The following is a 55,786-nucleotide window of genomic DNA, read 5'->3' as shown; positions in this document are numbered from 1 at the left end:
GCAGCACCCGCCCATGGTTCCCTACCGCGAGACCTTCACGAAGGGCGCCAAGGTGCATGGTCGCCACAAGCACCAGACCGGCGGCCACGGCCAATTCGGCGATGTGTGGTTCGAGGTGAAGCCCCTGCCGCGCGGCACGGGTTTCGAGTTCGAGGAGCGCATCGTTGGTGGCGTGGTGCCCAAGAACTTCTTCGGCGCCATCGAACACGGCGTGGTGGAGTGGATGAAGCGCGGCCCCCTGGGCTTCCCCGTGGTGGACATCCACGTGGCCCTGGTGGACGGCAGCTACCACACCGTGGACAGCTCCGACATGGCCTTCAAGACGGCCGCCCGCATCGGCATGACCGAGGCTGCGCCCCTCTGTCATCCCGTGCTGCTGGAGCCGATCTCTGAAGTCCACATCAGCGTTCCCAGCGAGTACACGCCGAAGGCCCAGCGCCTCGTGACGGGCCGCCGCGGCGGCCAGGTGCTCGGCTTCGACGCCAAGCCCGGCTGGAAGGGCTGGGACGTGGTCTCCGCCTACATCCCACAGGCCGAGATGAGCGATGTCATCGTCGAGCTCCGCAGCCTCACCATGGGCGTTGGCTCCTTCACCTGGTCCTTCCACCACCTTCAGGAACTGGTGGGACGGGATGCGGACAAGGTGGTGGAGGCGAGGAAGGCGGCGAAGACCACGGCCTGAGGTCGAATGCGGCTCCAGCCTTGCCCGGCTGGAGATAGGAAAAGCCATTCTTCCTTCAAAATGAGACAATCTATCTCCGGATTCCCGCAGGTAATCCGGAGCATGGAGTGTTCCTTGGCCCAAAAAGGCGTCCAGATCATCGCGGTGGAACCCGGCAGTCTGGCCGAGGAGGCGGGCCTGCGCCCCGGCGACACTCTGCTTGAGATCCACGGCGAGGCGGTGCTGGATCAGCTGAACTACCAGTTCCTCATCACTCGCGAGGACGAGGCGGAGCTGCTCGTGCAGCGGCCGGATGGCAGCACCTTCATGGCCTCGGTGGAGAACGGCGGCGAGGGCATCGGGGTCGATCTGGCCCAGGACGAGGTGAAGGTCTGCAAGCAGAACTGCGTGTTCTGCTTCGTCCACCAGATGCCCAAGGGCTTCCGGAAGTCCCTCTACCTGAAGGATGAGGATGTGCGCCTCTCCTTCCTCTACGGCCACTTCACCACGCTCTCGAGCAGTGATGATGCTGAGCTGGATCGCATCATCCGCGAGCGGTTGAGCCCCATCCACGTCTCGGTCCATGCCACAGATCCGGAAGCCCGGGTGAAAGTGGTAGGCAACCCCCGCGAAGGCCACATTCTCCGCAAGATCGACCGCCTGCTGGCGGGAGGTATCGATGTCCACACCCAGGCGGTGGTGGCGCCGGGGCTCAACGACGGGGCCATCTGGCAGCAGACTGTGGACGACCTCTGGGCCCGGTACCAGGAAGGGCGCGGTAGCGTCCTCAGCCTGTCCTGCGTGCCCGTGGGGCTCACGGCCCATCGGGAGAACCTGCCTTCGGTCCAGGATGTGGACGCAGTCTTTGCCCGGGAGTGGGTGGCCCGCTGGGCGCCCGAGGTGCGGAAATACGCCAAAGCCAACGACGGCGAGCCCTGGCTGCTGCTGGCGGACGAGTGGTTCACCCGGGCGGGCATCGAGGTGCCAGGGCGGGTCTTCTATTCGCGGTCCTGGGCCCAGCTGGAGAACGGTGTGGGCCTGGTGCGGCGCTTCCTGGAACACAGCCGTCGTTTCATCAAGAGCCCGCGAGCCAAGGGTTTTGCGGGCCGGCGGGTGCTGTTGCTGACGGGATCGAGCTTCGCCCCCACACTCTCGCGGGTAGCCGCCGAATTGAACCGCGCCGTGGGCAGCCAGCTACGCGTAGTGCCCGCCCGGAACTTCAGCTTCGGCGACAGTGTCACCGTGGCGGGCCTGCTTTGCGGCGAGGATCTGAAGTACGCGGCTCACGCCGATCGTGATGCCCACGCCAGGCAACAGGAGCGCGGCGGCCGGAAGGATTGGGTGGATGCGGTGGTGGTGCCCTCGTCCAGCCTGCGCACCCACACGGGCCCCACGGACCAGTACACCCTGCGCGGCGTGGTGGTGCGGGAGGAGGGTACGTTCCTGGACGACCTCACGCTGCCCCAGATGGCGGCGGAGCTCGGGGTTCCCACGGTGCCCAGCGGGGCGAACCTCTCCCATCTCCTCGACCACCTGGAGGCCGCAGACCGCGGCGCCTTCCGGGGTGGGGCCTTGACCTCCGCCTTCCACACGGCCGGTCTGAATCTGCCGCAGGGTGCCTACAACCCCTGATTGGCTTCTTCTCTTCAACGAATAGGAATGAATGAAAGCGGAGGGCAGCAGAGGAGCGGAGGATAGCTGAGAAAGAAAAAGGCTGTTCTCCGCTTTCCTTGGCGACTCCGCTTCCTCTGCTTATCAGATTCTTTATTGTCCAACCTTGGATGACTCGAGGATGACTGCTTCCATTCCCGCCCTGTCCCGCCGCCGCATGGTGGCCCGTGCGGAGCTTGCCGGTTCTGCGCTCTGCTTTGGCCTGATGGCCATCCTGGCGCGGAAGCTCACGCTACCGGGCATGGGGTTCTCGGCGGGCCATCTGGCGGTGCTGCGGTTCGTGGTGGGGGCCCTGGTGAGCCTCCTGGCTTTCGGCCTGATCCCCGGGCTCTACCGCCCCAACAACTATCGGCTGCTGGTGGCGCGTGGGCTTTCCGGCGGCGCGGTGGTGGTGCTCTATTTCTACGCCCTGGCCCACATCCCGGCGGGGGAGGCGGGCATCCTCTACAACGTGTTCCCAGTGATCGCCGTGGTGATGTCCCTGGTGCTCTTCAAGGAGCGGCCCACGATCCACCTCTGGTTGGCGATCCTGGCGGCCTCCCTGGGCGTGGTGCTTGTGCTCAGCCAGGGCCACCTGGGCCTAGGTCTCGGTCGGGGAGCGTTGGCGGCCTTGGCGGCGGCCATCTTCGCGGCCACCAGCGCCAACGCCATCCGCGCGGCCCGCCACACCGAGAATGCCGCCACCATCTTCTTCTTCTTCTGCGTGGCGGGTCTTCCCGTGGTGGTGCCCTTCGCCCTTTCGCCTTGGCCCGGCGGCTTCGAGGCCTGGGGTCTGGCCATCCTCATGAGTCTGCTGGCCTTCGGAGGGCAGATGCTGATGTCCGAGGCCTACGGGACCCTGGCGGTCTCCGAGGCGGCGGTCTGGCTTCAGCTCCTGCCCATCGTCCAGTACCTCCTGGCGGTACCCATGCTGGGGGAGCGCGCCACCGGGGCCGGATTGGCCGGCGTCCTGATCACCGTGGCTGGAGTGGCCTACGGCACGGTGCTGGGGCACCGCAGGCGGGCATGAAAAAAGGGCCCCGGATGGGGGCCCTTTTCGTGGTTCGGGGCAAGCCTAGCTGACCGGCGCAGCCACGATCCGCTTCTTGAGAGAGACCGCAACCTTCACGTCGCCCCCATCCTGGCCCTGGAACTTGTCCAGGTTCTCGAGGGACTTCTTCTTCGCCAGATCCGAGGCAACACGGATGGCATCGAGTACATCCACCATGGCCTGGAACTTCACGTCCTCATCCACCTTCAGGAAGACCTTCCGGTAGTTGAGGGGCTGCAACATCACGGCCTCGGGCAGCTTGTCCTTGATGCCCTGGGCGTCGATCTTGTCCTGCTGGAGGGTCAGGGTGCCGTCCTGATCCACCTGGATTAGGATGTTGTTCGGATCGGCCTTGGGGGGAGTGGCGGTCTGGACGACCTGGGGCACTACCACCTTCATGGCCTTGCTGAGGCCAGGGACCATCACGATGAACACGATCAGGAGCACCAGCACGATGTCGATCAGCGGGGTGACGTTGATATCGGTTTTTGCCTTGCCTTTGGCGCCGCCGGCATCCATCAGTTACCCCCTTCCTTCTTGTCCTTGTCCTCGCTCGTCACGATGGAGGCCTCGTCGGCACCACCCTTCCGGCAGGACTGGAACAGCTCGTTGATGTATTTGAAGGGCAGATCCGCATCGGCCTTGATGAACACGCGCTTGTCGTTAAGCATCGAGACGTTCCTGTTGATGTAATCCTCGAGCTTCTGGCGCTGGCCTTCGTCATTGATGAAGAACCGTTCGTCCTTGGCGTCCTTGTCGTCGATGAGCACGGGACCAGGGCCGGTCACTTCGTACTTGTCGTTGCGCTTGGAGGTCAACATGAGGGTCAGGTACTTCTGGCCCGCGTCCACCTGCTGGTCCACCTTCGGGGCGTGCTTGGACAACGGCAACTTCACAGCATTGTTCACGGCGGGTGTGATCACGATGAAGATGATCAACAGCACCAGCACGATGTCCACAAGTGGCGTGACGTTGATGTCGGACTTCATCCCACCCTTGGAACCACCTGTATCCATGGTGTGTTCTCCTCAGAAATCGCCCGGGAGCTCGCGCCCCCGGGCTGGGTGGCGGATCTTTAGTTCTGGCTCTCGCGGCGGATGAACTCGTCGATCATCTGGGAGGCCGCGTTGTTGATGTTGGTGACGACGACATCCTGCTTGGTGGTCAGCAGGTTGTAGATCCACACGGCCGGGATGGCGACGAACAGGCCGAGCGCGGTGGTGGCCAGGGCCTCACCGATGGAGCCGGCCAGGGCGTTGATGTCGCCAGCGCCCTTAGTCTTCAGGTCGGAGAACACCTTGATGATGCCGATCACGGTGCCGAGCAGGCCGATGAAGGGAGCCAGAGCACCGATGGTGCCCAGGCCGCTCATGCCCTTCTTGAGGAGCTCGACCACTTCGGCGGTGCCGCGCTGGATGGCGCGCTCCACGGGCTGGATGGCGTCGTGGTTGGGGTTCATGGTCTTGAGCTGCTTCTCGTACTGGAAGATGTCCAGGCCGTGCTTCAGCACCAGGGCGATGTGGCTCTTGTTGTGGGTGGTGGCGGCGCGCTTGGCGGCTTCGAAGTCGCCACGACGGAGGGTATCCATGAAGAGCTTCAGGAACTTGTCAGAGGCCTGCTTGCTCTGCGCGTAGGTCACGAAGCGCTCGATGGCCACGTAGATCTGGTAGGCCATCAGGATGAACAGGACGGAGATGATGAACTTGTTGGCGATGGAGGCCGAGCGCCAGATCTCAGCCGCGGAGAAGCTGTCGTGGCCACCTTCGGCGAGACCGAGCATCAGGGGGGAGTAAAGCAGGTTCATGAGATTTCCTTATGGAATGAGGAGAGTTATGAACGTGGGAAAGGGGGCTGTTACCTCAGCCGGAACGGCATCGTCAGCTTGAAGCGCGCGTATTGCGGGGCGCCATTCAGAAGGGCAGGCTCGAACTTCCACTGCATGGCGTAGGCTTCGGCCGTGGGCCGCAGCTGGGGGGGGCCTTCTTTCGCGACGGCCGAGGTGGGCACGCCATCGGGGCCAACCACGATCTCCACGACCACCGTGCCCTGGATCTTGGCGATCTTGGCGAGGGGTGGGTAGGGCGGGGCGGGGGGCTGGTACTTCACCTTGATCTGGCTGAAGTCGAAGTCCACCACCTTGCCAGTGCCACCGACCACACCGCCGACGACGCCGCCAACCACGCCGCCGATGACGCCACCGGGGACGCCGCCAGGCACGCCGCCCGGAACACCGCCGAGGGAATGATCCTGCTTCGGAAGCTCTTTCGGCGCCTGCTCAGGCACCACTTCCTGGCGCGGGTCGATGGGGGTCGTATCCACCTTGCCGGCCGACACGGCCATCGGCGGCGGCGGCGGCGGCGGGGGAGGCGGGGGAGGCGGCGGCGGCGGCGGTGCGGCCTCAGCCTGTTCGGCGAGGTCGATCGACATCGTCTTCAGCACTTTCTGGCCAGTCTCCGTGTGCTTCGCCAGCTGGAAGGCCACGAGCGCGAAGAGCGCATACATGGCAATCGTCGTGGGGATGGTGACCTTGGGGTTGCCCCGCCTGATGGCGTCGTTCCCCGCTGCGAGGGAGGACTTGTAGACGGCGTCCTCCAGCGTCTCCATCGGAGGGGCCGGCTTTGCGGGGGTTGATTTCTTGGGATCTTTGCTCATGCGACTCCCGTGAAAGATCCAGGGGAAAAAACAGCGAGCCGAATCGACGGGAACATCGATCCGGCTACGGAGATTGAGATAAAGAACTGGGGCAAGCCCAACGGCTAAGATGGCAAAGGGCGGGCGGATGGTCAAGCTGGAATAACGTGCGTAAGCCCCATGAACAGGGCATTCGGCGTTTTTTGGGCGGGTTTCGTAACACCCATCTGCGTTTCAAAAGGGTGACATTGTTAATTTTTGTTAAGAAAGCTGGAACTCCCCATGCCGAAGATCACAAGTCCCGATTTCTCATTCACCCACAGCGCCTGGGGCTTGCCCGGGGCGGCCCGAGCTGGCCAGTTTCATACCTCACATGGCGAGGTCAAAACGCCAGCCTTCATGCCCGTGGGCACTCAGGGCACGGTGAAGGGCGTCAGCCCGGCGCAGCTCCGAGACATCGGCCCTCAAGTGATTCTGGGAAACACATACCACTTGGGCCTCCGCCCAGGGGACGCTCTGGTGGCTCAGCATGGTGGCCTGCACCGCTTCATGGGCTGGGATGGACCCATCCTCACGGATTCCGGCGGCTTCCAGGTCTTTTCCCTGGCCTCTCTAAGAAAGATGACTGAGGAAGGGGTCACCTTCCAAAGTCACCTGGACGGCAGTGCCCAGTTCCTTTCGCCAGAGCGCAGCCTGGAAATCCAGCGAAACCTGGGCTCCGACATCTGCATGGCCCTCGACGAGTGCCCACCGGGGCGCATGGAGCGGTCCAAGCTGGAAATCAGCATGGCGCGCACCACCCGCTGGCTGGCCCGGAGCCGGGCCGTGCCGCTGCAGGCCCACCAGGGGCTCTTTGCCATCAATCAGGGGGGCACGCACTTGGATCTCCGCCGCCGCCATCTGGCCGAGGCGATGGAGCTCGATGCGAAGACCCCCTTCCAGGGCTTCGCGGTGGGTGGCCTCAGCGTGGGTGAGCCCAAGGACGATATGAACGCCGTTCTCGCGGAATTCGTGAAGGAGCTGCCGGAGGACCGGCCCCGGTACCTCATGGGGGTAGGCACCCCGGAGGACCTGCTCTTCGGCATCGAACAGGGGGTGGACCTCTTCGACTGCGTGCTGCCCAGCCGCGAGGCCCGGCACGGCCGGATCCTCACCAGCCGGGGCAAACTCAACCTCAAGAACGCCCGGCACCGGGAAACCGACCTGCCTCTCGATCCGGACTGCGCCTGCTACACCTGCCGGACCTTCAGCCGGGCCTACCTCCATCATCTCTTCCGCTGCGGCGAGTTGCTGGGCTTCACGCTGAACACGATCCACAACCTGAGCTACACTGTTGGGCTCACCCGCGCCGCGCGGCAGGCCCTGCTGGAAAACCGCTTTCCAGCGTTCGCCCAGTCCGTGCGGGCTCGTTGGCAGACCGAGGAGCCTTAGATGATGTACGCCCTTCTTCAGCAGCCCACGGCCGGTGGTGGCCCGGCCTGGATCCAGTTCGTGTTCATCGGCGGCATGGCCCTGATGTTCTACTTCCTCCTCATCCGGCCCCAGAGCAAGGCCCGCAAGGAGATGGAGGCCCGCCTGTCGAAGCTGAAGGCTGGCGACGAAGTCGTCCTGACCTCCGGCCTCTACGCCACCATCGACCGCGTTGAGGACAAGCACATCTGGCTCAAGCTCGGTGGTTCCGTGGTGAAGGCCCGGCGTGCCGCTGTGGCGTCCCTGGCCAACGAATCAGAACCTCAGAACTGATCTTCCCGACCTGCCGGGCCGGGACCAATGCACCACTGTTGGGCCGTCCCGCCTTCTGTTAGGAGCGCCCCGTGACCAAGCGGAGCCTCTGGCGCCTCGCCATCGTCCTCGCCGTACTGTTCGGCTGCGGATACTTCTTCACGCCTCTGTCCAAGGTGAAACTGGGGCTCGACCTCCGGGGCGGCGTCCACTTCGAGCTTGAGGTCCAGGGCCAGGAAGCCCTCGCGGCCGACCTGCGTGACAGCAAGGACCGCCTTGCGTCCCGGCTCAAGGAAAAGGGCCTTCCGGGCGCCACGGTGCGCGTGGATGTCGACGTCCTCAGGGTGGACGGCGCGGGTGCCGACCAGAAGGCCACGGTGGAGAAGGTCGCCAAGGACTTCTTCCCCGGCTACGCCTTTGCCGCCGAGGGGGACGTCTTCAAGCTCACGCAGAAGGACTCCTACCAGAAGCAGCTCAAGGACGACGCCAACAAGCGGGCCCTGGAGGTCATCGAGAAGCGCATCCGCGACATCGATCCCGCCAACGTGCTGGAGCCTGAGATCACCGCCAGCGGCGCCAAAGGCAACCGCATCGTGGTGGAGATTCCTGGCATTGAGGAAGGCGACCGGGAGCGTATCAAGACCCTTCTGGCCACCCCTGGTCATCTGGAACAGCGCCTGGTGGCCAAGGCCCCCCAGGTGTACTTCCCGTCCAAGGAAGCGGCCCTGGAGTTCTTCAAGGGCCAGATCCCCCAGGAATTCGAACTGTTCCCTGAGATCGAGAGCGAGCGCCAGGCCCGCCGCGCCGGCCAGCCGGCGGTGAAGGCCAAACCCGGCGAAGAGAAGATCAGCCGCTGGGTGTTGCTGGAGAGCCGCGTGGCCGTGGATGGCGCCGACATTATCGACTCGCATCGGGCCTCCAACTCCCAGACCGAGGCCAACGAGGTCAACTTCACCCTCAACAAGAAGGGGGATGATGACTTCGCCCGCCTGACTGGCATCGCCTCCGAGGAGAACCGCCTCATTGCCATCGTGCTTGATCGCAAGATTGTCACGGAGCTGAGCGCCAAGGAGAAGATCATCGGCGGCGCCGTCCGCATCAGCGGCAGCTTCAGCGCCCAGGAGGCCGACGACCTCGCCAGCCAGCTCCGCAGCGGCGCCCTTCGCGCACCTATGAAGTTCCTGGAAGAGCGCGTCGTGGGCCCCGGCCTGGGCCGCGACTCCATTCACGCCGGTGTGCGGGCCGCCGTCATCGGCTTCGCCGCCATCATCGGCTTCATGGTCATCTTCTACCACTGGTCCGGCGTCAATGCGATCGTGGCCCTCACCGTGAACGTCATCGTGATGATGGGTCTGCTGGGCTCCTTCCGGGCCACGTTGACGCTCCCCGGCATCGCGGGTTTCGTGCTCACCTTGGGCATGGCGGTGGACGCCAACATCCTCATCTTCGAGCGCATCAAAGAAGAACTCGGCCTCGGCAAGAGCGTGCCAGGCGCCATCGACGCCGGGTTCGACCGGGTGTTCTGGACCATCGTGGACAGCCACGTGACCCAGCTCTTCGCGGCCCTGCTGCTCTTCATCTTCGGCACGGGCCCCGTGAAGGGCTTCGCCGTGACCCTCACCGTGGGCGTCGTAGCCTCGCTGTTCACCAGCATCTACATCAGCCGCTTCATCTACGACTGGGTGCTCGAGCACCACCCAGGCGCCAAGACCCTGTCCGTGGGCACTCACACCTTCTTCAAGGGCTCGTCCTACGACTTCATGAAGTACAAGGGCACCGCCATCGCCATCAGCTGGAGCATCATCCTGATCTCGCTCCTCTATGTGCGGCCCTGGAATCTCACCCACAGCAACCGCATCCACCTGGGCATGCAGTTCGTAGGCGGCAATGACATGACGGTGCGGTTCCGCGGTGTCATGGAGCCCGAAATCATCCGGGCGGCCCTGGCTAAAAACGGCTACACGGATGCCTCCGTTGTGGCCTATGAGAATGCCGACAAGACGATTCGCGATTTCTCCGTGAAGGTGAAAGCCAGGAAGGATGCGGACCAGAAGGACAGCACCATCCAGGCCAACGCCCTCCGTGCCATCTTCAAGCAGATGGATCCCGAAGGATCGAGCAGCACGCTCCCGGCCCTTAACCTGGAAGGTTCCAAGACGCTTGCCGACACCCTGGTAAGGCTTAACCCTGCCGGGCTCGGGGGTGATGAGACCGTCCTCGGAGCCGCCTATGCTCCTTTCGCGGATAAGATCATCACTGCCCGGGACCGGCTGCCCTCGGGCCTCTACCAGAATTTTGGGGAGCTTCCGCAAGACCTGCCGCAGGCGGTGAGGGACACGGTCCAGAAGAACTATCGACTGGGTTCCGTGGGCATCCTCAAGGACGAGAGCTTCTCCCCCAGCATCTCCGGCGAGTGGACGCGCAAGACCCTCACCGCCGTGGCGTGGGCCCTGGGCGCCATCCTGGTCTACGTGATGTTCCGGTTCACGGCCAGCTTCGCGGTGGGCGGCATCGTGGCGTTGATCCACGACATGCTCATGGCCCTGGCGCTCTTCGCGGCCTTTGGTTACGAGTTCAACGTACCCGTGGTAGCCAGCTTCCTCACCCTCATGGGCTACTCCATGGCCGATACCATCGTGGTGTTCGACCGGATCCGTGAGAACAGCCACAGGCCGGAGTACCGCCGCGCCACGGTGACCAAGCTGGTGAACGACTCCATCAACCAGACCCTGGGCCGGACGATCCTCACGTCCCTGTCCGTGCTGTTCGTCTCGGTCTGCCTCTGGCTCTTCGGCGGCCCAGCCCTCCACGACCTGGCCTTCCCGCTGGTCATCGGCGTCATCACCGGCACCTACTCGTCCATCTACATCGCCAGCCCCGTGGTGGTCTACTGGGATCAGTGGTTCGGCGGCAAGGACAAGTTGAAGCAGCACGCGTAATGTTCTCCGGGGGTTTCCCCGCCACGCTTGCGTGGCGGGGATCTATGGTCCGCGCTGCGCGCCTCCGTCTAACGCCACGCCGTGCGCGGCTCCCACTCGCCTGATGGCTCGTGGAGATGGAGCCTCCCCCCGGACCCCCGCGAAGAAGCCCGGCAAAGCCGGGCTTCTTCTATTTCGCTGATGATCGTTGTGCCCTACTTCAGGTGCTTCTCCAGGAACGCGTAGATGTCCTTGCGGGACTCTTGTGCCAGCGTGGTGTCGATGCGGTTGAAGCTGTGGCCGCCGGGGGCGTCCTGGTAGATCTTGCTCTCGAAGGGCTTGCCGGCGGCCTTGAGGGCGTTGATGAGGGTCTCGACCTCCACCACGTTCACGTCCCGGTCATTGGTGTTGGTGTGGATGAGCAGGGGGGTGCGCAGCTTCTGGACGTTCCAGACGGGGCTGCGATGCCGCACCGCCTCCACATCCTCGCTGGGGGTCTTGCCGGCGAACATGGTCCGGACCACGGCGTCGTCCCGGTATTCCTCGCCAGCATAGCCCACGCGCGCGAGCAGGTCGGAGACGGGCACGCCCGCATAGCAGGCGGCGAACTTATCGGGGTGGTCGAAGACGGCCATGAGGGCGATGAGGCCACCGTGGCTCCAGCCCACCATGGCGCAGCGCTTCGGGTCCACGGGTAGGTGCTCCACGGCCCAGTCACGGCCGGCTACAACGTCCTCGATCTCCAGGCCGCCATAGTCGATGGCATCGTACAGACCCTTGCCGTAGCCCGTGGAACCCCGGTAGTCCGGCGCGATCACGATGTAGCCGCGCTCGATCATCTCCCGCACGATGTGGACGTGGTAGGTGCCGAAGTCGCCGTGGACACCGCCATGAGGCAGCACGATGAGCGGCAGCTTGCGGCCCTTCTCGGCCTTGCGGGGCACGAAGACGTACTGCTGGATCTTCAGGGGGTGGCGCTGGTTCTTGATGCCGTAAGTCTCCTCGCCCCGGGGGTTCGGCGGCCCGGTGTAGGTCACCTTGTCCACCACGGCCACGTCGGACAGACGCTGGAACCAGAGCTGGTCGTCCGCGGCTTTCCGTACGGAATCCAGCTCCCAGTCCAGGCTATTGACGCGGGACTCCACTCGCTTGAGCCGAGCCGCCTCGGCGCCTTCCTGGGCTGAGAGTGGGCCGAGGGCCAAGGTGAGGATGAGACAAGAGAGCGGGAGATGCATGACGACCTCAGGAGGAGACTGCCACCGAGGGTACTGCAACGGCCATCGTCATGCGATGGTCATCCTCCCCAGCTCACCCAGCCCGCCCGTCCTGGGATCTCCCGGCGGGAGACGGCCTTGGCCGGCGGGTGGGCGGCCTCCAGCTCTGGTAGCCAGTCAGCGTGGGTGCGGGCGTGGACGCCGCGCTCGCGCAGACCCCCCAGGAAGGCGTCGAAGGTTTCGAACAGCGCGCCGCCTTCGACCTCGGTGTGTAGGGCGTAGACGTTCAGGGCGTCCTCCCGCACTAGGTCCCAGACTTCGCGGTTCACCTGCTCTGGCGTGCGGCCGTCCAGGCCCAGCAACTCGTCCAGGGTGGGCAGGGTGGTGGGGATCTGGAGGGTGCTGAGTGTGCGTCCCTTCACGATGGGGTAGAAGGGCGCGAAGCCGCGGCAGTCGCCGGCGTAGGCCAGACCATAGGCCTCCTGCAATTCCAGCGTGGTGTCGTTGCAGCGCCAGGCGGGGCTCACGGCGCCCAGGGGCTTCTCGCCGAACACGGTGCCGAAGGCCTCGTGGGCGTTTGAGTACCAGTCGGCCAGCCACTTTCGCGACTTCCGGTCCAGGAGGTCGTGGTACTGCACGTGGTCCCAGGCGTGGATGCCCACCTCGTGGCCAGCCGCCTTCGCGGCCTGCATTTCGGCGGCGGCCCGCTTCCAGATGATAGGCGCGGGGATGAGCACGCCGTACATCATGGTCTTGAAGCCATAGAGCTTGGTGGCGTTGGTGCGCCGCATCTTGGCCAGGAAGCCCTTGCGGAAGATGCGCCGGATGGCCTTGCCGCTGTTGTCGGGGCCGAAGCTGAAGTAGAAGCTAGCCCGCATCTGGTGCTTGTCCAGCAGGCGCAGCAGGGTGGGGATGCCCGTGACCGAGCCTTCCAGGGTGTCGACGTCCACGCGGAGGGAAATGGCTTTCATGCTGAATCCTCGAAGCTTCCATTCCACCCGCGAACGGGGCGCACCACAAGGCGCGGGCTCCTCGGGACCCGGGAAAGTGCCAAACGTGTCCGGCTGGCTGACGCGCTCAGGGTCGGTCCGCGGTTCGCGTGATTTGGTGAAATAACGAGACCGAGTCTCTAGATCCATGATTCGTCGAATGCGCCTGAAAGCCTTTCCCTTCCTGCATCTGCGTGGTCCTCATCGAAGGCTGTGAAAAAGGGATTCGGCCCAGCGTTATCCGATCTATGATCATCGCGATCCATTCGCGACAGTCCCATCACATAGGAGGTTTCGCCATGCAGAAGTCCCTCCACCTCGATCCCAACAAGTGCACGGGTTGCCTTCAGTGCGAGATGGCCTGCGCCTGGGAGAACCACCGGAGCTTCACCATCGCCAAGTCGCGCATCAAGGTGTTCACGTTCCACAAGGAAGGTCGCTTTGTGCCCTATACCTGCACGCAGTGCGACGAGGCCTGGTGCATGACGGCCTGTCCCGTGGATGCCATCCGGCTGGATCCCGTCACCGGCGCGAAGATCGTGCTTGAGCCCACCTGCGTGGGCTGCAAGGTCTGCACGATCGCCTGCCCCTTCGGCACCATCAACTACGTGGCCTCCTCGGGGAAGGTGCAGAAATGCGATCTTTGCGGCGGCGAGCCGGCCTGCGCCAAGGCCTGCCCGACCGGCGCCATCACCTACGTGGACGCCGACTGGACGGGACTCGGGAAGATGCGCCAGTGGGCCGGCAAGACCGACACCAACCCCGCGACGGTGTGAGGAGCGACTGCCATGGCATGGACCAAGAATGTTCTCCGCGTGAACCTCGAGGCCGGCACCTGCACCACGGAACTGCTGAACATGCAGTGGGCCCAGGATTACCTGGGCCAGCGGGGCCTCGCCACCAAATACCTCGTGTCCGAGATTGACCCGAAAGTTGATCCCTTCTCGCCCATGAACAAGCTGATCTTCGTGACGGGCCCGCTCACGGGGACCATGGCCGCCACGGGCGGGCGCTATTCCGTGGTCACCAAGGGCCCGCTCACGGGCGCCATCGCCTGCTCGAACTCCGGTGGCTACTTCGGCGCCGAGCTGAAGTTCGCGGGCTGGGACATGGTGATCTTCGAAGGGGCCTCGCCCAAGCCGGTTTACCTCCTCATCAACGATGGCAAGGCCGAACTGGTGGACGCCTCCCACCTCTGGGGCAAGACCGTCTGGGAGACCGAGGAGACCATCAAAGCCCAGCACCAGGATCCCCAGATCCGCGTGGCCGCCATCGGCCGGGCGGGCGAAAACCGCGTGCTCTACGCGGCCATCGTGAACGACTTGCACCGCGCCGCCGGGCGGTCCGGCGTGGGGGCGGTCATGGGCTCCAAGAACCTGAAGGCTGTGGCTGTGCGGGGAACCCGCACGGACGCGTACCAGATGGCGAACCCCCAGGCCTTCCTGGCCGCCACCGAGGCGGGCAAGAAGGTGCTGGCCGCCAACGGGGTGACGGGGCAGGGACTCCCCACCTACGGCACCCAGGTGCTCATGAACGTCATCAACGAGCTGGGGGCGCTGCCCACGCGGAACCACCGCGAGGTTCAGTTCGAAGGCGCCCATGACATCTCCGGCGAGGCCATGCACGAGAAGCGGCCCACGGACGGCAAGGCCAACCTCGTCACCAACGGCGCCTGCTTCGGGTGCACCATCGCCTGCGGACGTATCTCCCGCATGGATCCCAGCCACTTCAGCGTCAAGGACAAGCCCCAGTACCACGGCGCCTCCGGTGGCGTGGAATACGAGGCCGCTTGGGCCCTGGGCGCCGCCAACGGCGTGAATGATTTGGAGGCCCTCACCTACGCCAACTTCCTCTGCAACGAGGACGGCTTCGACCCCATCTCCTTCGGCGCGACCGTCGGCGCGGCCATGGAGCTCTTCGACCTGGGCATCCTCACGGAGAAGGAGACCGGCTTGAAGATGCCCTTCGGCTCCACCGAGGCTCTGGTCAAGCTCGCCGAATGGACCGCCCAGGGGATCGGGTTCGGCAAGATCATCGGCCTTGGCTCCCGGCGCCTGTGCGAGAAATACGGCCGGCCCGACCTGTCCATGACGGTGAAGAGCCAGGAATTCCCGGCCTACGATGGCCGCGGCCTGCAAGGCATGGGCCTGGCCTACGCCACCAACAACCGGGGCGCCTGCCACCTGCGCGGCTACATGGTGTCCCCCGAGGTGCTGGGCATTCCCGTAAAGATGGAGCCCCAGGCCACCGAAGGGAAGCCCGCCATGCTGAAGGCCTTCCAGGATCTCACCGCCGTGGTGGACTCCGCCGGCATCTGCCTCTTCACCACCTTCGCCTGGGGCCTGTCGGACATCCAGCCGCAGATCCAGGCCGCTTGCGAGGGCGACTGGTCGGAAGAGCGCCTGCTCCTGGTGGGTGAGCGCATCTGGAACTTGGAGCGCGAGTTCAACCTCGCCGCTGGCTTCACGGCCAAGGACGACAACCTGCCGCCGCGGCTGATGAAGGAACCCGCCAAGACCGGCCCCCAGAAAGGCGCCGTATCCAAGCTCGACATCATGCTGCCCGAGTACTACCAACTCCGCGGCTGGACCAAGGAAGGCGTTCCCACCGCCGAGACGCGTTCGCGCCTCGGCGTATGAGCGGCAGGTCGTCCCATGCGACACCTGATCATCGGTAGCGGTCCCGCCGGCGTGGTTGCCGCTGAGACCTTGCGCAAGGCGGACCCTGCCGCAGAGATCACCCTGCTCTGCGGCGAGGGCGAGCCGCCCTATGCCCGCATGGCCATCCCCTACCTGCTGAAGGGGGAGATCGCGGAGGGGGGCACCCACATCCGGAAGGATGCCGACCACTACGACCGCCTGCGCATCCAGCTGGTGCAGGCCCGCGCGAGAGGCGTCGATGTCGCCCGCCGCACCGTGGACCTGGGTGATGGCCGGGACCTGCCGTTCGATCGCCTGCTCATCGCCACGGGATCGCGGCCCAGCCTGGAGAAGATCCCGGGCATGGATCTGCCGGGGGTGCACAGCTGCTGGACTCTTGAAGACGCCCGGACCATCCTCGCCAAGGCCCGGCCTGGCACCCGCATCGTCCAGATGGGCGCTGGCTTTGTGGGCTGCATCATCATGGAGGGCCTGCTGTCGCGGGGCGTGGACCTCACCATCCTCGTCCGCAGCGGCTACATGGTGCGCCGCATGATGAACCCCACCGCCAGCGGCATGATCCGCACCTGGTGCGAGGCCAAGGGCGTCAAGATCCTCACGCACACCCAGCCTCAGGGCATCACCCTCAAGGAGGGCGTCCTGCAGGTGGCCCTGGGCGAGGGGCGCGTCCTGCCCGCGGATATCTACCTCAGTGTGGTGGGTGTGGATCCCAACCTGGGCTTCCTGGAGGGCAGCGGCATCGAGGTGGACCGCGGGATCCTGGTGGATCCCACCATGCAGACCAACGTTGCCGGCATCTATGCCGCCGGGGACGTCGCCGAGGCCACCGATTGCCTCACAGGCCGGCGGCAGCTCAACGCCATTCAGCCCAACGCCGTGGAGCAGGGCCGCATCGCGGCGCTGAACATGGCCGGAAAGACCGCCGAGTTCCGAGGCAGCTTTGTCTTCAATGTGCTGACCACTCTCGGCCTCGTCTCCTCCTCTTTCGGTGAGTGGCAGGGTGTCCCCGACGGGGAATCCACCGAGGTGCTCGACGAGGCCCACTACCGCTACCTGAACCTGCAGTTCGACGGGGACCGGCTCGTGGGCGCGAACTGCGTGGGCTTCGCCGACCATGTGGGCGCCTTCCGGGGCCTCATCGAGGGCCGGGTTCGCCTGGGCAAGTGGAAACAGCGGCTCCTGCAGGATCCGACCCAGATCATGCAGGCCTACCTGGCCGCAGCGCACAGCGTGGCATGAAGGTCACCCTCAAGCTGTTCGCCTCGCTCGCGGCCCACCTCCCGGCGGAGGCCAGATCCCGCCATCGCATCGAGTTGGACGTCGAACCAGGCGTGACTGTGGCCGACCTGATCCAACGCCAGGGCATTCCGCCGAGCCAGTGCGCCATCGTGCTGGTGGACGGCGTCTGGGTGGCCGGCCCGGAATGGGGTACGCGAACCCTTGCTGAAGGCCAAGCCCTGGCCATCTGGCCTCCAGTGGCCGGCGGCTGATGCGTGATTCGGTGAGCCTGGAGATGACCCTCAGTCGCGAGGAATTTTTGCGCCTGCTGCCTGGGGCGGTCGGCTTGGCCGAGGCAACGGGGGATGGCGGGGGTTTCCGGGGTCGGGACGGCTCAGGGCGCTGGACGATCCGGCTCAGCCCGCTCGCGGATCTCCGTCTGGGCAGCGTGGTCCTGCCCCGGCACCGGATCGACATCCAGCTCGAGGGGTACTCGAAGGGCGAGGTCGAAGCCTTCATGGCCCGGTTCCACCGTGGCTTCCAGCGCGGCGGGGGCTAGGCCCGCACGCATCTGTGCCCAAGAATGACCTGCCGGTCCCGTATAATCCCCGGATGCCCAACCAGCGTCCCACCGGAATCCTGCGCTCCTTCCCGCCCGTCTTCTGGCTGGCGAACGTCATGGAGCTCTTCGAGCGGGCCGCCTACTACGGCCTCAACTCCGTGCTCGCGGTCTACCTCACGAACGAGGTCGTGAAGGGCGGCCTGGGCTTCACGGAACAATCCGTCGGCTTCCTCCAAAGCCTGATCTACGCCTTCACCTACGTCATCCCCATCGCGGGCGGGGCTTTGGCGGACCGGTATGGGTATCGGCGCATGCTGCTCTTCGCGTTCTCGATCCTGGCGACGGGTTACTTCATCGCCGGGAATGTCACGTCCTACGGGGCCGTGTTCGCGGGGCTCCTCGTGATGGCCACCGGCGCCGGCCTGTTCAAGCCCATCATCTCGGGGACCCTGGCGCGCACCACCACAGAGGAGAACTCCGGGTTCGGGTTCGGCATCTATTACTGGATGATCAACATCGGGGCCTTCCTGGCGCCCCTCGTCGTGAGCGTGCTGAAGGGCTTCTCCTGGCGCTACGTGTTCATCGCCTCGGCCCTCTACTGCGCCGCCATGCTGGTGCCCACGGTATTTCTCTTCAAGGACCCACCGAAGCCCGCCAACACCAAGAGCCTGCGCGAGGTGGCCCATGGCGCGGCCCTGGTGCTGGGGGACGCCCGGTTCATGCTGATGATCGTGGTCTATTCAGGCTTCTGGATCCTGTACTTCCAGAGTTTCGGATCGGTGCTCTGGTACCTACGCGATTTCGTGGACGCCACACCGGTGAACCGGTTCTTCGCCTCCTTCGGCGTGCCGCTGAAGTTCGACGCCGAGCACGTCACGGTGGTCAACGGCGGCACCATCATCCTGCTGCAGGTCCTCGTCAGCCGGCTCGTGAAGAACATCCGGCCGCTCCCCACCATGGTGTCGGGCATCGTCATCGGTACCCTCGGGTTCCTCTGCCTGGCGGCCTCCACCAACGTATGGGTGTTCATCCTGGGCATCTCGGTCTTCTCCATCGGCGAAATGACGGCCCACCCGAAGTACTACAGCTATGTGGGCCTGGTGGCGCCAGCGGACAAGAAGGCCGTCTACATGGGCTATGCCTTCCTGTACGGAGTGATCGGCAGCCTCATCGGCTCCAGCCTCGGTGGCGCCCTCTACGGCTCCATGCTGAAGCCTCTGGTGGGCCAGCCTGGGGGGCCCGCGGCGGCCAGGCTCTTCTGGCTGCTCTTCGTGGCTTTGAATGTCCTCGCCGCGATCGGCCTCATCTTCTACGACCGGATCTTCTCCGAGGACACGCCAGAAACGAACGAGAAGGCCCGGAAGATCATGCTGGGGATCTACGTCCTGCTGCTCGTCGCGGGCGTGCTTTTCGTCTGGTCGGCCGTCTCCGGGGACTCGGTCTCCTACAAGACCCTGGTCCAGGCGGTGATCATGCTGGCTCTGGGTGCCGGCGGAACCCTCGTCAGCCTCCGCAAGGCCTGATTCCAGGCCCGGTCAGTCCTGCTTGAACCGATGGGACCGGTCGGTGCGCCGGGCCTGGATGAAGCGGTGGATGGGTTCGAGATCCGTGTCGGGGCCGGGCAGCAGGACCACGCCGAGCCGGGTGGGGAAATCCTGGCCTTCGAGGTACGCCAGGTGTCGCACTTCACCGGGACAGTGGAGGACTGAACCATCCGGCAGCTCGGCGTCGATGTCCACGGGAGCGTGGAGGTCCACGACGAGGGATTCCTCCAGGGCGAGGCCGACGCCGGTTTCCGTGAGGTTCACCAGCAGGGCGTCGTGGATCTGTCCACCGAGGCCCACGCGGACTTTTAGGGGGGACTGCTCCGGGGCGGCCACGCGCATGTCTCGGCGGCGGTGCAACTGCGCCGATTCATGCGGCCAATCGAGACACAGGAGCGTGTCCCCGTCCTCGCCCGGAAGGGGAGGGAGCAGGATGGATTCCAGGGTGAGCACCTCCTCTCCCAGCAGCAGGGTGAGCGTGACGGGTGTGCCTTCGGCGGGCACTGCGTCCCGGGCATGGATGCCGGACAGTTCCAGGGTCGAACCGGGACGGAAGCTGTGGAGGCGAAGATCGCCCAGCAACCTGGAGTTGACGCCCTGAAGCCGGAGGCTCGCCACGGCCTTCGTGAGGCGTGCCTGGATGAGGAACTGTTCCAGAACGGGGGCCGACAGGGCGGAAATGGGAGTTCCCATGGGGTAGTGCCTTTCAGATGCCTTGGCTCAGCCGGTCTGCCAGGTTGACATGCAGCCCTGCGGCCAGGATGGCCTTGGCGGCGCCATGCACATCGTAGTCCAGCCGGTGGAGGCGTACCCGCCGGCGTTTGGGATCGTAGGTCATGAACGAGAGCCTCGGATCACGGTCCCTGGGCTGACCTACCGACCCGGGGTTTACCAGGTAGCGAGAGTGGGGCTGCATCTCGAACCACTCGCCGGGCTGGAGGCAGATCCAGTTCAACCGGCCCTGGGCCTCGTCCAGCTCGAAGCAACCCGGCAGGTGGGTATGGCCAAAGAAGCAAAGGGGGCCTTCGAAGGCGTCGAAGGCCTGGCCGATTTCGCGCATGTGGAGCAGGTAGGCGTCCTCATCCACCGGCGAGCCGTGGGCGATCTGGTAGTCCTCACCCACCCATTGGGGCCCGACCGGGAGGTCTGCCAGGAAGCGCCAGTTGTCCTGGCGCAGCTTCTCCCGGGTCCAATCCGCCGCCTGGCGGGCCGGCAGACTGAAGGAGTCGTACGGCTCCAGGCCCGCGCAGACCTTGTCGTGGTTGCCCCGGACCATGAACCGGGGCCGGAGTTCACGCACCTTGTCCAGCAGCTGATTGGGATGGGCGCCGTAACCCACCAGATCCCCCAGGAGCACGAAACGATGGATGGCCCGCCGCCGCGCGAACCGCAGCACGGCCCGGAGGGCATGCAGGTTCGAATGCAGATCGGAAAGGATCAGGTCCACTGGGATATTCCTGGGGAGGACGTCTAGTCTACCAAGCCATCATCATGGCGGAGGCAAGATCCTCCGGACCCCGGCCGAAAGGAAGCAGGACGGGCGCCAGGGACCAGGCGGTGGCCCGGGTTGCGCATCGGGCCATGAAAGCGCTCCGGTCCTGGGCGAGGGGGCGCTGGGGATCCCGGCCCACCCGTTCCCAGGCCCGGACCGGGGGCTCGGCGAGCCAGAGAGGGACGAAACCGGCGGCGGCGACCCGATCCCGGTTGACCGGGGCTTCCCAGGCACCCCCACCCAAGGCCACCACGCCCGGTTCGGCCAGCAGGCCAGGCAGCAGAGTGGATTCCAGAGCCCGGAAGGCACTTTCGCCCAGCTCGGCGAAGATGGCCCTCACGGGGACGCCCTGGTTGGCTTCGATCACGTCGTCCAGGTCATGGAAGGCCAGCCCCAGCCGCCGGGCCAGGAGCCGGCCGAGGGTGCTCTTCCCGGCGCCGCTGCCGCCCAGGAGCACGATGCCCTGGTCTCGACGAAAGGGTGGGCGGACCTGCCATCGCGCCTGTTGGATCTCCCAGCCCAGGGTGGCGGGATCGGTGGAGCGCTGCAACTCACCCACCATGGCCAGGGCTTCGGCTCCCGCTTCGAAGCAGGCCTTGGCATCCGCAGGGCCCAGGCCCCCAATGGCAATGGGTGCGAGGCCTCGGGCCCGAAGCGCGGTGCAGCCAACCCGCAGGCCATCCAACCCGATGGGTTCGGCATGATCGGACTTGGTGGCCGTCCCCCGGAAGGGACCGACGCCGGCATGATCGCAAGCAGCATCCACAGCGTCCCACTCGGCGGGACTGTGGGTCGAGGCGCCGATATGGCAACCACCCAGCCCAGGCAGGCGGGTTGCTTCGGCGGCCGGGAGGTCGCCCTGGCCCAGGTGCAGGCCCCAGGGGGCGAGTCCTTCACGCGCTGCGAGCATGGCCAGGTCCGTCCGGTCGTTCACGCAGATGAAGGGCCAGCCACCATTCGCCGCCGCCTCCGCCAGGGCCACGTGCAGCTCCAGCCACTGGGCCTTCGCATCCAGGAGCTTGCCGCGAAACTGCACCAGCGGAAAGCCCGCCTCACCCAGTCGGCGGATCTGGGCCGACAGCGGCTCGGGACTCGCGGCATCAGTGATGGGGTAGAGGGGGGGCAGGTGGAGCATGGTGGCAGTGTACCTGGGCCAGAAAAGGGAGGCCCAGCTCCCCAGTCTGGAATTCACCACATCAAACAGCCGCCTCTCGCTCGAAAAATCAATTCGATTCAGGGAGTTCGATTCGGACTGGTCCCTCGTTTCGCAGGATGGACAGTGAATGGGTCTTTCCGCTGACCACGGCCGCCCGAAGCGTGGCGAGGTTGAGGGAAGGCCCCTGCAGATCCCCAAAAGCCAGCAGGCGGTCTCCCGCCCGGAGTCCTGCACGCTCATAGACGCTACCCGGTTTGACGCCAAGGATGACCAGCCTAGGGGTTACCCCTGACCGGTCCCAGACGGCATGAAGAGGTTGCCGGACCACAGGCTTCGCCTCCAAGCATCCGCGGGGCCCGACCTTGAACCCCACTTGGGCTCGTTTGAAATCGAGCCAGATCGCGGGCCACATGGCCGATAACCCCAGGAGATTCTCATCCTCGACTTCCACCTCAGAGTCGCACCACTGTTTTGCGCCGATGCCGACAGTCGTTGAAGCTGATCGGACCTGCTGGGGTGCTTCCGTGCCGGCCACTGTCAACGAGATGGAAGTCGAACCCGGAATCGTTTGCTTTGGGATGCCCTTAACTACCCGGTCTGAAACGGAAAGGAATCCCGTCAGGCCCGTGTCGCAGACGGCCTCGAGCAGAAGTCCTGCGATGTCCAACTGGACGAGAGGCACCCCCTTCGAATGTTTGAAAGCCAAGTCCCGCAAGTAAGCCCCTTCAGGGCCGCCACTCCAGCGGATCACCTGGTTGCGGAAGTCCATCAGGAAGGCCTGCTCCTGAAGCAAGTTCATGCCGATCAGGCCTGCGACGGGAACATCCATGGTCTGGTTCAGGGCGCTAGGTCGAGCAGAATCGCCTGGGAAGCGCGGGCCTGCAAGGGACCGCATTGGAGTTGATGGACCCGGACGGGTTCTGCAGATACGGCCGATCCTCCGGCTGTGATGGCTTGGACCTTTTTCCCTCCAGCTCCACGTCCCGGGTCCAGAAGTCAGGACCAATCGATCGGTCGAGCGTGGTTATCTCGGATCCTGTGTCTACCACCATGCGCACTTCTTTCGAGGTGCCGTCATCACGTAGGAGGTGGACTTTGATTACCGGGATCCCAAACAGATTCGGTTCCATGGGGATCGACTGGGCCGAGCCCTGCACCTGAGGGAACAGCACTGCCAGCCCAAGTCCCATCGCTGCCAGGCGCATCCTGCCTCCGAGGTTCCAGCCTACTCCCTCAGGCCGCCTCACCATCTGCGAACTGCAGCCGCACTAGCTTGGCGTAGACGCCATCCTGGGCGATGAGGCCGTCGTGGGTGCCGCGCTCGACGAGGACGCCCTGGTCCATGACCCAGATCTCGTCGGCGTCGCGGATCGTGGAGAGCCGGTGGGCGATGGTGAAGGTGGTCAGGCGGTGGCTCACTCGCTCGATGACGGTCTGGATCTTGGCTTCGGTCTCGGAATCGATGTTGGCGGTGGCTTCGTCCAGCAGCAGCACGGCGGGTTCCAGATAGAGCATGCGGGCAAAGGCGAGGAGCTGCCGCTCACCGGCGCTGAGTTTCTGGCCGCGCTCACCCACCTGCGTATCCAAACCCAGGGGGAGCCGGCCCACCAGGTCCTTCAGCTGGCTCTGCTCCAGCACCGAGGCCAGGCGGGCCTCGTCCATGGGCCGGTCCAGCACGATGTTGTCGCGCAGGGTGCCGGAAAAGACGAAGACGTCCTGGAGCACCAGGCCGAAGAGGTCCCGCAGGCCGCGGAGCTTCAGGTCCCGCACGTCCACGCCATCCACGGTGATGCGGCCCTCATGCACGTCGTAGAAACGCATGAGCAGGTTGATGAGGGTGCTTTTGCCGGCCCCGGTGTGGCCCACCACGGCCACGCGCCGGCCCTTGGGGATGACGCCGCTCAGGCCACGCACCACCTTCCGGCCGCCCTCTTCGTAGGCGAAGCTGACGTTCTCCAGTCGGACCTCGCCGGCAAAGGCGGCGGGCCTGGCGTCCGGTGCCTCGGGGATCTCTTCCTGGTTGTCCAGCAGGCGGAAGATACGTTCGCTGGAGGCCAGTGCCGTCTGCATCACGTTGTAGCGCTCGGCCAGTTCCCGGATGGGCCGGAAGAACCGCCCCGACTGCTGGATGAAGGCGAGCAGCAGGCCCCAGGTGATGGCCCCGGCCTGGAGCTTGAAGCCCGCGTAGAAGATGAGCGCCGCCAGGGTGCCGGACGTGATGAACTCCACCACGGGGAAGAACACCGCGTAAGCAAAGATGGTGCGCAGGAAGGCCTGGAAGTAATCCTCGTTCAGCTCCTTGAACTGCAGGTCGCTGCGGTATTCCTGGGCGTTAACCTGCACGAGGCCCATGCCCGAGATCTGCTCCTGGAGGAAGGCGTTGATGGCGGCATAGCGCCGCTGGGTCTCCCGGAAGGCCTCGCCAGCCCGGCGGCGGAAGATCTCCGTGGCCACAAGCAGAAAGGGCAGAATCCCCAGCGCCACCAGGGCCATGCCCGGGTGGGTCCAGAACATCCAGATGACGATGGCCAGCAGAGACAGTGCGTCCCCCACGATGGCCACGAAGCCCGAGGCGAACATCTCGTTCAGGTTCTGGACGTCGCTGGTGACGCGGGTCATGAGACGGCCGACGGGATTGCGGTGGAAGAAGTCCGTGCTGCGGCCCATGAGGTGCGCGAAGAGCTGCACCCGCAGTTCTAGCATGGCCTTCTGCCCCACTCGGGCCAGCAGGAAGTAGCGGGCAAAGCTGACGAAGAAGCCGGCGAAGAGCACACCCAGGAAGCCCGCGATCATGGGGGCCGCCCCCTTCAGGCTGCCCTGGGCCATGAACCGGTTGATGAGCCGGAGGGTCAGCTCCGAGGGCATCACCTCCAGGAAGGCGCCGAGGGCCATGAGGCCGAACAGGGCCAGAAGCGCCGCCCACTGGGGACGCAGATAGCCGGCCAGGCGCCAGAGCAGCGTATGGCGCATGGGCCGCTGGTCCATCCGGTCGGATTGAAAGAAGGCTCCCTGTTCGGACATGGGCTCATTCTCCCACAGCCGCCCCGATTCCGGCTCCAATCAGGACGGATCCCCCGCTCGCCGGTAAAGTAGTAGATCTCCGGAGACGACATGGGCCCCTGGATTTCCGCCTTCCTCGCCGTCGCCCTCGTGGCGCAGACGCCGCCCGAGGCGCGGGTCGCGGCCAGGCTGCAGCGGGAGGTGGAGTTCCTCGCGTCGCCCTCGCTCAAAGGCCGAGGCAACGGGTATCCAGAACTGAATCAGGCCGCCGCTCACATTGTCCGGGAATGGCGGGCCCTCGGCCTGAAGGCGCAGGTCCAACACTTCCCCTTCGTCGCGAAGGTGATCCGGGATGAGCAGGGTGCCCTTTTGACGCACGGCGAGGAGGCTCGGCCGCTCGTGTGGGGCCGGGACATCGAGGCCCTGGGCTATAGCGGCGATGCGGACTTCCGCCTGAAGCCCCTCGCCTTCCTTGGTTATGGCGTGCAGATCCCCGGGACCTATGACGATCTCGCCGGGGTGGAAGTGAAGGACCGGGTGGTGATCATCGTCCGCACCCTGCCAGACATCGACGCCTTCGCCCACCTGCCCCGGGGCGAGCGGAGCCTGCTGGCCCGCGTCAAGCGCCTGGAATTGGCCAAGGCTGCCGCGGTGCTCGTACTGGAGAATGGCTCCACACGCCCCCTGCAACGAGAGGAGGGGCCGGTGAAGATGGACATCCCCGTGCTCAGCCTGGCCGCGGATGCCCTGGGAACCGCCTGCGGCGACCTCCAGGCCCGGCTCAAGACCATCCGGGAGACGGGCAAACCCGCCAGCCAGGACTTCATCTACGCTCCCTGGACCACGCTCACCTTGAAGCTGAAGCTCCGCCGCGAGGAGGCCCAGGTGCCCAACGTGGTGGCAGTGATTCCCGGCCGCGATCCGAAGCTGCGGAAGGAATACATCGTCCTGGGGGCGCACCTGGATCACCTGGGTCTGGGCGAACGCCACAGCCTGGGCGGCGCGGAGACCCGGGGGCAGGTTCATCCGGGCGCCGACGACAACGCCTCGGGCGCGGCTATGGTGGTGGAGCTGGCGCGGGAGTTGAAGCAGGCACGGCCCCGGCGGTCCATCCTGCTGCTGCATTTCGGAGGAGAGGAGGAAGGCCTGCTGGGCTCCAGCTACTGGATCCAGCACCCCACCCACCCCCTGGAATCCGTGAAGTTCATGCTCAATTTCGACATGGTGGGCCGCCTGGATCCCACCGCGCCCAAGCTGTTGATGGGTGGCCTGGGGGCACCGAAAGCCGCGCTGGAAGCCGCGAAGAAACTCGCGCCGGAAGGGTTCTCCATCAGCATCGATGTGGGCGCGGCCGTGGGCGGTTCGGACCACATGAGCTTCTCCCAGGCGAAGATCCCCACGTTCTTCTTCTTCACGGGGATCCATGGCGAGTACCACCGTCCCACGGACACCGCGGCCCGCATCAACTTCGCCGGGATGGCGAAGCTGGCCACCTTCGGCCGAACTGTGGCGCTGGACTTGGCCAATGCTGACACACTGCCGGCCTACGATCCGGAGACCGCCAAGGTGGTCATGCGGGGTGACGGCAACCCCCTGCGTGTGGCCTTTGGCACCCTGCCGGACTACGCAGATAACCCGAAGGGGTTCCGCATCAACGGGGCGACCCGGGGGTCTACGGCCGAGGCCATCGGCCTCCAGGCGGGCGACATCATCATCAAATTCGGTGATCGGCCCGTGAAGAACATCTACGATTTCATGGATGCCCTTGCCGCCCACAAGCCCGGTGACAAAGCCGTGGTCCAATGGCTTCGGGGGGATCAGACCATGCAGGCCGAGGCCACGCTGAAAGGCCGCTCATGAGGCTCGCCACGCCCACCGGATTCGCCACGGAAGTCTTCCTCCAGGAAGCTCCGGAACCGGACCTGCTGCCGGAGGGTTCCTGGACCCTGGTAGGGGATCTGCACCTTCGGGAAGCCTGGACCGGTGCGGGCCTGCCCGAGCCCAGCCATGCCCTCTGGGTGGCGGTGTCCGAGGAGGAGAAGAAGCTCCGGACCATCCTCCCCTGGCTGGAGCACTGGGCCCGGGTTCCCCTGCACCGGGACGCGACCGTCGTAGCTCTGGGCGGCGGCGTCCTGTCCGATATGACGGGCCTGGCCTCGGCCCTCTACTTGCGGGGCGTCGCCTGGCAGGTCTGGCCGACCACCCTGCTGGCCATGGCGGACGCGGCCCTGGGTGGCAAGACCGGTGTGGACCTCGCCGCCGGAAAGAACCTGGTGGGAGCCTTCCATCCCCCCCGTCGCCTGGTGGCCTGCACGTCGTTCCTGGAGAGCCTGCCGATCCGGCACCTGGAGAACGGGCGCTGGGAATTGATCAAGACGGCGCTCATCCAGGGCGAGATGGCTTGGGCCACCGAGATGTTGCAGGACACGCCGGTAAAGGTCCCCTGGGTGGAACGGGCCCTGGCCTACAAGGCTGGCGTGGTGCACCGCGATCCCCGCGAGGCGGGCGAGCGGCGTCTGCTGAACCTCGGCCATACCCTGGGCCATGCCCTGGAGGCGGCCTCTGGCTATGACTTGCTCCACGGCGAGGCGGTGGGGTTGGGGCTGCTGGGCTCCTGCCTGCTGACCGAGGAACTCGGCCTGAAGGCCTTCCCCTCCGCGTTCCTCGAAGCGTTGGCCCAGCGCCTCGCGCCTCTGGCGCCCAAGATCGCCCCCTGGTCCGCCTGCCTGCCCCTGCTGCTCCGCGACAAGAAGGCCAAGCATGTTCCAGGGACCGCCGGGGCCGAGCCGACCACGGAGATCCACTGCATTCTGCCGCGTTCCGGGGAGCCGGCGATCCAACGGACGCTGACCCCCGAGGCCTGGGAATCCCCCCATGCCCGACTCATCGACCTGCTCGACCGGGAGGCTACCCGTGCCTGATCTCCGGCTTTCCTTCTTGGCCGTGCTACTGACGGCGGGGCTCGCCTCCGCGCCGCCGACGGAAGATGTGCGGGCGCTGATGCTTCAGGCACGCGCCTTACAACTGCGTGGCGGTGGCACGGATCCCGTCGCGGCCGTGGCCATCTACCGACGGGTGGCTGCCCTGGTGCCGCAGAGCGCCGAGGTCCACCTGCGGTTGTCCGAAGCCCTCCAGGAATCCCAGGATGTCCAGGGTGCCCTGGCGCCCGCCCGGCGGGCCGTCGCGCTGGCGCCGCGGAATGCCGAAGTCAGGGCCCACCTTGGTCTGCTCCTGTATCAGCTCTTTCAAAAGGATCCCGCCCTGGCGCCGGAAGCGGCCCGGGAATTGAGGGTGGCGACGACCTTGCTGCCCCAGGATCCCGAGCTGTGGGCGCGGCTGGGCGAAGTCTCAGAACAGATGAAGGATGGCGAAGGCGCCCTCCAGGCCTGGCTGCACCTGGGACGGCTGCGCCCCAGCTTCCAGTCGGCCTGGGAACGGGCTGCCATCCATGCCCGGGCCCTCCAGAACTACGAGGCCAGGCGGGAGGCGGTGCTGGCCCTCAATGCCAGGACTCCCGACGAACGCCACCTCCGGCTCCTGGAAGACCTGGCCCGGGATCAGATCCAGGCCGGCTACCTGGCGCACGCCGAGGAGAGCTTCCTGCTGCTCGCCCAGCACCTCCCGCAGGAGCCGGGCCTGTGGGAGAACGTGGCTCTGGTGCGGCTCCAGACCTCGCGGTTCGAGGAGGCCCTGGACAGCCTGAAGAAGGCCGAAGCCATCAAGATCACCCCCCGGACCACCTTCAACACGGCCCGTGCCCTCATGAACCTGGGCCGGTTCAAGGAGGCCGAGGCCAGGTTGGCGACCCTCCTCGCAGGGAAGATTGATGAAGACATCATCGCCGACGGCTCCCAGGCCCTGTACGCGGAGACGCTGTTGCTGGAAGGCAAAGGCGGTGCCCTGCTGGCCTACCTGAAGGAACATCCGGGCCGGCCCCAGGTCGCGGGTGAACTGCAGGTGTTCACCTGCCAGGCCCTCATCAGCCGCAACGACTGGAAGAGCGCCCTGGTGGCGCTGAAAGATGGCATCGCACACTTCCCGAAGGTCCCCTTTTTCCAACAGGCGGCAGCGCTTCCACCCGAGTACCTGGAATACCGATTCTTCTCGCGGAAGGAGAGTCGCGCGGCCCTGGAACAACTTCATCTGGAGGGCATGGCGGCCATCTGGTCCGAGTTCCGACGCTGGGACAAGTGCCTGGAGGCGCTGGAGCGGGCCCGCGCGTTGGGCCCCGTCCGGAACGTGGACATCCTGCTCATGCAGAGCAGCGCCTACGATCAGTTGGGGCGCACCGAGGATTCCCTGCGGGTCCTCCGCGAGGCCCAGAAGGCCAATCCGAACAACCCCATGGTGCAGAACAACCTGGGCTACCAGCTGCTGGAGCAGGGGCGGAACCTGGAGGAGGCGGCTGCTCTCATCGAGGCCAGCGCCAAGGCCACGCCGGATAATGGCAATGTGGTCGATAGCCTGGGCTGGGCCCAGTTCAAGCTGGGGAAGATCGTCGAGGCGGAAGCCACCCTTCGCCGCGCTGCGGAGTTAAGTCCCTTCAGCCCGGAAGTCCGCAAGCACCTGGGCGAGGTGCTGGTGAAGCAGGGCAAGCTGGCCGAGGCGGCCGAGCAGTGGGAACGGGCCCTGGCGTTCGTCTTCCCGGACCGAGCGGCCCTGGAGAAGCGGCTAGGGGAACTCCGCATCCGTATCGCCAGGGAGCAGGCCCAGAAGGTCGAAGGCGCCCAGGTAGCCGCGCCGGATGCCCCACCGGATGACGACGACGAGGAGCAGCCATGATGCCCATCCAGACCCCACCGGCCGTCGTGGCGCCCGCCGCGGCGACGCCCGTGCGCGCCCAGTACGGCTGGGGCTATTCCGGCTCTGGCGGGGAGGGCACAGGCACCCTGAACCTGCTGATGGAGCCTGGTTCTGGCCGGCTGGTGGCGGAGCTGCATGGGCTCGGGGAGCGCCTGTTGCTCCTGGAGGGCGACCGGGCCACGGGCTATCACCTGCAGGTACCCCGGCAGAAGCTCGACCAGCGGGCCGCCACCCTGGCGGAGTTGCCGCTGCCCTTCCTGCCCCAGGTCGCCAGTGTCGAGGCCCTGCTGCGCATGCTCCGGGGCGGCGAGGGGCCGGGCGTTTCCGTGTTGAAGAAGGACGCCACCGGCCCCCTGAAGCTGCACTGGCAGGGCAGGGATCCTCGCGGCAAGGACGAGCAGGTCTGGCTGGACCGCCGGCGCTGGGAGGAGGCTCCCTAGGTCCGGTCCCTGTTGAAACCGCCGCGGCCGCGGCGAGCTCAGTGGGCCGGCTTCGCCGGACCGGCTGGTTTGCCTGCCGCTATCCAGGCGGTGAGGATGGCATCTCCGAGGTGCTTCCCAGCCAGCTGGAGCTGGCCCTTCACCACAGGCCCCTGCTTGGCCCAGAAGATCATCCAATAGGCCTGGGTGCGCTGTTTGCGTTGGCCGTCCGTGGGTGTGGTGCGATCGGCGCTCAGGTCATCCTCCAGCAGCTGCGGCACCAGGGCGTGGGAGTCGCGGAGCCAGTCCCAGGGGCGCTCCAAAATGTGCGGGTCGGCCTCCGCCGGGAGGGCCTTGATCGCCTCGACCTGGAGATACCGCTCCACCAGACCGGATTCCCAGCGGCTGTGGACGCCTCGCTGGTTCGTGGCCTGGCCGTCGTGGTTCTCCGTGGTGTGGAGGGGCACGTGGGCGTCCGCGACATAGTGGCTTAGGATCGACGTGGCCATGGTCACGCGCGAGGCATCACCGGACTTGAAGGCATCCACCAGATCCCGCCACCGGTCCTGGATGATCCAGGGCACCACACCCCGGCGGTAATAGTCCCCCCCGATCTTGGCCTGGGCTGCCTCCAGCGTGCGGGGAAGCTGGTCCGGGCCGCCGTAGGGCTCCATGTCGAGAAAGTGGCGCGGGCCCTCCTTGCGATCGCTGCGCCAGTGGTCGGGATCGGAGGCGTGGTCTTCCACCTCCGTTTCACGCCCCGCGTACCAGGCATGGAGACTGGGCGGCAGGCCTTCCAGGGCCAGGGTACAGGTGACGCGATGGCCCTTGTCACCCCAGGCAGAAAGCGGTAAGGCCACCAGGAGCAGCAGGAGGAGAGGGGTCTTCACGTCCGGCTACTCGGGGATGGTGCCGGTCCGCTCCCAGCGGGTGCGGGTGAAGAAATGCCGGGCGGCGTCGATGAAGTCGGCGGCCACATCCGTGGGTCCCTCGGGAACACGGCCGTTGTCGTTGTCCGTATCGCCCTCGCGGAAGCTCCACCACACGATGAAGGGCCGGCCCCGGAGGTGATCCATGGGCAGGAAGCCCCAGTAGCGGCTGTCCATGCTGTTGTCGCGATTGTCACCCATGGCGAAGATGTGGCCAGGCGGCACCCGGACCGGCCCCAGGTAGTCCTTGAATCCCTCCTGGATGAGGCTGTTCATGGACTGCATCTGGTTGTGGTCATGGAGGGCCAGCACTTCCGGATCCGCGTGGCGCCAGAGGCCCACGGGGCGCTCGGCTTCTCCGGCATACCGCTGGGGGGGCCACGGCCCGGGTGTGGGACCTTCCGGGTCGCGACCGAACTGGAACTCGAACGCGCCAGTGATCTGTTTCCCGTTCACGTAGAGGCGCTTGTTGCGCATTTCCACCAGGTCACCCGGCAGGGCCACGCAGCGCTTCACGTAGTCCTGGTCCCGGTCGATGGGGTAGCGGAACACGATGATGTCGCCTCGTTTCACGCTCCGCATGGGGAAGAGCTTCTCCTCCCAGGCCCACTGGGGCTGGGCGAAGATGAACTTGTTGGCCAGCAGATGGTCCCCGATCATCAAGGTGTTGCGCATGGAGGCAGAGGGGATCTTGAACTGCTGGCCCACGAAGGTCTTGAAGAACAGGATCAGGATCATCGCGAAGCAGATCACTTCCAGATTGTCCCGCACGGCCCCCTTGGCGGCGCCAGGAGGCAGCTCGATCTCAGTTTCGGGAGTCTTGTCGGAAGCGGTGTCAGCGGCCATGTCGGCTCCGGGAATGGTCGATCAGGGACGTGGCTTGGCGAGGGTGCTGGCGAGGGGACCAGCCAGGGGTGCCGGGGGCAGGTCCACGAAGCCGCGAGCCACCAACCGGTTCACGGTGACCCAGCCGTTGCCGCGCTCCTCCTGGGATTCCACCTCGCCCAGGTTGGGCAGGTAGAGGGTCCGGCGGCGGGGACCTTGAGGCGGCTGAGCCTCCACCCACACGCCCACGGGATCGGAAGTGCCTGGCAGGAGGGCGGCGCCCTCCCAGGTCGCGCGCCCCAGCACACGAAACTGGACGCCCCGGTCCACCCAGGCGGTGGTGGCGGGGAACCCCGGTGGCAGCGTCTGGGCGACCACCTGGCCGCTATCACTCAGGAGGGCAGTACCGCCGTTCTCGTACCGGACCACCAGGCTCAGCTGACCCCGGAGGTTGGTCAGATCCAGTTGCACGAGTCGTGGCGGGCCTGGCGCCATGGATGATCGGGCCACCCGCACCTGCAGCCGATCTGCCGAGCGCTGGGGCTGCGGTTGGGACGGGTCCTCGAAGGCCAGGGTGAGGCCCTCTTCCCAGGGGCCGTACACCGGCGAGGCCGGGCGCGGCTGGCAGGCCAGTGAGAGCAGCAGGAGCGCAGGCGCCACCAGCGGCAGAGCTTTACGCATCAGCGGGGCCCCTTGTTGAACTTGGCCATGAGCTCGGACAGCGAGGTTCCCGTGGCCGGAACGTCTGGTTCGCGTTTCGGCTGGGGCGGACGGTTCTCACGCTCGGGCCGGGGTGGGCGGGCTTCCTGAGGGCGAGGGGGACGGGCGCCTTCGGGCCTGGGCGGCCGGGGGCCTTCAGGGCGTGGGGCCCGCGGACCTTCAGGCCGGGGCGGGCGCGGGCCCTGAGGTCGGCCACCGTTTTGTGGGCCCGCCTGAGGCCCGGCTTGCGGCCGAGGTGGGCGCGGGCCCTGCGGCCGCGACCGGTTCCCCTCTGGCCGTCCCTGGGGGCGCTGGTGATGGGGTTGGGGCCGATCGGCACCCTCCGGGGCGGCGAGCAAGGCCTTGATGGAAAGGGCGATGCGCTTGGCCTCCAAATCCACGGCCAGCACCTTCACCTTCACCGCCTGGCCCACGCTGAGGGCCTCGGCGGGGTTCTTCACATAGCGGTGGGCGATCTCGGAGAGGTGCACCAGGCCATCCTGGTGGACGCCCACATCCACGAACGCGCCGAAGTCGGTGACGTTCGTGACGATGCCCTGGAGCTCCATGCCCACTTCCAGGTCGCTGGGCTTGTTGACACCCTCGCGGAACTGCACGGCCTCGAACTGGTGGCGGGGATCACGGCCGGGCTTCCTCAGCTCGGCCAGGATGTCCTTCACAGTCTCCACGCCGGCCTTATCGTCCACGAAGAGCTTGGGATCCAGACCATCCAGCACGGCGTCATTGCCGATGAGCTCGGACACGGTCTTGCCCGTGAGCTGACAGATGCGCTGCACCACCGGGTAGCTTTCGGGATGCACCGCGGAGGCATCCAGGGGATCCTCCCCGTCACGGATGCGGAGGAAGCCCGCGGCCTGCTGGAAGGCCTTGGCACCGAAGCGGCCGACCTCCAGGAGCTGCTCGCGGCGCTTGAAGGCGCCATGCTCGAAGCGGTGGGCCACGATGTTCTTCGCCAACCCCTCGCCGATGCCGGCCACGTAGGCCAGCAGCTTGTACGAGGCGCTGTTCAGGTCCACGCCCACGCGGTTCACGCAGCTCTCCACGACGTCATCCAGTCCCTTCTTGAGGGAGGTCTGGTTCACGTCGTGCTGGTACTGGCCCACGCCGATGCTCTTGGGATCCACCTTCACCAGCTCGGCCAAGGGGTCCTGGAAGCGCCGGGCGATGCTCACAGCGCCGCGCACGGTGACGTCGTGTTCGGGGAATTCCTCCCGGGCGATGTCGCTGGCGGAATAGACCGAGGCACCGGCCTCGCTCACGCTGACGCAGATGAGTCCCGTGCGGCCGGTCTCCTTGAGCCATTCACGGATGAACGCCTCCACCTCGCGGCCGCCAGTGCCGTTGCCGATGGCGATGGCCTCGATGGGATTCCCGGCGCAGAGCTTCTCGAGGATGGCGCGGCTGCCGTCCAGGTCGCGCTTGGGTTCCAGGGGATAGATCACCTCGTTCTGCACGAGCTGGCCCAGGCGGTTGATGACCACGAGCTTGCAGCCCGTGCGGATGCCGGGGTCCACGCCCAGGGTGCAGCGCTGGCCTGCGGGAGGCGCCAGGAGCAGGTGGTCCAGGTTGGTCTGGAACACCTTGATGGCCTCGCCATCGGCCTTCTTCTTGGCTTCGTACCGCACCTCGGATTCGATGGTGGGCGCCAGCAGCCGGTCGAAGGCATCGCCGGCCACCTCGTTGAGGAACCTGCGGTACCCACTGGCGGGGTTCACCTGCACCTTGGAGACGAGCTGGCTCACCAGGTTCTCGCGCTCCACCAGGAGCTTCACGGTCAGGATCTCCTCCTTCTCGCCCCGGCGCAGGGCCAGCAGGCGGTGGCTGGGAATCTTGCGGATGGGCTCGGAGAAATCGAAATAGGGCCTGAACCGCAGGGCGGCCTGGTCGGCCTTGCGCTCTTCGCGGATTTCGGATTTCAGCACCCCGTGCTCGTGGAATTCCAGGCGCAGCCAGGCTCGGATGGCCGCATCCTCCGTCAGGCGCTCGGCCAGGATGTGGCCCGCGCCTTCCATGCACTCGGAGGGCGAGCGCAGGCCGTCCTCATCCTTGATGAAGGGTTCGGCGATAAGGAAGGGATCCGCACCGCTGTCGTCCGCCAGCAGGGAATCCAGCAAGGGCTCCAGGCCGCGCTCCCTGGCCACTGTGGCCTTGGTGCGCTTCTTGGGCTTGTAGGGCAGGTAGAGGTCTTCCAGCTCCGCCTTCACCCAGGTGCCCTCGATCTTGGCCTTCAACTCGGGTGTGAGCTTGCCCTGCTCGTCGATGGACTTCAGCACGGTCTTCCGGCGATCCAGCAGATCCTTGTAATAGGCGTGGCGGTCTTCGACGGCGCGGATGGCCACCTCGTCGAGCGAGCCGGTCGCCTCCTTGCGGTACCGGGCAATGAAGGGCACGGTGTTGCCCTCCTCCAACAGCGCCACGATGGCGGCAACGCCGGCACGGGGGAGCTTGAGCTCCTTGGCCATGAGGTCGAGCACTTGATCCACACCTGCTCCTTGCGATCCCGAAATCGGGGGAAAGGCGATGATACCAAGGGGGCGCGGATCTGGCCCCCTATGGGTGACAGATCGGCGTCAGAGCGAGAATTTCCGCCGCTGGCCCATGGGGGGGCGTTCCAGGTCCCGCAAGGCCTTCTTCCAATGGGGGGCATTGAGACCCGTGCCGATGACGACCGCGGCGCAGGCCTGCGCGACACCATCGGCGGGCAGGGGGAGGGGCGATATTTCCAGGCGGCCATCCGCCAGCTGGAAGGCCCAGCGGTCGCTGCCGTCGTTGCGCACGGCCCAGCCCGCGAAGGCGCAGACGCCCTTGGCCCGCAGCAGCTCGCCCTCGGCTGGGGGGGCGAGAAGCAGGCCCTCCAGGGCGGCCGGATCAACCGGATGGTCCCAATGCAGGGTGAGGGAGCGGGCTTCCGCGAAGCTGGCCCCGCTTGCCGGTGCCCAGCCTTCGGGAAGGTCGCGCACATCCCCCTGCCAGGGGTCGGGGCTGCCTTCGGGCGTGGCGCCTTGTCGTGAAAGCACCAGCGGAATCTGCCGGAAGGCCGCGCGCAGCTCGCTTTCCCAGGCGATGGCGGCGGAAGGATCGAGATCGGCCTTGGTCACGTGGATGAGGCTGGCCAAGGCCGTCTGACGATGGAGCAGGGGCTTGGTTTTCAGGTGGTCCACCGGGGCCAGGCTGGAAACCACCGTGAGCAGGCCCGCCAGCCGCAGCCGCCCGGCCAGCGCCGGCTCCTGCTCCAGATCGAGGAGGTCGGTTGGGTCCGCGAGGCCGGTGGTCTCAAGCACCACGCGCTCGGGCCGCTGGCCATCCGGCTGGTCACACCAGGCCTGGAGGGTGGTGATCACATCATTGCGGAGGCTGCAGCAGACACAACCGTTCACCAGATTCTCCACACCTGCCAACTCGGGCCGCTCCGCGTCCACCAGGGTGCCATCCACGCTGACGGCCCCGAATTCGTTGATGAGTACCGCCACCCGTCGGCCTGCGGCCACCTCGACCTTGAGCAGGCGGTTCACCGCCGTGGTCTTCCCGGCGCCCAGGGGGCCGGTGACGATGAGGACTTCCAGGGGGGCGCGTTCGAGCATGCCTCCATGATGCCGTCAGGGGCGGATTCATGAGAGCGTGGATTCGTGGATTTCCTCGACTTCAGCTACTGGGCGACGGTCTCGTTGGTGGGGGCAGTGGCGCGGGCCTGCGCCCGGGGTCTGCCAGAGGCCTGGCGACTCAGGCTGGAGGCCGAGGTGCCAGACCTGCCCGCGGGCCGCTGGATCTGGCTGCACGCGGTGAGCGTGGGTGAACTGCTGCTGGCGGATGGTCTGGTGGCGCGTCTCCGCGACGCGGGCCACCGTGTCCATCTCAGCACGGGTACGCCCGCGGGGCTGGATCTGCTGGCCCAGCGGCTGCCGGGCTGGGACGCCGGAACGGAGTTGATCAGCGGCGGGGCCTTTCCCCTGGATGACCCGGCGGGCCTGGAACCTTTCCTCCGCCATGCGCCAAGCGTATTCCTCGCCCTGGAGACTGAACTTTGGCCCGGTCTGCTCCAGGCGCTCGAGGACCGCGGCATTCCCCGGATCATTGTGAACGGACGGCTCACGGAACGGTCTCTCCAGCGGGGTGGCCCCTGGCTGCGCCGGGCGGCCTCGCGGCTCAGTCTGGTGGCGGCCCGGGACGAGGCCAGCGCTGAGGCCTTCCAACGTCTCGGAGCTCCGGACGTGCACCTCGGCGGCAACCTCAAGGCCGATCTGCCCCCGCCACGCCCCCTCCATGGGGGCTGGGACGCGCTGCGCGAAGCCTGGTCCACCTTCCCCGTGGTGGTGGCAGGCAATACCGTGGCGGGCGAAGAAGATCTGGTGATCCAGGCTTGGCGGGCGGCGCGGATGCAGATTCCTGGCTTGCGGCTCATCCTGGCCCCACGCCAGCCTCGACGCTTCGAGGCGGTGGCGGGTCTGATGGCGGACCAGGGCCTGGCCTTCCGCCGAGCCTCGGAGCCTTGGCCAGAGGCCGACGGGTGGTCGGAGGTGGAGGTGCTGCTCCTGGACACGCTCGGGGAGCTTTCCGCCGCCTACGCCGAAGGCACCCTGGCCCTGGTGGCCGGGGGCTGGGCCGCGAACGGCGGGCACAACCCGCTGGAACCCGTCCGTGTGGGTGTTCCAGCCCTCGTCGGACCTGGCTTCACCAATTTCGAGGACCTGGTGCCGCCCCTTCGGGAGGTCGGCATGCTCCGGGTGGTCGAGGCGCCTGATCTTGCCAGGGCCCTGATAGAAGCCCTGGCTTCCGCGCCGCTGCGACCTAGCGGGCAGGCGCCGCTGCCCGCATCCCTTCAGGGCACCCTCGACCGCACCCTCAGCCTGCTTGCACCATACCTGACCCTTCGGGCGGAGGTTCCCGCCGCGCCGGCGACCTTCTAGGGTCTGTTTTCAAAGTGGGGTGTGGCCGCGCAAGGGGCGCCGCCCAAGCGAAGCCAGGAAAGCGACGAAAGCGATAGCGGCACTATCGACGAGGAGCTTGACGCAGCATCGCGCCGGGCGCCGCCCCTTGCCCTCCGGGACGTCGCCCAGCCGCACCCCTGGCTGCGTTGGCGACCTCGAACGATGTCCCGCATCGCCCTTCGGTCGCCGCCTGGCCATGCGCGCGGCTGGACGACGTCGCGGCTCGCATCCACTTTGAAAACAGACCCGGGTATCCTGGAACACCGGAGCCTCCATGATCCGCAGCGGGACGCACATCCTCCTCATCGATGACGATCCCGCCGTGCTCGACATGGTCCAATCGGCTCTCTCCCATTACGGCATGGAGGTCCATGCCTATCCCGATGCGGCCCAGGCCGTGGAACTGCTCCAGAATCCCAATGCCCCCGCCTTCGACCTGGTCATCAGTGACATCAACATGGAGGGGATGGATGGGTTCGATGTGGTCCACAAGGTGAAGGCGACCCATCCCCACCTGCCGGTGGTGCTCATGACGGGTCAGGCCTCTGTGGACTACGCGATCCAGGCCATGCGCCTCGGTGCCTCCAACCTGTTCATGAAGCCGCTCGCCCTGCGGGACCTGGTGCAGAGCGTGTTCCGGCTGGTGGATCTCCACCGGGATCTCCGCAAGGCTGACGACGGTCTGCGTGGTCTGGTGAACGAGCGGCGGCATTTCCTGTTCCGCTCTGACGAGCTGGACATCCCGAGCCTGATGCACCACCTCACGGACCGGCTGGTGCCCATGGGCTTCGCCTCCGCCAGCAACATCGATGTGATCGCCATGGCCTTCCACGAGGCCCTGGTGAACGCCTTGGAGCACGGCAACCTCGATCTGGACTCGCGCCTCAAGGTGGATCTCTTCGCGGAGGAGGATCCCTATGAGGCCCTCCGCGCGAAGCGCATGGCGGATCCCAAGTACGCAGGGCGGCTCATCGAAGTGCGCCTGGCCATGGATACCGAGCGGTTCGAAGTGGAGATCAGCGACGAGGGCCGGGGTTTCGACGCCGGCCAGCTCGCCCCGCCCCAGCTCGACTCGGAGATGGCTCCCCATTGCGGCCGAGGGCTGCCCATCATTCTGCTCGTGATGGACGAAGTCCACTTCAACGAGAAGGGCAATCAGGTGCGGCTGGTGCTTAGAAGGAAGTAGTTTCTTCCGACCGCAGGCCGTACATGCCAAACGCCGGCGAGCCGGCGTTTGGCATGGGCTGAAAAGCCGGAAGGGTTAGAACGCACTCTCCACGAACGCCTTGAGCTGGGGCTTGGGCTGGCCGCCGATGAGCTTGTTCACGGGCTTGCCGTCCTTGAAGACGATGAGGGTGGGGATGCTCATGATGCCGAACTGGCCGGCTACCTGAGGATTCTCGTCCACGTTCATCTTCACGAACTTGGCCTGGCCCTTCATTTCGGCGGCCAGCTCGTCCAGGACGGGCGCGATCATCTTGCAGGGGCCACACCAGGGGGCCCAGAAATCGACGAGCGTAACGCCCTGGGCAACCGCCTGGGGAAACTCGGCGTCAGTGATGTGGGCGACAAGGTCGGACATGGGAACTCCTTTCAAGTTCAGGGTCATCAAGGTACGGGAAGGGGGCCGCCAGGATTGGCTCCCCCCCACTGGGCAATGGTGAAGATGCTCATGTAGCGGTCATTGGTTTCCCGGAGGCGCTGGGCGAGCACTTCACAGAGGGCGTAGAGAAGCTTGAGGGCGATCTTGTGCTGTGCCTCGATCAAGGCGCGGAGGTCCTGGAGGGGGATGAAGAACAGTTCGGAATCGTCGTTGGCGATGGCGTCCGCAGCCCGGGCGGCGAGATCGATGAGGGCCATCTCACCGAAGAACGCGGGGGGGGCCAACACAGCCAGAGCCTCTTCGCCGGTGGCGCTCCGCTTGGAGATGCGCACCGAGCCCTTAAGCACGATGAACAGCCCATCCCCGGCATCGCCCTCCCGGAAGATCACCTCGCCCGCGCGGACCTGGCGGACCTGACCGATCATCAGGATCTGGGCACGCTCCGCCTCGTCCAGATTACGGAACAGGGGCGAGCGGGTCAGGAAGAGGGTGTCGATCAATGCCGATCCGTATGGGGCTGGTCCAGGGACGGTTCCAGAGGCACGTGCGCGCAGATATCGAGGCCGAAGCCACGGAGCCCAATGTACTTGGTTTCGTGGCGGCTGAGGAGGCGCATTTTTCCAACCCCAAGCTGGCGCAGGATCTGGGCGCCCACACCGAAGTCCCGGTCGTTCATCGCCTGGGGCTGGGCGTGGCTCTCATCCGCGACGCCCGGCGTATGCGCATGACGACGGAGGTAGACCAGCACTCCCCGACCGTCCTTGGCCAGGGCGGCCATGGCCTTCTGGAACAGGCCGGTCTCGAAGCCGTGCAGATCGTCCGGCAGAGTCTCGACATGGACGCGAACCAGGGGCGGGTCCCCGGCCAGATCACCCAGCACGAACGCGAGGTGGCTGCCGCCATCGAGCAGGCTCTGGAACCGGTGGACCTTCAGGGCCCCCCACTGGCTGGCCATGGCCCGGACTTCGAGGGGCGTCACCAGGGGTTCCTGGCGGAGGCGGTAGGCCACCAGATCCGCCACGGTCACCAGGGGCAGGCCGTGTTTTTTGCAGAAAGGCACCAGGTCGGGCACGCGCGCCATGGTGCCGTCGTCTTTCATGATCTCGCAGATGACGCCGCTGGGATGGAGTCCCGCCAATCGGGCCAGGTCGACGCTGGCCTCGGTCTGGCCCGTGCGGGTGAGCACACCACCGGGGCGGGCCCGCAGGGGGAAGACATGGCCGGGTTTCACGAAGTGCTGGGGTTTGGCGTCCGGAGCAATGAGGGCCTGGATGGTGCGGGCCCGGTCCTGGGCGCTGATGCCCGTGGTGGTGCCCTCCCGGGCTTCGACGGAGATGCAGAAGGCCGTCTCGAAGGGGCTGGTGTTGTCCCTCACCATGAGGGGGATCTGGAGGCAGTCCAGCACGGGGCCCTCGAGGGCGGCGCAGATGAGCCCCCGGCCGTGGGTGGCCATGAAGGCGATGGTTTCCGGTGTCACATGCTCGGCGGCCAGGGTGAGATCGCCTTCGTTTTCCCGGTCCTCGTCATCGACCACGACCACCATGCGGCCCTGCCGGATGGTGTCGATGGCCTCCTCGATGGAGGCGAAGGGGGAATCGGGGCGCATGTTCATAGACCCTTCAGCATCGCGCAGGAGGACCCGGGGGGGAAGGGCGCACTCCGTGGTAAGGTTGAACATCTCCTGAAGGCCTCCATTTTCCCCGAGAGGAACGACCCATGTCCCAGGGTGTGATTCAAGGCTCCATGCGTGAGGCGCCGCTGCCCGACATCATCCAGCTCGTGAGCCAGGGTGGGAAATCCGGGTGTTTCCATGTGCAGCAGGACGCCTCCCGGGCTCGGATCTACCTCAAGGACGGGCGGATCATCCATGCTGTCACCCAGGCTGGCGAGGGCTTCGAGGCCCTCATGGAAGTGGCCCTGTGGCTCGATGGCAGCTACCGGTTCGAGGAACTGGTGCCCGATGTGCCAGCCACCATCACCAAGCCCAATGCCTCCATCCTCATGGAGCTGGGCCGCCGCATGGACGAATGGCGCGTCATCAGCCAGAAGGTCCCCTCGGTGGACCTCTATCCCGCTTCCACCTTGCTGCCCGGCGAGACACCGCACGGTGTGAATGCCCGGGAGGCGCGGGTCCTGGCCCTGGCCACGGGCTACTACAGCGTCGGCGAAATGGCCGAGGCGATGCAGAAGCCCGTGCTCACCACGGCCAAGGATCTCTACGGCCTGGTCATGGCCGGTCATGTGGTGTTGAAGGGCATCCGATCCGGCAAGCCGCCTAAGCTCGATGCGCCGACTGCGCCTGAGCCAGCGCCGGCGCAAGCGATGCCGACCATCCGGGAGGAGATCCCGGCCTTCGCGCCCCCCCCGCTCCTCCCGCCGAGCCCCGTGGGCTTCCCCGAGGGTCACGACCCCCTGCCTGAAACGGTTGGTGGCGGGTTCGCGGCAGCGGTGCCGCCGCCCGCTCCAGCCAAACCCGCGCCGGCGGATGACCCCCAACGCATGGTCAAGCTCATGAACTTCACCCAGCGCATCGCCCAGGCCGCCAAGATGGTGCTGCCTGAACCCCAGCACGAGATGGTGAACCGGCTGCAGGCCAAGGCCACCCAGCAGATCATCTCGGGAGATGGTCCCGAGGCCGTGAAGAACCTCGCCCTGGCCATCAGTCGGAGTGCGGTGGATGCCGGTTGCGATGCCGACATGGTGCGTACCCTGAATACCCACCTCAAGGCGCTCTTCGCCACCAAGTAGGCGGTCCCCATGATCCGACGTCTTCTTACAGGCCTGTTGGCCTTCGTGCTGCTGGTGGCCGTGGGTTGCAAGGAGCCCGACGGCACCTCTGGCGGTACCGCAGGTGTGGCCCTCTACGCGTATGACAGCACCACCAGCGAGGTGTTTGTCTGGACCGATTTGAGCACGCTGTATGACAGCACCAGTACGACGGCGGCTCCGACCAAGACGATCACGTCTTCCGTGTTCAGCAGCAAGATCGCCAGTCTGGCCTGGGGCGGGCTCTGCCTTGATCGACAGAATGGCTATCTCTACCTCGTGTCGGATACCGGCAACATTGTCCGAGTGAGGAACATCCGTTCGCAGATGGGAGAAGTTGCCAGCTCGGACGTGGTCTCCTTCAGTCTTGCCAGCACAGGTCGCCTGTCCACCTCAACCTTCGGTCAGGCCAGTCTGGACATGCAGAACGACACCCTCTACATCACCGAGAACGGCAGCAGTGGCACGCAAATCTGGGTCGTAACCAATGCCAGCAGCCAGCCCCAGAGCGCCACGATTGCGCTCACTGCGCTCGCGGTGAGTGGGGATACCGGCGGGACCGGCGTCGCCTCCGCGTCAGGTGCGGTATACGCCTTCATGCTCTCGGGCGATACCGTGGGCGCTGTGACGACCTATACCGGGCCGCGGCTCCGCAAGGGCACATCCTCCGGCTTCACGGATGCCAACACGATCATCGGCCCTTCGACCCTCATCGGCCAGTACGGTTCCCTCGCACTCGACACCGGCAACGGCTACCTCTTCGTGGCCCGCCACAACGTTGATGCGGGAGTCTCCACCGCGCCGATCCAGGTCTTCACCACCGGGATGTTCGGCCAAGCCTACGACCAGGCACCCACCGCCACCCTCGGAAGCGCCACGGACCAGCCGGATCTCCGAGTCATCGCCCATGCCGGCACCAAGGATTGGCTGGTGGGCCTGCGGGGGAGCGGCAGCACGGCCTATGACACCATCTTCCTGTGGAAAGCGCCCATGGGAGGTACGGCGGCCAAGGCCATCGTCCCCGCGCCCACCACCTCCTTGTTCAAGGGCGTGGCCGTGGATGGGAACGCGTCGTGACCGCACTACGCCTGCTGGGATTGCTGACCCAGGATGTCATGCGGGACCTCTTCCGGCACCGGGGCCAGTATCTCTTGGCCGTACTTACCCTGGCCTCTGGCCTTCTTCTGGCGGGCGGGGGACTGCTGTTGGTGGAGAGCCTCGACCGCTTCGTGGGGCGCCTGGAGGACATGGCCAAGGTCGTCGTCTACGCCGCTGATGGCAAGAACCTCGATGAAGCGGAGGCCCGTCTCCGACGCGATCCGCGCTTCCGTGCGGTGCGCCGCGTTCCGGCTGCGGAGAATCGCCAGCGGTTCCAGTCCGCCACCCGGGAGGCCGGCCTGCTGCTGGAAAGTGCCGGACAGGACGCCCTGCCCGAAAGCCTGGAGCTGAGCCTCCGCCAGGATCTCGCCGAGGGCGCCAGGGCCGTGGAAGTGGCTGCCAGCCTGCGGGACATCCCGGGCGTGGGCGACGTGCTGGCAGATCAAGAACGGCTGGAACAGATCCAGCACATGGCCCGCATGCTGCGTTCGGCCCTGGCCAGCCTCGGCGCGGTGCTTCTGGTGGCCGCGGGCTTCGCCACCGGGAACGTCATCCGCATGAGCATTCTGGCCCGCGAAGAGGAGATCGCCATCATGCGTCTGGTGGGGGCTTCCGAAAGCTTCATTCGCACCCCCCTGGTGCTGGAAGGCGCGGTGCTGGGTCTGGGCGGCAGCCTGCTGGCCCTGCTGGGCCTCTTCGGCCTCTGGTTGCCGATCTCCCGGGGCATGGGCGGCCTGTCACCCCTGCTGGTGGACCTGGCGCGCCTGGGGTTCTTCTCGGCTGGCAGCATGGCCCTGCTCGCCGTCGTCGGGGCCGCCACCGGTGCCCTGGGCGCCCTCTGGGCTTTCTGGAGCACTCGCCGGGCCCAGCGCGCCGAGGCCGCCCTGATGGAGAGCGCGGGCTGATTCCGGGCCTCAGCGGGACCGGGCGTCCAGCTCCCGGGCCGAGATGAGGCCGGCGGAGGTTCCCCGCAGGGTGCAGGCGTGGCGGGCGGCGAGCTGGCCCCGTCGGATGGAAACTTCCAGCGAGCGCTGCTCCAGCACGTAGCTGGTGAGGAAGCCCACCGCCAGGGCGTCGCCAGCGCCATTCGTGTCGACTACGAGCCGTTCGTCGGCCACGGGCGGGAAGAAGGCGATGCCGTCGCGGGTGCCCAGGGCGCAGCCCTGCGCGCCCATGCCCGACACCACGATGCGGTCAGGGTGCCCCTCCAGGAAGGCCTGGATGAGCGGGCCGGGATCGCCGTGATTGGCGGCGGAGAAGAAGAGGATGTCCGCCTGCTCGATGAAGTCCCGCCGATACGGATCCGCCGGGTCAATGACGTCCTGGAGGTCGCAGGCCACCGTGAGGCCCAGCTCTTTCGCCACCGGCAGCAGGCGGCGCGCCCAGTCCGGGATGTTGACGTGCGCCAGCCGGGCGCCGGCCATCACCTCGCGGCAGCGCGGCAGGTCCAGATTGGGGGCGGGGCGCCCCTTCCCGTCGTAGAAGTTCTTGCGCCGGCCATCGGGGTACATCAGATTCATGCTCCGGGCAGTCCCCGCAGGGTCCACGCCCAGGCCGCGCAGGTCGACGCCTGCACCGGCGAGCCGCGCTCGGACCGCCCCACCTGCGGCGTCCTCGCCCACATGGCCGATGAAGGCCACGCGCCGCCCCAGGGCCGCGTAGCCCAGGCTGGCATAGCCCCCGGCCTGGCCCACGCAGTCAAGGTTCTCCGTGAAGTTCCCCTCCACGGTCCAGTCGATGCCGGCCGGCGGAAGGTACACGTTGGTGTCGAGGCCCGCGCACCCGACGACGACGACCTCCGGAGGAATCATTCCTTCCACCGTCGGGCATCCGCCTCCGCCAGGCCCAGCTGGTCCAGCACCCGCGTGGCGAAGGTGTCGTAGAGGTCGTCGAGGCCCTTGGGGGCGGTGTAGAAGCTCGGCATGAGCGGCATCACGATGGCGCCGGCGTCGTGGACGCGGAGCATGTTCTCCAGGTGGATGCGGTTCAGAGGCGTCTCCCGGAGACAGAGCACCAGCGGGCGGCGTTCCTTCAGGCACACGTCCGCGGCGCGGCTCACCAGGGACTCGCTCACGCCGGCGGCGATGCGGCCCAGGGCGCCGGCGCTGCAGGGCACGATGGCCATGCCGTCGTGGCGGTGCGAGCCCGAGGAGATGTCTGCGCCCAGGTCGCGCTCGTCCCGCAGGCCGACTTTCGGCAGGGCGGCGAGGTCCTTGGGTGTGAGGCCGGTTTCGTCCAGCAGGCAGCGCTTCCCCGTGGGCGACAGCAGCAGGGCGATCTCGGCCACGGCGGGACTGGCGGACAGGCGGCGAAGCACCGCCACGCCGAAAGCCGAGCCTGACGCGCCGGTGATGGCGAGGGTGAAGCGGAGGTCGCCGGGGTTGGTCATCGGGTGTCCCTCATTCCGGGCCTCATTCTGGAGCAGGCCGGTAGGCCCCGAAGAAAATGGCGTTGAACAGGAGCCGCCGCGTGAAGGGCTCCTGGCCGCGGAACACCGGATCACCTGCCACCAGGATCACGGCGCCCTGGCCCAGCTTCTCGCGGATGGCGTAGGCGGTCTGCTGGAGCTTGGCTTCCATGGCCTTGGGCACCAGGCCCGACACCTTCAGATCTTCCCTGCCGTAGTGGAGGGGGTTCTCGCCACCCTGGCTCAGCTCGAGGATGGGGTCGCTGGTGTCGAGCACCGCTGCGCCGCCCTCGGCGTGGAGGCCCCAGGCCAGGGGATGGCTACCGTCCACTTCCACTTTCAGGAAGGCGCCGGGGACGCTCTCCTCCAGGGCCCGCTCTTCGCGCTTGTCCCAGGGACGCACCAGGTCCGCAGAATCGGCCTTGGGCGCCTCACGCTTGGGATCTTTTTCCTTGAGCCGGGCCTCCTCGGCCGCCTTGGCCAGCAGGTGGTAGCCCGTCGGCGTCAGACTCGCCCGGGAGGCGTAGGCCGCGCCACCCTGGAAGGCCAGGAGGCTGCCGCCCTCGGTGATCCAGGCCTTCAGCTTGGCCGCGCCGCCCTCGCCGAGGGCCTGCTGCCAGGCCTTGCCCTGAGCTCCGTCATCCACCACGACGACATGGGTGAAGCGCGCCAACGGTGTGGCGCCGAACCGGTCGGCCCGGAGCTGCACGAAGGGCAGGCCCGCTTCCGTGAGGGTGTGGGCCACGGCGCCGAAGGCCATGGGATTCGCGGGGCGGTCCATGAGCACGGCGATGCGGGGCATGCGGAGAATCAGGGCGCGATTGGAGCCCAGGTCCGGTCCCGCGTCCATCTGGGCGGTGTCCATGGCCACCACGGGATGATGATTCTCCCGGGCCAGAGCCTGCAGGCGCGCGCCGAGGGAGTCCGGGTTCGTGCGGCGGGGCAGGACCAGGGTGCCCGGACCGTACCGCTGGCTTTTGAACATGGCGGCTTCGGCCAGGGCCGTGGCCTTGAAGCCTTCCTGGAGGAGCGCCGCGAGCGTGCGCTCGACACCTTCATGCCCACCGGGAATCAGGTAGCCCCAGCCAGCCGCGGGAAGCACGGCGTCGGCACTGGCGGCAAGGGGGGCCGTGGCGACCTTGGGGCGCACCTTCGCCCGCCAGGCGGGCACATGGAAGGCGAGGGGCAGGCTCCAGGCGGTGAGGTCGTAGGTGGGCTTGGGTCCCATGTGGGCCTCACCTTCGAGCAGGGCCTGGGCCAGGGCGCCGCGGGGTTGATCCAAGGGGACCAGGTAGCTGCCGGCGGGCAGGCCGGGTGCCTTGGCGAGGCCGATGGGTTCGAGCCCAGCGGTACTCAGGTCGACCGTGGTGCGCAGAACCTCGATGCCGTTGCGTCCCAGCAGATCGACCAGGGTGCGCGTCCGGCCTGGGTCCGGTCCCTCTGCCAGGAGAAAGGCCCCGGCGCGGCTGCCTTCGGCCACGCGCTCACGGCGGGCCCGCTGGAAGTCCCAGAGCAGGGCCTGGTGCTCGGCCGCGGCGGTGGCCACGGTGGCCAGGCTGGCGGCGACGTGGCGCTGGATGCGTCCCTCAAGGGTGAGGATCTCGCCATCCTGGCGCTTGTAGGCGGGGCCGCCCTGGCCAGCCACCTCGAAGGTCATGCCCACGGCACCCTGGAAGGTGGGCCAGGAATCGCCATAGCCGGGGTAGAACAGGTCGAACACGTCGCGGCTGAAGTAGGCCCAGCCGTGGGCGTCGAAGGCCCGGGCTACGCTCTTCCCGAAGGCTGCCTGCCAGCGGCCAGAGAAGGCGGCGGGGAGGGCCTCGTGAATGGGCTGCATGGTGGGCGGGAAGTAGTAGGTGGCCTCGGCCCACATCTCGTGGTGGTCCGCCAGCACCTGGGGGTTCCAGCGCAGGAAGGCGGCGGCCTTGGCGCGGGACTCGCCCTGGGTCTGCCAGGCCCAGTCGCGGTTCAGATCGAAGAGTCGGTGGTTGAAGCGGCCGCCGGGCCAGCGGCTGGTGTTCTGCGCGTCCATGGGATCGCTGGTGTTGAAGGGCGTGGTGGCTTCCGCCACCGCCTGCCGGTGTCGCGCCAGCCCGTCGGGGTTCTGGGTGAGATCCATGAGGAGCACCACGCGCTCGAGCTGCTTCACGACCTCGGGGGACCGGCCCGCCGCGAAGTGGTAGGCCACGGCCAGGGCCGCCTCGGAACCCGATGCCTCGGAACCGTGGACCGAGTAGCCCAGCCACACGAAGGCGGGATTGGTCTCCGCGATGCGGCGGGCTTCGCCCTCACCGCAGGTCCGGGGATCCGCGAGCTTGGCGTTGAGGGCCTGAAGTTCGTCCAGCCGCTTCATATTCTCGGGCGAACTGATGACGAGGAAAGGCTGCTCCCGCCCCTCCTCCGTGACGTTCAGAGAAAAGAGCTTCACGCGGTCCGGCGCGGCGGCGGCCAAGGCGCGGACGTAGGCCAGCAGCGCAGGATGGGTGGTGTACCGGGCCCCGAGATCGGGTTGGGGTACCTCCGGGCGGTGTTCTCCGGCGGGCAGCAGGCCGGGCGGAAGGCCCGCCAGGACACAGGCTGGAGCGAGGAGGGCAGGGAGGCTCAACCGGAGGGGGTGCCTCATGACGACCTCAGGTCAGGCCCAGGAAGGCGGGCCCGGCCTGGGTGATGGAGCCCGCACCGAAGGTGATGAGGAGATCTCCGCTGCGGGTGAGGCGCTTGAGGACTTCGGGCAGGTCCTCCACGCGGCCGGCGAGGTGGACGTCCTTCTGACCATGGGAGCGCAGGGCCTCCACCACGGCGGCGCTATCCACGCCCTGGATGGGTGGCTCGCCCGCGGGGTAGATGTCTGTAACCACCACGGAATCCGCCTCGAAGAACGCAGTGCCGAACTCGTCCAGCAGGGCCTTGGTGCGGCTGTACCGGTGGGGCTGGAATGCCGCCACCACGCGGCGCTCGGGGAACCCGGCCCGGGCCGCGGCGAGGGTGGCGGCGATCTCCGTGGGGTGGTGCCCGTAGTCGTCCACCACCAGCACGCCGTCCTTTTCACCCTTGAGCTGGAAGCGCCGGTCGGCGCCGGTGAACTCCGCCAGGCTGGTGCGGATGACTTCGCGCTCCACGTCGAGTTCGAGCGCGATGCCGATGGCGGCCAGGGCGTTCAGCACCATGTGGTGGCCGGGCACGCCCAGGCTGAAGGCGCCCAGATCCTCACCGTAGGCGCGAACCTTGAAGTAGGTGTGGAAGCCCTCCTGGCGGATCTCCTGGGCCCGGATGTCCACCTGGGGGTGAGTGCCGTAGGTACGCACCTGGCGCTTCAGGCGCGGGCGCACGGCGGCGGCGTGGGGATCGTCCATGCACAGGAACACGGAACCGTAGAAGGGCACCTTGTTGGCGAAGGCCACGAAGGCATCCTGGATCTCCTCCAGATCCTTGTAGTGGTCCAGGTGCTCCCGGTCGATGTTGGTGATGGTGGCCAGGGTGGGGTTCAGCATGAGGAAACTGCCGTCGCTTTCGTCGGCCTCGGCCACCAGGACGGGACCCTTGCCCAGCTTGGCGTTGCTGCCGATGGTGCCGAGCTTGCCGCCGATGACGATGGTGGGGTCGAGGCCGCCATGGCTGAGCACCTGGGCCACCATGCTGGTGGTGGTGGTCTTCCCGTGCGAGCCTGCCACGGCGATGCCGTATTTCATGCGCATCAGCTCCGCCAGCATCTCGCCCCGGGGGATCACCGGCACCTTGGCGGCGTGGGCCGCCACGACTTCGGGGTTGTCGCCCTTCACGGCCGAGGAGATGACGACCACCTGCGCACCTTCGATGGCCTCGCTCTGATGGCCCAGGTGCACTTCGATACCCAGCCCGCGCAGGCGCTGGGTGACGGCGCTCTCCTTGAGATCCGAGCCGGAGACCCTGTGACCCAGGTTGGCGAGCACCTCGGCGATGCCCGACATGCCGATGCCGCCGATGCCCACGAAATGGATATGCTGAATCTTGCCGAACACCTTGAGGCCCCCATGTTTAGACGCCGCCAGAATAACCCAGGCACTGGCATGGCTCTGGCTTGATAATGGTGTTCCAGCGGAACGAAGGGGGTGTGCGATGAGGTTCCACAGTCCGCAGTTCAGAGCTGCAACGCTCTTTTCGCCCCTTTTTCTGGCGGCGGCGATTTGTAGCGCTTCACCACAGCAGGAACGAGGCCGTCGCGATTCGCCACAGCCGATGCGCCCCACGGTCGACCGCTCGGCTCCCGAGATGTCCCGCCCGGGCAATCCTAGGGCCATGTCCGGGCCGATGACCGGGGATCGGGGGGACCGGCTGGATCGGCTGGACCGGCTGGACCGCCATCCAGGGCCCCGAACACGCCAAGTGGATCCACGTCCGGCGGACCTCGCGCCCCGGGCGACCAACCTCAACCTCTATCCGGGCACCCGCGTGGTGGTGCCGCCCGCCTGGAACCGGTGCACCAACCAGCCGGACCTCGGCTATTGGCGCCGCCGGGACATCATGGCGGAGATCCAGTGGCTCTCCCGCCGGGGATTCGTCCCGGTGACCCCTCTCGGTGACACCGTGGAGGCCCTCACAGACTACGTCCAGGTTCCTTCCGGCTGGCGGGCCTATGGCATCGCTGTGCCCGTGGGGGGTACCGTCCAGATCGAGGTCCAGCATGCCAATCTGGGTTGGTTCCGCCTCATGCTTGTGGACAAGTGGGGACAGCCCGGACGCGGCATGATGCAGGCTGCCTACGCGCCCCAGCCGATTCTCGTGAGCTACAAGAATCCCAATAAGGAAGCCACGGCCGTCTACGTCATCGTGGACGATCCGGCCTGGTGGTCCGACGCCAAGAATCCCTACACCCTGGCTGTCCGCCGGGACTGGGATCCCGCCAAGGCGGACCTCGGCAAGGTGAAGATGGTGGCTGGTCTCTGGGGCGCCAGCCCCAGCGTCAGTGCCGAGTTCCGCGGGCCCAGCCTCACCGGACCCGCTGTCTACCCTCATTAGACAGGCAGATCTCCTGCGCAGAAACGGCCCAGACAGGGCCGTTTCTGCGTGAGGCTAGGCCTTACGACCAGGGACAGGCGGCCGTGACCTGCATGCGGAACGCCCGCGGCTCCACCGTCAGCTCGGCGCGGTCGCGTTCGGCCACGGGTTCACCGTCCAGGTGCCAGGGCAAGGGGCGCTCTAGGCGCAGCGTGGCGCGGCGGATCCGTCCTTCGTGGCGGAGGGCCGTGTGCCCGCCCTCCTGGAAGAGCCTCGGCCCCTCGGTGAACAGGGTGAGCCAGGTGGGCCGGGCCAGGGTGGCCCACTGGAGGCAGGCGTCGGTGGGGTCGGCCTGTGGGGCGATCCACAGCCCGCTGCCGTAGGTGGGGAGGTTGGCGAAACAGAGGCTCCAGACGGCTTCCGGCAGCCTTGGCGCACCCGGGTGGAAGGCGGCGCGGATGCGCTCGATCCGGCCGTCAGAAGAGGGCATGGGCGCCTCATCTGCCTCCCAGGCCAAGGCTGTCGGCTTCCAGGTGCGCCACAGCTCCAGGGTGGCCCGGGCGTAGGCGGCGAAGCCACGGCCCGGGAGGCCCGCAAAGCGGTGGGCCACGGCGGCCTCGAAGCCGGTGCCGCAGACATTCACGAAGGGGGCGCCGTCCAGACGCGGGAGGTCCATGCGCACTTCCCGGCCTTCGAGCAGCCGCTGGAGAGCGCCGGCAGGCTCCAGCGGAGTCCTCAGGCCCCGCACCAGACCGTTCCCGCTGCCGCCGGGGATGGCCCCGAGGGGCACGGGACAACCTCGTTCGAACAGGGCCCGGGCTGCGTGGTGGATGGTGCCGTCCCCGCCCCATACCAGCAGGGGACCCTCCGCCCGTCGGGCCTGGTCGATGGCGGGGCCAAAGTCCCAAGGCGGCCCGAAGGGGATGATCTCCACCCGGTCCCGCAGGTTCTTCGGGAGGGGCCGCAGCAGGGCGTCTGGATCCTTCAGGGTCGTGCCCGAAGCGGGATTGAAGAGGATCGGAAGTCTCATAAGGCGAGGATACCCGCTCGTCCCCTCAATCCAGGGCCACCACCAGGGCGGTGGGGTCCTCGTAGGCCACCCGGAAGGGGGCCTGCCGAAGCTCGGGGTACGCGGCCGCCCGGGCGGCGCGGAGGACCAGAAACCGCGCGTGGAACTGGGCCTTCATCAGGTCGGCGTCCAGGCGGACCTGGTGCCGCCGCAGGCGCTCGAGGAGCCTCGCCCGGTCCGCGTCGTCGCGCAGGGAATAGGTGGGATCCAGGCCCCAGAGGAACCTCTGCCGGTACCCGTCGTAGAACAGCTCGGGGAAGTCGTCCCAGTAGAGGTTGATGACCGTCTCGCCCGGCCCCAGGTTCCCGGCCATCCAGGCGCAGGCGCCGGTGAAGAAGCGCGGAGGCGACGCCTGGGACTGGTAGACCCGGTAGAACGTCAGGGATCTCGCGTGAAATCCCACCAGGACGGCCAGAGCCAACGCGCCCGCCGCCAGGCGGACGGGGCGCGGAGCGGTCCACCAGGTTGACGCCTCCAGGAGGGGCCACAGGTCGCGGACTACCAGCGCCCAGGCCGCGGGCACGAGCAGGGCCGAGTATTCGGAGAAGCGGGGGGTGGCGACGGTCAGGGCAAACCAGAAGAGGGCGGCCGCGCCCAGGCCGAGGGTGCCCGGGGTGAGTCGTTTCCGCACGAAGAGGAGGGCCATTGGCAGCGCAAAGGCCAGCATCAGCAGGAGGGGGTAGATGTCCCAGAAGACCGGCCACGAGTAGGGGTAGAGCTCGTTCCCCAGCTCGAATCCGGACGCGGCCGACCCCTGCAGGCCCAGGCGGAAGACCTGGATGTAGGTAAGGAAGGTCTCAAGCGTGAGGGGCGTGTAGGGATGGATCGCCAGCCCCAGCACGGAGCCGGCGCCCGCGGCCAGGGGCAGCTTGAGGTCCGGCCATTCGCCGCCGAGCCACGTCCCCAGCACGAAGGGGACCGCCGTCATGACCAACACGAAGGGGACGGTGTACGCCCAGGCGTAGATGAAGCCCAGGACGAGGAGGGCCTTCCAGCGTTTCTGCAACAGGAAGTGCAGACCCAGGGCCAGCAGCAGCATGCTCAGCACGTGGGAGCGGATCATCCCCAGGCGGGCGATGAAGAGGCCGCCGGTGGCCAGCGTCAGGGCCGTGAAGAAGGCCGGGAAGCGGACGCCGTGGGCCCGCAGCACCGCGTAGAGCGCGGCCAGGACCGCCACGGACAGCAGCACGCCGAAGATCCGGGCGCCCAGGATCGGATCGTCGCCGATCCGCGCGAAGGGGGCCATGGCCAGGTGGTAGAGGAACTCCTTGTCGCAGAAGTGCTCCCGCCAGGTGCTCAGCTGGGTCCACGGGAAGGCCCGCGACAGGCCCTGGGCGGGCATCAGCGCCGCGAAGCGGGCGTGGAAGTAGCCGTCCCGCTCGAAGAGGCCCTCCTGGAGCCAGGCCGTGCCTCCGAACAGGAGCAGGGCATAGAGGAGGAGGCCTGCCGGGGCGGCCCAGGCCCGCAGGCGGGAGGCCCAACCTTCACGCGGGTGGAGCTGGGTCATCGGCCGCCCTCCACTCCCGCCGGCCGTCCGCCCAGGGGCGGGATGGCCAGGTAGGCCATGCGCTTCAGCTCCTTGCGGCCCCGGGTCACGGTGTCGAGGATCAGGCCGCAGGTGAAGCCCAGCGCCGAGATGACCATCATCCCGGTGGTGAGGATCGCCGTGGGGAACCGGGGCACCAGGCCCGTGCGGAAGTAGGTCAGAAAGATCGGCACCGACAGGCCGATGGCGGCTAGGGCCAGGAGGGTCGAGAGCACGGAGAAGAACTGGAGCGGCTTCTCGTTCCGGTAGAGCGAGGCGATGAGCCGCAGGATGCGGAACCCGTCGGCGTATGTCCGCAGCTTGCTGGCGGAGCCTTCGGGGCGAGCCCCGTAGGGCGTGGCCAGCTCGGCCACGGGCATGGCCAGCTCCAGCGCGTGGACTGTGAGTTCCGTCTCGATCTCGAAGCCCCGCGACAGGGCGGGGAAGCTCTTCACGAAGCGCCGCGAGAACACCCGGTAGCCCGAGAGGATGTCCGTGAAGCGCTGGCCGAAGAGCAGGCGCACCGCGGAGGTGAGCAGACGGTTCCCAAAGCGGTGGCCCCGGCGGTAGGCCTCGGTTCCAGTCTCGACCCGGCTGCCCACCACCATGTCGAGCTGGCGGCGCAGGAGGAGATCCACCAGGGTGGGGGCGCTGGCGGCGTCGTAGGTGGCGTCGCCGTCCACCATCACGTACACGTCCGCGTCGATGTCCGCGAACATGCGGCGCACCACGTGGCCCTTGCCCTGGGCGGTCTCGAAGCCCACGAGGGCGCCCGCCGACCGGGCCGCCTCCACCGTCCGGTCCGTCGAGTTGTTGTCGTAGACGTGGAGGGCCGCGCCGGGCAGGGCCGCGCGGAAATTCGCCACGACGCGAGCGATGGCTGCCTCTTCGTTGAAACAGGGAATGAGGACTGCCACCCGGTCGAGTGCTTGGGCAGGGAGGTTCATGCGTGCCTTCCGTGCAGGGCCCTTCGAGGCTCCGTAGGCCCATTCTGGACCAGGAGATAGGTTGGGGCCAACGGCCCGGTCAGGCCTTGAACCGGAGGGGCGGTGCTTCCAGCCTCAGATCCCCACCCGTGACTGGACGTTTCAGGCCCAATCGCCAGGCGTGGAGCCAGAGGCGATCAGAGGGCTCGCCGCCATAGAGCGTGTCCCCGAGGACGGGCCGGCCCAGGTGGGCGAGATGCACGCGGATCTGATGGGTGCGGCCCGTGTGGATGCGGGCCACCAGGTAGTGACCGGGGGTGAGGCCGGCCGTTTCCTCGTCGGTGGCGGGCCGGAAATCCGTGCGGGCGGACTTGGGCTCCATGAGGTCGCCCGTGCAGCCGAAGCGGCCGGGATCCGCGCCGCGAATCCTGCCGATGGGGGCCTCCACGATGCAGGCCGCGAGAGGCTCGGAAACCCGGACAAGATAGAGCTTCTCCAGGTCCCGGCCCGCGAAGGCCTCCGCCAGCCCCTTGTTGGCTTTCGGGTCCTTGGCCAGCACCAGCAGGCCCGAGGTGCCCTGGTCCAGGCGGTGATGCAGGAACAGCTGCAGGTCCGGCCGCTGGGTCTTGAGGAGGGCCAGCAGGTCGTGACGATCCGTGGCCCAGGTGCCTTGCGTGGCCAGGCCCGCGGGCTTGTCGACGGCCAGGATCCAGGTGTCTTCAAACACGATGGGAATGGCGGTGGTCGGCACCGGGGGCAGGTCGGGATCGAAGGCCACACGGATCTCGATGCCGGCTTTCACCAGCTTACCCGCCACCTTCACGCGCTTGCGGTCCACCTGAACTCCGCCCAGCTTCAGCGCCTCCCGGGCCGCCCGGCGCGACAGATCCGTGCGCTTGGCGATGATCTGGTCCAGGCGCAGCTCGGCGTCTTCGGGGTCCACGGTAAAGGTCCATTTTTTTAACGTCATGGCTCCAGCGTAACGGATGCTCACAGGGCCTGCTTTCAAAGTGGGGTGTGGCCGCGCAAGGGGCGCCGCCCAAGCGAGGCAAGGAAAGCGACGAAAGCGATAGCGGCACTATCGACGAGGAGCTTGACGCGGCATCGCGCCGGGCGCCGCCCCTTGCCCTCCGCGACGTCGCCCAGCCGCACCCCTGGCTGCGTTGACGACCTCGAACGATGTCCCGCATCGCCCTTCGGTCGCCGCCTGGCCATGCGCGCGGCTGGACGGCGTCGCGGCTCGCATCCACTTTGAAAGCAGGCCCTTGTTGCCTCAAAAAGCGAGGCAATTTGGCGATGGATTTGGCATGCTGGGGGGTGGAGGCTCCCATGATCCGAATGCTTCGCGCCGGGCTGCTGATGGCCCTGGCAGTACTGGCCCATGCCGCTGATCTTCCTGCGTCCGGCTTCACCCTAAAGCCCGGGTCCGCGGGCCAGGCCCAGGGCCTGCATATGGTGGCGGCTCCGGCGGGTTCCGAGTCCACGCTGGTCTCGTCCCCCGTGATGCTGAAGGTGGGCGAGCTGTACCGGCTCAGCGCCACGGTGAGGACGGAAAGCGTGAAGGCCGATGCCTTGGCCCGCTACCCCACGGCCTTGGGCGCTTGTCTCTCCATGGAGAGCTTCCCCTTCACCAATGCCTCGCAGAGCGTGGCCGGAACATCCGAACGCAAGGTCTCCTTGCTGTTCCTCGCCACCGCCCCGACGGACCGCGTGCAGCTCCACTTGGGCCGCAACGGGAAGGCTACGGGCGCCGTCACCTTCAGCGCCGTCAAGCTGGAGAAGGTGGAGGACGTCACCCAGTTCATTCCTCTGCAGACCGTGCGCTGGGCCGGGAAGGGCTTCCGCTACGAGATGGGCGGCTGGACCTTTCTGCACATCGAGGGCGCGCCTTACGCTCGGGGCCGCCAGCATGGCGAGCTCATGGCCGACGAGATCGTGCGCTACATGACGAAGCTGGGCGTGCTGAAGAACGCGGCCGATCCCGCCCGCGGCTGGGCCGACCAGCGGCAGCTGGCGGATGCCCTCTTCTTCCGCAAGTACGATGTGGAGTTCCTGGAGGAGATGAAGGGCATCGCGGACGGCGCGGCGAAGGTCGGCGCGGCGTTCAAGGGGCGCCCTGTGGACCTGCTCGACATCGTGACGCTGAACAGCGCCGTGGACATGAGCTCCCTCCAGGAGGGTCTGGCTCGCGCGGCGAACCCCCTCACCGGCCGGACCTTCATGACCGGCGAGGACGAGATGGCCAAGGGCGGGGAGGGCGACCACTGCTCCTCCTTTGTGGCCACCAAGGACGCCACCCGGAGCGGCCGCTTCATCTTCACCCAGATGT

At 66.9% G+C, this 55,786-nt stretch carries 51 protein-coding genes (2 of these 51 only partly in view); 23 read left to right on the top strand and 28 right to left on the bottom strand.

All coding sequences use genetic code 11. From position 1 onward, the window contains the following. The 3 genes from NOV74_RS04665 to NOV74_RS04655 all read left to right on the top strand — a co-directional run. On the top strand, window positions 1-682 hold the 3' end of the coding sequence (locus NOV74_RS04665; RefSeq protein WP_257309690.1) for an elongation factor G. It extends 1,358 nt beyond the left edge of the window; only the last 682 of its 2,040 coding nucleotides appear in the window; its start codon lies beyond the left edge, outside the window; it ends in the stop codon at window positions 680-682. A gap of 114 nt (window positions 683-796) precedes the next feature. After that, window positions 797-2,293, top strand: coding sequence for a DUF512 domain-containing protein (locus NOV74_RS04660; RefSeq protein ID WP_257309689.1), 1,497 nt, complete (start codon window positions 797-799; stop codon window positions 2,291-2,293). Between the two features lie 160 nt (window positions 2,294-2,453). Next, window positions 2,454-3,341 (top strand): DMT family transporter, encoded by an 888-nt coding sequence (locus NOV74_RS04655; RefSeq protein WP_257309688.1) that lies wholly within the window; start codon window positions 2,454-2,456, stop codon window positions 3,339-3,341. 45 nt (window positions 3,342-3,386) lie between these two features. On the opposite strand, the gene NOV74_RS04650 is transcribed toward NOV74_RS04655, so the two are convergent. The 4 genes from NOV74_RS04650 to NOV74_RS04635 are packed head-to-tail and all read right to left on the bottom strand — an operon-like array spanning window position 3,387 to window position 6,014. Then, window positions 3,387-3,881: an ExbD/TolR family protein gene (locus NOV74_RS04650; RefSeq protein ID WP_257309686.1), complete on the bottom strand. Its 495-nt coding sequence runs from the start codon at window positions 3,879-3,881 to the stop codon at window positions 3,387-3,389. Beyond that, entirely contained in the window at window positions 3,881-4,378 is a 498-nt protein-coding gene (locus NOV74_RS04645) for an ExbD/TolR family protein (protein ID WP_257309684.1), read from the bottom strand. Before NOV74_RS04645 ends, NOV74_RS04650 begins: the two co-directional genes overlap by 1 nt. Window positions 4,379-4,437: 59 nt before the next feature. Further along, complete coding sequence (locus NOV74_RS04640; RefSeq protein ID WP_257309682.1) at window positions 4,438-5,166, bottom strand: MotA/TolQ/ExbB proton channel family protein; 729 nt, start codon at window positions 5,164-5,166, stop codon at window positions 4,438-4,440. 50 nt (window positions 5,167-5,216) lie between these two features. Further along, window positions 5,217-6,014 carry an energy transducer TonB gene (locus NOV74_RS04635; protein WP_257309680.1) on the bottom strand — a complete coding sequence of 266 codons (798 nt, stop codon included), beginning with the start codon at window positions 6,012-6,014 and terminating at the stop codon, window positions 5,217-5,219. A gap of 261 nt (window positions 6,015-6,275) precedes the next feature. Between NOV74_RS04635 and tgt the strand changes: the two genes are divergently transcribed. The 3 genes from tgt (at window position 6,276) to secD (ending at window position 10,654) form a co-directional block, all read left to right on the top strand. Then, complete coding sequence (tgt, locus tag NOV74_RS04630; protein ID WP_257309676.1) at window positions 6,276-7,424, top strand: tRNA guanosine(34) transglycosylase Tgt; 1,149 nt, start codon at window positions 6,276-6,278, stop codon at window positions 7,422-7,424. Further along, entirely contained in the window at window positions 7,425-7,736 is a 312-nt protein-coding gene (gene yajC / locus NOV74_RS04625; protein ID WP_257309674.1) for a preprotein translocase subunit YajC, read from the top strand. Window positions 7,737-7,807: 71 nt separating this feature from the next. Then, entirely contained in the window at window positions 7,808-10,654 is a 2,847-nt protein-coding gene (secD, locus tag NOV74_RS04620) for a protein translocase subunit SecD (protein ID WP_257309671.1), read from the top strand. Window positions 10,655-10,848: 194 nt separating this feature from the next. Here secD and NOV74_RS04615 read toward each other — a convergent pair whose 3' ends face one another. Both NOV74_RS04615 and NOV74_RS04610 read right to left on the bottom strand, forming a co-directional pair. Further along, complete coding sequence (locus tag NOV74_RS04615) at window positions 10,849-11,868, bottom strand: alpha/beta hydrolase family protein (RefSeq protein WP_257309669.1); 1,020 nt, start codon at window positions 11,866-11,868, stop codon at window positions 10,849-10,851. Window positions 11,869-11,927: 59 nt separating this feature from the next. Next, entirely contained in the window at window positions 11,928-12,818 is an 891-nt protein-coding gene (locus NOV74_RS04610) for a polysaccharide deacetylase family protein (protein ID WP_257309668.1), read from the bottom strand. Window positions 12,819-13,135: 317 nt separating this feature from the next. Between NOV74_RS04610 and NOV74_RS04605 the strand changes: the two genes are divergently transcribed. The 6 genes from NOV74_RS04605 to NOV74_RS04580 are packed head-to-tail and all read left to right on the top strand — an operon-like array spanning window position 13,136 to window position 18,799. Further along, window positions 13,136-13,612: a 4Fe-4S dicluster domain-containing protein gene (locus tag NOV74_RS04605; protein WP_257309666.1), complete on the top strand. Its 477-nt coding sequence runs from the start codon at window positions 13,136-13,138 to the stop codon at window positions 13,610-13,612. A 12-nt stretch (window positions 13,613-13,624) separates the two neighbouring features. Continuing rightward, window positions 13,625-15,475, top strand: a complete 1,851-nt coding sequence (locus NOV74_RS04600; RefSeq protein ID WP_257309665.1) for an aldehyde ferredoxin oxidoreductase family protein — start codon at window positions 13,625-13,627, stop codon at window positions 15,473-15,475. 15 nt (window positions 15,476-15,490) lie between these two features. Further along, on the top strand, window positions 15,491-16,735 hold the full coding sequence (locus NOV74_RS04595) for an NAD(P)/FAD-dependent oxidoreductase (RefSeq protein ID WP_257309663.1): 1,245 nt from the start codon (window positions 15,491-15,493) through the stop codon (window positions 16,733-16,735). After that, window positions 16,732-16,986, top strand: a complete 255-nt coding sequence (locus tag NOV74_RS04590) for a MoaD/ThiS family protein (protein ID WP_257309662.1) — start codon at window positions 16,732-16,734, stop codon at window positions 16,984-16,986. The genes NOV74_RS04595 and NOV74_RS04590 overlap by 4 nt, the downstream gene beginning before the upstream one ends. Next, window positions 16,986-17,273, top strand: coding sequence for a hypothetical protein (locus tag NOV74_RS04585; RefSeq protein ID WP_257309659.1), 288 nt, complete (start codon window positions 16,986-16,988; stop codon window positions 17,271-17,273). Before NOV74_RS04590 ends, NOV74_RS04585 begins: the two co-directional genes overlap by 1 nt. 53 nt (window positions 17,274-17,326) lie before the next feature. Then, window positions 17,327-18,799: an MFS transporter gene (locus NOV74_RS04580; RefSeq protein WP_257309656.1), complete on the top strand. Its 1,473-nt coding sequence runs from the start codon at window positions 17,327-17,329 to the stop codon at window positions 18,797-18,799. Between the two features lie 12 nt (window positions 18,800-18,811). On the opposite strand, the gene NOV74_RS04575 is transcribed toward NOV74_RS04580, so the two are convergent. From NOV74_RS04575 to NOV74_RS04550, 6 genes are all read right to left on the bottom strand, one after another. Then, complete coding sequence (locus tag NOV74_RS04575) at window positions 18,812-19,513, bottom strand: PilZ domain-containing protein (RefSeq protein ID WP_257309655.1); 702 nt, start codon at window positions 19,511-19,513, stop codon at window positions 18,812-18,814. Window positions 19,514-19,526: 13 nt separating this feature from the next. Continuing rightward, complete coding sequence (locus tag NOV74_RS04570; protein ID WP_257309653.1) at window positions 19,527-20,267, bottom strand: metallophosphoesterase family protein; 741 nt, start codon at window positions 20,265-20,267, stop codon at window positions 19,527-19,529. 28 nt (window positions 20,268-20,295) lie between these two features. After that, entirely contained in the window at window positions 20,296-21,447 is a 1,152-nt protein-coding gene (locus NOV74_RS04565; protein ID WP_257309651.1) for a thiamine phosphate synthase, read from the bottom strand. An 88-nt stretch (window positions 21,448-21,535) separates the two neighbouring features. Continuing rightward, window positions 21,536-22,297, bottom strand: a complete 762-nt coding sequence (locus NOV74_RS04560; RefSeq protein ID WP_257309649.1) for a PDZ domain-containing protein — start codon at window positions 22,295-22,297, stop codon at window positions 21,536-21,538. Window positions 22,298-22,313: 16 nt separating this feature from the next. Further along, window positions 22,314-22,673 carry a hypothetical protein gene (locus tag NOV74_RS04555; protein WP_257309647.1) on the bottom strand — a complete coding sequence of 120 codons (360 nt, stop codon included), beginning with the start codon at window positions 22,671-22,673 and terminating at the stop codon, window positions 22,314-22,316. 28 nt (window positions 22,674-22,701) lie between these two features. After that, window positions 22,702-24,489, bottom strand: a complete 1,788-nt coding sequence (locus NOV74_RS04550; RefSeq protein ID WP_257309645.1) for an ABC transporter ATP-binding protein — start codon at window positions 24,487-24,489, stop codon at window positions 22,702-22,704. A 90-nt stretch (window positions 24,490-24,579) separates the two neighbouring features. Here NOV74_RS04550 and NOV74_RS04545 point away from each other — a divergent pair, with 90 nt between their 5' ends. Genes NOV74_RS04545 through NOV74_RS04530 form a run of 4 tightly spaced genes read left to right on the top strand, consistent with a single transcriptional unit; the run spans window position 24,580 to window position 29,711 of the window. Further along, window positions 24,580-26,328 (top strand): M20/M25/M40 family metallo-hydrolase, encoded by a 1,749-nt coding sequence (locus NOV74_RS04545; protein WP_257309643.1) that lies wholly within the window; start codon window positions 24,580-24,582, stop codon window positions 26,326-26,328. Continuing rightward, window positions 26,325-27,389, top strand: a complete 1,065-nt coding sequence (locus NOV74_RS04540) for a 3-dehydroquinate synthase (RefSeq protein WP_257309640.1) — start codon at window positions 26,325-26,327, stop codon at window positions 27,387-27,389. The genes NOV74_RS04545 and NOV74_RS04540 overlap by 4 nt, the downstream gene beginning before the upstream one ends. Beyond that, a complete protein-coding gene (locus tag NOV74_RS04535) occupies window positions 27,382-29,250 on the top strand; it encodes a tetratricopeptide repeat protein (RefSeq protein ID WP_257309638.1) in 1,869 nt (622 codons plus the stop codon). Before NOV74_RS04540 ends, NOV74_RS04535 begins: the two co-directional genes overlap by 8 nt. Then, window positions 29,247-29,711: a hypothetical protein gene (locus NOV74_RS04530; protein WP_257309636.1), complete on the top strand. Its 465-nt coding sequence runs from the start codon at window positions 29,247-29,249 to the stop codon at window positions 29,709-29,711. The genes NOV74_RS04535 and NOV74_RS04530 overlap by 4 nt, the downstream gene beginning before the upstream one ends. A 38-nt stretch (window positions 29,712-29,749) precedes the next feature. On the opposite strand, the gene NOV74_RS04525 is transcribed toward NOV74_RS04530, so the two are convergent. The 5 genes from NOV74_RS04525 to NOV74_RS04505 form a co-directional block, all read right to left on the bottom strand. Further along, window positions 29,750-30,580, bottom strand: a complete 831-nt coding sequence (locus tag NOV74_RS04525) for a S1/P1 nuclease (RefSeq protein WP_257309635.1) — start codon at window positions 30,578-30,580, stop codon at window positions 29,750-29,752. Between the two features lie 6 nt (window positions 30,581-30,586). Further along, window positions 30,587-31,465, bottom strand: coding sequence for a signal peptidase I (lepB, locus tag NOV74_RS04520; protein ID WP_257309633.1), 879 nt, complete (start codon window positions 31,463-31,465; stop codon window positions 30,587-30,589). A 21-nt stretch (window positions 31,466-31,486) separates the two neighbouring features. Then, window positions 31,487-32,125, bottom strand: a complete 639-nt coding sequence (locus tag NOV74_RS04515) for a hypothetical protein (protein ID WP_257309631.1) — start codon at window positions 32,123-32,125, stop codon at window positions 31,487-31,489. After that, the gene (locus tag NOV74_RS04510) at window positions 32,125-34,647 is read right to left on the bottom strand and encodes a Tex family protein (protein ID WP_257309629.1); all 2,523 of its coding nucleotides are present in this window, start codon (window positions 34,645-34,647) and stop codon (window positions 32,125-32,127) included. Before NOV74_RS04510 ends, NOV74_RS04515 begins: the two co-directional genes overlap by 1 nt. Before the next feature lie 87 nt (window positions 34,648-34,734). Further along, window positions 34,735-35,745, bottom strand: coding sequence for a CobW family GTP-binding protein (locus NOV74_RS04505; RefSeq protein ID WP_257309628.1), 1,011 nt, complete (start codon window positions 35,743-35,745; stop codon window positions 34,735-34,737). Between the two features lie 45 nt (window positions 35,746-35,790). Here NOV74_RS04505 and NOV74_RS04500 point away from each other — a divergent pair, with 45 nt between their 5' ends. Both NOV74_RS04500 and NOV74_RS04495 read left to right on the top strand, forming a co-directional pair. Then, window positions 35,791-37,068 carry a 3-deoxy-D-manno-octulosonic acid transferase gene (locus tag NOV74_RS04500; RefSeq protein WP_257309626.1) on the top strand — a complete coding sequence of 426 codons (1,278 nt, stop codon included), beginning with the start codon at window positions 35,791-35,793 and terminating at the stop codon, window positions 37,066-37,068. 295 nt (window positions 37,069-37,363) lie between these two features. After that, window positions 37,364-38,275: an ATP-binding response regulator gene (locus tag NOV74_RS04495; protein WP_257309624.1), complete on the top strand. Its 912-nt coding sequence runs from the start codon at window positions 37,364-37,366 to the stop codon at window positions 38,273-38,275. Between the two features lie 75 nt (window positions 38,276-38,350). On the opposite strand, the gene trxA is transcribed toward NOV74_RS04495, so the two are convergent. The 3 genes from trxA to ribB are packed head-to-tail and all read right to left on the bottom strand — an operon-like array spanning window position 38,351 to window position 40,304. Then, window positions 38,351-38,671: a thioredoxin gene (gene trxA / locus NOV74_RS04490; RefSeq protein ID WP_043483480.1), complete on the bottom strand. Its 321-nt coding sequence runs from the start codon at window positions 38,669-38,671 to the stop codon at window positions 38,351-38,353. Between the two features lie 26 nt (window positions 38,672-38,697). Then, window positions 38,698-39,192 carry a Crp/Fnr family transcriptional regulator gene (locus NOV74_RS04485; protein WP_257309622.1) on the bottom strand — a complete coding sequence of 165 codons (495 nt, stop codon included), beginning with the start codon at window positions 39,190-39,192 and terminating at the stop codon, window positions 38,698-38,700. Continuing rightward, on the bottom strand, window positions 39,189-40,304 hold the full coding sequence (gene ribB / locus NOV74_RS15295; RefSeq protein ID WP_306672278.1) for a 3,4-dihydroxy-2-butanone-4-phosphate synthase: 1,116 nt from the start codon (window positions 40,302-40,304) through the stop codon (window positions 39,189-39,191). The genes NOV74_RS04485 and ribB overlap by 4 nt, the downstream gene beginning before the upstream one ends. Window positions 40,305-40,408: 104 nt before the next feature. Between ribB and NOV74_RS04470 the strand changes: the two genes are divergently transcribed. From NOV74_RS04470 to NOV74_RS04460, 3 genes are read left to right on the top strand one after another with little or no spacing between them, the layout of a single operon-like run. Next, window positions 40,409-41,440, top strand: coding sequence for a DUF4388 domain-containing protein (locus tag NOV74_RS04470; RefSeq protein WP_257309620.1), 1,032 nt, complete (start codon window positions 40,409-40,411; stop codon window positions 41,438-41,440). Between the two features lie 9 nt (window positions 41,441-41,449). After that, window positions 41,450-42,535, top strand: a complete 1,086-nt coding sequence (locus NOV74_RS04465) for a hypothetical protein (RefSeq protein ID WP_257309619.1) — start codon at window positions 41,450-41,452, stop codon at window positions 42,533-42,535. Continuing rightward, a complete protein-coding gene (locus NOV74_RS04460; RefSeq protein ID WP_257309617.1) occupies window positions 42,532-43,461 on the top strand; it encodes a cell division protein FtsX in 930 nt (309 codons plus the stop codon). Before NOV74_RS04465 ends, NOV74_RS04460 begins: the two co-directional genes overlap by 4 nt. Window positions 43,462-43,470: 9 nt before the next feature. Here the strand turns inward: NOV74_RS04460 and NOV74_RS04455 are convergent, their stop codons facing one another. The 4 genes from NOV74_RS04455 to murC are packed head-to-tail and all read right to left on the bottom strand — an operon-like array spanning window position 43,471 to window position 48,961. Beyond that, window positions 43,471-44,367, bottom strand: coding sequence for a carbohydrate kinase family protein (locus NOV74_RS04455; RefSeq protein WP_257309615.1), 897 nt, complete (start codon window positions 44,365-44,367; stop codon window positions 43,471-43,473). Beyond that, window positions 44,364-44,945, bottom strand: a complete 582-nt coding sequence (locus tag NOV74_RS04450; protein ID WP_257309614.1) for a UbiX family flavin prenyltransferase — start codon at window positions 44,943-44,945, stop codon at window positions 44,364-44,366. The genes NOV74_RS04455 and NOV74_RS04450 overlap by 4 nt, the downstream gene beginning before the upstream one ends. Before the next feature lie 22 nt (window positions 44,946-44,967). Then, on the bottom strand, window positions 44,968-47,586 hold the full coding sequence (locus NOV74_RS04445) for a M14 family zinc carboxypeptidase (RefSeq protein WP_257309613.1): 2,619 nt from the start codon (window positions 47,584-47,586) through the stop codon (window positions 44,968-44,970). 7 nt (window positions 47,587-47,593) lie between these two features. After that, complete coding sequence (murC, locus tag NOV74_RS04440) at window positions 47,594-48,961, bottom strand: UDP-N-acetylmuramate--L-alanine ligase (protein WP_257309612.1); 1,368 nt, start codon at window positions 48,959-48,961, stop codon at window positions 47,594-47,596. 277 nt (window positions 48,962-49,238) lie between these two features. Between murC and NOV74_RS04435 the strand changes: the two genes are divergently transcribed. Beyond that, window positions 49,239-49,958 carry a hypothetical protein gene (locus NOV74_RS04435; protein WP_257309611.1) on the top strand — a complete coding sequence of 240 codons (720 nt, stop codon included), beginning with the start codon at window positions 49,239-49,241 and terminating at the stop codon, window positions 49,956-49,958. A gap of 61 nt (window positions 49,959-50,019) precedes the next feature. Here the strand turns inward: NOV74_RS04435 and NOV74_RS04430 are convergent, their stop codons facing one another. From NOV74_RS04430 to NOV74_RS04415, 4 genes are all read right to left on the bottom strand, one after another. Continuing rightward, window positions 50,020-50,967 (bottom strand): diacylglycerol/lipid kinase family protein, encoded by a 948-nt coding sequence (locus NOV74_RS04430; protein WP_257309610.1) that lies wholly within the window; start codon window positions 50,965-50,967, stop codon window positions 50,020-50,022. Window positions 50,968-50,992: 25 nt separating this feature from the next. Beyond that, the gene (locus NOV74_RS04425) at window positions 50,993-52,513 is read right to left on the bottom strand and encodes a glycosyltransferase family protein (RefSeq protein WP_257309609.1); all 1,521 of its coding nucleotides are present in this window, start codon (window positions 52,511-52,513) and stop codon (window positions 50,993-50,995) included. Further along, window positions 52,510-53,478, bottom strand: coding sequence for a glycosyltransferase family 2 protein (locus tag NOV74_RS04420; RefSeq protein WP_257309607.1), 969 nt, complete (start codon window positions 53,476-53,478; stop codon window positions 52,510-52,512). The genes NOV74_RS04425 and NOV74_RS04420 overlap by 4 nt, the downstream gene beginning before the upstream one ends. Window positions 53,479-53,557: 79 nt before the next feature. Beyond that, window positions 53,558-54,427: an RluA family pseudouridine synthase gene (locus NOV74_RS04415; protein ID WP_257309606.1), complete on the bottom strand. Its 870-nt coding sequence runs from the start codon at window positions 54,425-54,427 to the stop codon at window positions 53,558-53,560. Window positions 54,428-54,786: 359 nt separating this feature from the next. Between NOV74_RS04415 and NOV74_RS04410 the strand changes: the two genes are divergently transcribed. Further along, a protein-coding gene (locus NOV74_RS04410) for a C45 family autoproteolytic acyltransferase/hydrolase (RefSeq protein ID WP_257309603.1) crosses the window boundary here: on the top strand, window positions 54,787-55,786 show its 5' portion. 2,117 nt of this gene lie beyond the right edge of the window; 1,000 of the gene's 3,117 nt are visible here — the first part of the coding sequence; it begins with the start codon at window positions 54,787-54,789; its stop codon lies beyond the right edge, outside the window.

This window comes from Geothrix fuzhouensis, from assembly GCF_024609325.1.
Lineage (GTDB): Bacteria > Acidobacteriota > Holophagae > Holophagales > Holophagaceae > Geothrix > Geothrix fuzhouensis.
Note: the sequence above shows the minus strand (reverse complement) of the source record. Positions and strands in the feature narration are given on the sequence as shown.

What these genes read in the sequence shown, in the direction of transcription:
- yajC (WP_257309674.1), top strand. Translation starts at nt 7,425, where the DNA reads ATGATGTACGCCCTTCTTCAGCAGCCCACGGCCGGTGGTGGCCCGGCC.
- NOV74_RS04450 (WP_257309614.1), bottom strand. Translation starts at nt 44,945, where the DNA reads ATGACCAACCCCGGCGACCTCCGCTTCACCCTCGCCATCACCGGCGCG.
- NOV74_RS04530 (WP_257309636.1), top strand. Translation starts at nt 29,247, where the DNA reads ATGATGCCCATCCAGACCCCACCGGCCGTCGTGGCGCCCGCCGCGGCG.
- NOV74_RS04600 (WP_257309665.1), top strand. Translation starts at nt 13,625, where the DNA reads ATGGCATGGACCAAGAATGTTCTCCGCGTGAACCTCGAGGCCGGCACC.
- NOV74_RS04580 (WP_257309656.1), top strand. Translation starts at nt 17,327, where the DNA reads ATGCCCAACCAGCGTCCCACCGGAATCCTGCGCTCCTTCCCGCCCGTC.
- trxA (WP_043483480.1), bottom strand. Translation starts at nt 38,671, where the DNA reads ATGTCCGACCTTGTCGCCCACATCACTGACGCCGAGTTTCCCCAGGCG.
- NOV74_RS04420 (WP_257309607.1), bottom strand. Translation starts at nt 53,478, where the DNA reads ATGAACCTCCCTGCCCAAGCACTCGACCGGGTGGCAGTCCTCATTCCC.
- NOV74_RS04415 (WP_257309606.1), bottom strand. Translation starts at nt 54,427, where the DNA reads ATGACGTTAAAAAAATGGACCTTTACCGTGGACCCCGAAGACGCCGAG.
- NOV74_RS04610 (WP_257309668.1), bottom strand. Translation starts at nt 12,818, where the DNA reads ATGAAAGCCATTTCCCTCCGCGTGGACGTCGACACCCTGGAAGGCTCG.
- NOV74_RS04555 (WP_257309647.1), bottom strand. Translation starts at nt 22,673, where the DNA reads ATGCGCCTGGCAGCGATGGGACTTGGGCTGGCAGTGCTGTTCCCTCAG.
- NOV74_RS04590 (WP_257309662.1), top strand. Translation starts at nt 16,732, where the DNA reads ATGAAGGTCACCCTCAAGCTGTTCGCCTCGCTCGCGGCCCACCTCCCG.
- NOV74_RS04635 (WP_257309680.1), bottom strand. Translation starts at nt 6,014, where the DNA reads ATGAGCAAAGATCCCAAGAAATCAACCCCCGCAAAGCCGGCCCCTCCG.
- NOV74_RS04545 (WP_257309643.1), top strand. Translation starts at nt 24,580, where the DNA reads ATGGGCCCCTGGATTTCCGCCTTCCTCGCCGTCGCCCTCGTGGCGCAG.
- NOV74_RS04595 (WP_257309663.1), top strand. Translation starts at nt 15,491, where the DNA reads ATGCGACACCTGATCATCGGTAGCGGTCCCGCCGGCGTGGTTGCCGCT.
- NOV74_RS04640 (WP_257309682.1), bottom strand. Translation starts at nt 5,166, where the DNA reads ATGAACCTGCTTTACTCCCCCCTGATGCTCGGTCTCGCCGAAGGTGGC.
- NOV74_RS04505 (WP_257309628.1), bottom strand. Translation starts at nt 35,745, where the DNA reads ATGCTCGAACGCGCCCCCCTGGAAGTCCTCATCGTCACCGGCCCCCTG.
- NOV74_RS04495 (WP_257309624.1), top strand. Translation starts at nt 37,364, where the DNA reads ATGATCCGCAGCGGGACGCACATCCTCCTCATCGATGACGATCCCGCC.
- NOV74_RS04445 (WP_257309613.1), bottom strand. Translation starts at nt 47,586, where the DNA reads ATGAGGCACCCCCTCCGGTTGAGCCTCCCTGCCCTCCTCGCTCCAGCC.
- ribB (WP_306672278.1), bottom strand. Translation starts at nt 40,304, where the DNA reads ATGAACATGCGCCCCGATTCCCCCTTCGCCTCCATCGAGGAGGCCATC.
- NOV74_RS04650 (WP_257309686.1), bottom strand. Translation starts at nt 3,881, where the DNA reads ATGGATGCCGGCGGCGCCAAAGGCAAGGCAAAAACCGATATCAACGTC.
- NOV74_RS04465 (WP_257309619.1), top strand. Translation starts at nt 41,450, where the DNA reads ATGATCCGACGTCTTCTTACAGGCCTGTTGGCCTTCGTGCTGCTGGTG.
- NOV74_RS04550 (WP_257309645.1), bottom strand. Translation starts at nt 24,489, where the DNA reads ATGTCCGAACAGGGAGCCTTCTTTCAATCCGACCGGATGGACCAGCGG.
- NOV74_RS04435 (WP_257309611.1), top strand. Translation starts at nt 49,239, where the DNA reads ATGTCCGGGCCGATGACCGGGGATCGGGGGGACCGGCTGGATCGGCTG.
- NOV74_RS04645 (WP_257309684.1), bottom strand. Translation starts at nt 4,378, where the DNA reads ATGGATACAGGTGGTTCCAAGGGTGGGATGAAGTCCGACATCAACGTC.
- NOV74_RS04425 (WP_257309609.1), bottom strand. Translation starts at nt 52,513, where the DNA reads ATGACCCAGCTCCACCCGCGTGAAGGTTGGGCCTCCCGCCTGCGGGCC.
- NOV74_RS04540 (WP_257309640.1), top strand. Translation starts at nt 26,325, where the DNA reads ATGAGGCTCGCCACGCCCACCGGATTCGCCACGGAAGTCTTCCTCCAG.
- lepB (WP_257309633.1), bottom strand. Translation starts at nt 31,465, where the DNA reads ATGGCCGCTGACACCGCTTCCGACAAGACTCCCGAAACTGAGATCGAG.
- NOV74_RS04585 (WP_257309659.1), top strand. Translation starts at nt 16,986, where the DNA reads ATGCGTGATTCGGTGAGCCTGGAGATGACCCTCAGTCGCGAGGAATTT.
- NOV74_RS04655 (WP_257309688.1), top strand. Translation starts at nt 2,454, where the DNA reads ATGACTGCTTCCATTCCCGCCCTGTCCCGCCGCCGCATGGTGGCCCGT.
- NOV74_RS04470 (WP_257309620.1), top strand. Translation starts at nt 40,409, where the DNA reads ATGTCCCAGGGTGTGATTCAAGGCTCCATGCGTGAGGCGCCGCTGCCC.
- NOV74_RS04515 (WP_257309631.1), bottom strand. Translation starts at nt 32,125, where the DNA reads ATGCGTAAAGCTCTGCCGCTGGTGGCGCCTGCGCTCCTGCTGCTCTCA.
- NOV74_RS04430 (WP_257309610.1), bottom strand. Translation starts at nt 50,967, where the DNA reads ATGAGACTTCCGATCCTCTTCAATCCCGCTTCGGGCACGACCCTGAAG.
- NOV74_RS04605 (WP_257309666.1), top strand. Translation starts at nt 13,136, where the DNA reads ATGCAGAAGTCCCTCCACCTCGATCCCAACAAGTGCACGGGTTGCCTT.
- NOV74_RS04615 (WP_257309669.1), bottom strand. Translation starts at nt 11,868, where the DNA reads ATGCATCTCCCGCTCTCTTGTCTCATCCTCACCTTGGCCCTCGGCCCA.
- NOV74_RS04455 (WP_257309615.1), bottom strand. Translation starts at nt 44,367, where the DNA reads ATGATTCCTCCGGAGGTCGTCGTCGTCGGGTGCGCGGGCCTCGACACC.
- tgt (WP_257309676.1), top strand. Translation starts at nt 6,276, where the DNA reads ATGCCGAAGATCACAAGTCCCGATTTCTCATTCACCCACAGCGCCTGG.
- NOV74_RS04560 (WP_257309649.1), bottom strand. Translation starts at nt 22,297, where the DNA reads ATGGATGTTCCCGTCGCAGGCCTGATCGGCATGAACTTGCTTCAGGAG.
- NOV74_RS04575 (WP_257309655.1), bottom strand. Translation starts at nt 19,513, where the DNA reads ATGGGAACTCCCATTTCCGCCCTGTCGGCCCCCGTTCTGGAACAGTTC.
- NOV74_RS04565 (WP_257309651.1), bottom strand. Translation starts at nt 21,447, where the DNA reads ATGCTCCACCTGCCCCCCCTCTACCCCATCACTGATGCCGCGAGTCCC.